53 protein-coding genes (1 of these 53 running past the window's edge) are annotated in these 57,671 nt (G+C 34.1%); 35 read left to right on the top strand and 18 right to left on the bottom strand.

The features are described from left to right. Both ACSSV5_RS09570 and amaB read right to left on the bottom strand, forming a co-directional pair. Window positions 1–723: the 5' portion of a beta-ketoacyl-ACP synthase III gene (locus tag ACSSV5_RS09570; RefSeq protein ID WP_454245694.1), read on the bottom strand. The gene continues 273 nt to the left of window position 1, outside the view; 723 of the gene's 996 nt are visible here — the first part of the coding sequence; it begins with the start codon at window positions 721–723; its stop codon lies beyond the left edge, outside the window. Window positions 724–915: 192 nt separating this feature from the next. Continuing rightward, complete coding sequence (gene amaB / locus ACSSV5_RS09565) at window positions 916–2,472, bottom strand: L-piperidine-6-carboxylate dehydrogenase (protein ID WP_454245693.1); 1,557 nt, start codon at window positions 2,470–2,472, stop codon at window positions 916–918. Window positions 2,473–2,601: 129 nt separating this feature from the next. On the opposite strand from amaB, the gene ACSSV5_RS09560 reads away from it, so the two are divergent. The 14 genes from ACSSV5_RS09560 to ACSSV5_RS09495 all read left to right on the top strand — a co-directional run bounded on the left by ACSSV5_RS09560 (window position 2,602) and on the right by ACSSV5_RS09495 (window position 16,074). Then, window positions 2,602–3,108, top strand: coding sequence for a DUF6913 domain-containing protein (locus ACSSV5_RS09560; protein ID WP_454245692.1), 507 nt, complete (start codon window positions 2,602–2,604; stop codon window positions 3,106–3,108). After that, complete coding sequence (gene dapA, locus ACSSV5_RS09555; RefSeq protein WP_211066872.1) at window positions 3,101–3,979, top strand: 4-hydroxy-tetrahydrodipicolinate synthase; 879 nt, start codon at window positions 3,101–3,103, stop codon at window positions 3,977–3,979. The genes ACSSV5_RS09560 and dapA overlap by 8 nt, the downstream gene beginning before the upstream one ends. Before the next feature lie 79 nt (window positions 3,980–4,058). Continuing rightward, a complete protein-coding gene (locus ACSSV5_RS09550; RefSeq protein ID WP_454245691.1) occupies window positions 4,059–4,892 on the top strand; it encodes an outer membrane protein assembly factor BamD in 834 nt (277 codons plus the stop codon). 7 nt (window positions 4,893–4,899) lie between these two features. Beyond that, complete coding sequence (locus tag ACSSV5_RS09545) at window positions 4,900–5,238, top strand: DNA-directed RNA polymerase subunit omega (protein WP_211066729.1); 339 nt, start codon at window positions 4,900–4,902, stop codon at window positions 5,236–5,238. Continuing rightward, window positions 5,239–6,453 carry a bifunctional phosphopantothenoylcysteine decarboxylase/phosphopantothenate--cysteine ligase CoaBC gene (coaBC, locus tag ACSSV5_RS09540; protein ID WP_454245690.1) on the top strand — a complete coding sequence of 405 codons (1,215 nt, stop codon included), beginning with the start codon at window positions 5,239–5,241 and terminating at the stop codon, window positions 6,451–6,453. It begins immediately after the preceding gene. Then, on the top strand, window positions 6,446–7,336 hold the full coding sequence (porD, locus tag ACSSV5_RS09535; RefSeq protein ID WP_454245689.1) for a type IX secretion system protein PorD: 891 nt from the start codon (window positions 6,446–6,448) through the stop codon (window positions 7,334–7,336). Before coaBC ends, porD begins: the two co-directional genes overlap by 8 nt. 88 nt (window positions 7,337–7,424) lie before the next feature. Next, a complete protein-coding gene (gene recN / locus ACSSV5_RS09530; RefSeq protein ID WP_454245688.1) occupies window positions 7,425–9,074 on the top strand; it encodes a DNA repair protein RecN in 1,650 nt (549 codons plus the stop codon). 84 nt (window positions 9,075–9,158) lie between these two features. Next, window positions 9,159–9,974, top strand: coding sequence for an enoyl-ACP reductase FabI (locus ACSSV5_RS09525; protein ID WP_454245687.1), 816 nt, complete (start codon window positions 9,159–9,161; stop codon window positions 9,972–9,974). A 175-nt stretch (window positions 9,975–10,149) separates the two neighbouring features. Next, the gene (locus ACSSV5_RS09520) at window positions 10,150–11,979 is read left to right on the top strand and encodes an ABC transporter ATP-binding protein (RefSeq protein ID WP_454245686.1); all 1,830 of its coding nucleotides are present in this window, start codon (window positions 10,150–10,152) and stop codon (window positions 11,977–11,979) included. Window positions 11,980–11,985: 6 nt separating this feature from the next. Then, window positions 11,986–12,534 carry an RNA polymerase sigma factor gene (locus ACSSV5_RS09515; protein ID WP_211066725.1) on the top strand — a complete coding sequence of 183 codons (549 nt, stop codon included), beginning with the start codon at window positions 11,986–11,988 and terminating at the stop codon, window positions 12,532–12,534. 32 nt (window positions 12,535–12,566) lie between these two features. Next, window positions 12,567–13,037: a hypothetical protein gene (locus tag ACSSV5_RS09510; RefSeq protein WP_454245685.1), complete on the top strand. Its 471-nt coding sequence runs from the start codon at window positions 12,567–12,569 to the stop codon at window positions 13,035–13,037. 28 nt (window positions 13,038–13,065) lie between these two features. Then, window positions 13,066–13,488, top strand: coding sequence for a hypothetical protein (locus ACSSV5_RS09505; RefSeq protein ID WP_454245684.1), 423 nt, complete (start codon window positions 13,066–13,068; stop codon window positions 13,486–13,488). Window positions 13,489–13,533: 45 nt separating this feature from the next. Further along, a complete protein-coding gene (locus ACSSV5_RS09500; RefSeq protein WP_454245683.1) occupies window positions 13,534–14,754 on the top strand; it encodes an RsmB/NOP family class I SAM-dependent RNA methyltransferase in 1,221 nt (406 codons plus the stop codon). 366 nt (window positions 14,755–15,120) lie between these two features. Then, window positions 15,121–16,074, top strand: coding sequence for a Fic family protein (locus ACSSV5_RS09495; RefSeq protein ID WP_454245682.1), 954 nt, complete (start codon window positions 15,121–15,123; stop codon window positions 16,072–16,074). 349 nt (window positions 16,075–16,423) lie between these two features. Here ACSSV5_RS09495 and holA read toward each other — a convergent pair whose 3' ends face one another. Next, window positions 16,424–17,431: a DNA polymerase III subunit delta gene (gene holA / locus ACSSV5_RS09490; protein ID WP_454245681.1), complete on the bottom strand. Its 1,008-nt coding sequence runs from the start codon at window positions 17,429–17,431 to the stop codon at window positions 16,424–16,426. Between the two features lie 43 nt (window positions 17,432–17,474). Between holA and ACSSV5_RS09485 the strand changes: the two genes are divergently transcribed. Both ACSSV5_RS09485 and ACSSV5_RS09480 read left to right on the top strand, forming a co-directional pair. Next, window positions 17,475–17,918, top strand: a complete 444-nt coding sequence (locus ACSSV5_RS09485; RefSeq protein WP_211066720.1) for a type I restriction enzyme HsdR N-terminal domain-containing protein — start codon at window positions 17,475–17,477, stop codon at window positions 17,916–17,918. 3 nt (window positions 17,919–17,921) lie between these two features. After that, window positions 17,922–18,917 (top strand): glycosyltransferase family 2 protein, encoded by a 996-nt coding sequence (locus tag ACSSV5_RS09480; RefSeq protein WP_454245680.1) that lies wholly within the window; start codon window positions 17,922–17,924, stop codon window positions 18,915–18,917. A 55-nt stretch (window positions 18,918–18,972) separates the two neighbouring features. Here the strand turns inward: ACSSV5_RS09480 and mltG are convergent, their stop codons facing one another. From mltG to dapF, 3 genes are read right to left on the bottom strand one after another with little or no spacing between them, the layout of a single operon-like run. After that, entirely contained in the window at window positions 18,973–20,010 is a 1,038-nt protein-coding gene (mltG, locus tag ACSSV5_RS09475; RefSeq protein WP_211066718.1) for an endolytic transglycosylase MltG, read from the bottom strand. Continuing rightward, the gene (locus ACSSV5_RS09470; RefSeq protein ID WP_211066717.1) at window positions 20,000–20,530 is read right to left on the bottom strand and encodes a GNAT family N-acetyltransferase; all 531 of its coding nucleotides are present in this window, start codon (window positions 20,528–20,530) and stop codon (window positions 20,000–20,002) included. The genes mltG and ACSSV5_RS09470 overlap by 11 nt, the downstream gene beginning before the upstream one ends. Then, complete coding sequence (gene dapF / locus ACSSV5_RS09465; protein ID WP_454245679.1) at window positions 20,524–21,306, bottom strand: diaminopimelate epimerase; 783 nt, start codon at window positions 21,304–21,306, stop codon at window positions 20,524–20,526. The genes ACSSV5_RS09470 and dapF overlap by 7 nt, the downstream gene beginning before the upstream one ends. A 122-nt stretch (window positions 21,307–21,428) precedes the next feature. Here dapF and ACSSV5_RS09460 point away from each other — a divergent pair, with 122 nt between their 5' ends. From ACSSV5_RS09460 to ACSSV5_RS09445, 4 genes are all read left to right on the top strand, one after another. Next, window positions 21,429–22,844 carry a trypsin-like peptidase domain-containing protein gene (locus tag ACSSV5_RS09460; RefSeq protein ID WP_454245678.1) on the top strand — a complete coding sequence of 472 codons (1,416 nt, stop codon included), beginning with the start codon at window positions 21,429–21,431 and terminating at the stop codon, window positions 22,842–22,844. 168 nt (window positions 22,845–23,012) lie between these two features. After that, complete coding sequence (locus ACSSV5_RS09455; RefSeq protein WP_454245677.1) at window positions 23,013–23,966, top strand: PhoH family protein; 954 nt, start codon at window positions 23,013–23,015, stop codon at window positions 23,964–23,966. 13 nt (window positions 23,967–23,979) lie between these two features. Then, a complete protein-coding gene (locus tag ACSSV5_RS09450; protein WP_454245676.1) occupies window positions 23,980–24,930 on the top strand; it encodes a phosphoribosylaminoimidazolesuccinocarboxamide synthase in 951 nt (316 codons plus the stop codon). A gap of 2 nt (window positions 24,931–24,932) precedes the next feature. Next, window positions 24,933–27,365, top strand: a complete 2,433-nt coding sequence (locus tag ACSSV5_RS09445; RefSeq protein WP_454245675.1) for a glycoside hydrolase family 3 N-terminal domain-containing protein — start codon at window positions 24,933–24,935, stop codon at window positions 27,363–27,365. 234 nt (window positions 27,366–27,599) lie between these two features. Here the strand turns inward: ACSSV5_RS09445 and ACSSV5_RS09440 are convergent, their stop codons facing one another. The 11 genes from ACSSV5_RS09440 to mnmE all read right to left on the bottom strand — a co-directional run bounded on the left by ACSSV5_RS09440 (window position 27,600) and on the right by mnmE (window position 38,402). Beyond that, the gene (locus ACSSV5_RS09440; RefSeq protein WP_454245674.1) at window positions 27,600–28,607 is read right to left on the bottom strand and encodes a type IV toxin-antitoxin system AbiEi family antitoxin; all 1,008 of its coding nucleotides are present in this window, start codon (window positions 28,605–28,607) and stop codon (window positions 27,600–27,602) included. 377 nt (window positions 28,608–28,984) lie between these two features. After that, a complete protein-coding gene (locus tag ACSSV5_RS09435; protein WP_454245673.1) occupies window positions 28,985–29,572 on the bottom strand; it encodes a hypothetical protein in 588 nt (195 codons plus the stop codon). Window positions 29,573–29,627: 55 nt separating this feature from the next. Next, the gene (locus tag ACSSV5_RS09430) at window positions 29,628–30,227 is read right to left on the bottom strand and encodes a hypothetical protein (RefSeq protein ID WP_454245672.1); all 600 of its coding nucleotides are present in this window, start codon (window positions 30,225–30,227) and stop codon (window positions 29,628–29,630) included. Window position 30,228: 1 nt separating this feature from the next. Further along, window positions 30,229–31,650, bottom strand: a complete 1,422-nt coding sequence (locus ACSSV5_RS09425; protein ID WP_454245671.1) for a DUF6965 family protein — start codon at window positions 31,648–31,650, stop codon at window positions 30,229–30,231. 90 nt (window positions 31,651–31,740) lie between these two features. Further along, a complete protein-coding gene (locus tag ACSSV5_RS09420; protein ID WP_454245670.1) occupies window positions 31,741–32,880 on the bottom strand; it encodes an AAA family ATPase in 1,140 nt (379 codons plus the stop codon). After that, the gene (locus ACSSV5_RS09415) at window positions 32,867–33,289 is read right to left on the bottom strand and encodes a hypothetical protein (RefSeq protein WP_454245669.1); all 423 of its coding nucleotides are present in this window, start codon (window positions 33,287–33,289) and stop codon (window positions 32,867–32,869) included. Before ACSSV5_RS09415 ends, ACSSV5_RS09420 begins: the two co-directional genes overlap by 14 nt. Further along, window positions 33,289–33,639, bottom strand: a complete 351-nt coding sequence (locus tag ACSSV5_RS09410; RefSeq protein WP_454245668.1) for a helix-turn-helix domain-containing protein — start codon at window positions 33,637–33,639, stop codon at window positions 33,289–33,291. The genes ACSSV5_RS09415 and ACSSV5_RS09410 overlap by 1 nt, the downstream gene beginning before the upstream one ends. 83 nt (window positions 33,640–33,722) lie before the next feature. After that, complete coding sequence (locus tag ACSSV5_RS09405; RefSeq protein ID WP_454245667.1) at window positions 33,723–34,973, bottom strand: hypothetical protein; 1,251 nt, start codon at window positions 34,971–34,973, stop codon at window positions 33,723–33,725. A gap of 22 nt (window positions 34,974–34,995) precedes the next feature. Next, the gene (locus tag ACSSV5_RS09400) at window positions 34,996–36,153 is read right to left on the bottom strand and encodes a tyrosine-type recombinase/integrase (protein WP_454245666.1); all 1,158 of its coding nucleotides are present in this window, start codon (window positions 36,151–36,153) and stop codon (window positions 34,996–34,998) included. Between the two features lie 61 nt (window positions 36,154–36,214). Then, complete coding sequence (locus ACSSV5_RS09395) at window positions 36,215–36,769, bottom strand: helix-turn-helix domain-containing protein (protein WP_454245665.1); 555 nt, start codon at window positions 36,767–36,769, stop codon at window positions 36,215–36,217. Window positions 36,770–37,004: 235 nt separating this feature from the next. Then, window positions 37,005–38,402, bottom strand: a complete 1,398-nt coding sequence (mnmE, locus tag ACSSV5_RS09390; RefSeq protein ID WP_454245664.1) for a tRNA uridine-5-carboxymethylaminomethyl(34) synthesis GTPase MnmE — start codon at window positions 38,400–38,402, stop codon at window positions 37,005–37,007. A 601-nt stretch (window positions 38,403–39,003) separates the two neighbouring features. On the opposite strand from mnmE, the gene ACSSV5_RS09385 reads away from it, so the two are divergent. The 4 genes from ACSSV5_RS09385 to ACSSV5_RS09370 are packed head-to-tail and all read left to right on the top strand — an operon-like array spanning window position 39,004 to window position 43,090. Then, window positions 39,004–39,912, top strand: a complete 909-nt coding sequence (locus ACSSV5_RS09385; protein ID WP_454245663.1) for a glycosyltransferase family 2 protein — start codon at window positions 39,004–39,006, stop codon at window positions 39,910–39,912. Beyond that, window positions 39,909–41,051: a glycosyltransferase family 4 protein gene (locus tag ACSSV5_RS09380; protein WP_454245662.1), complete on the top strand. Its 1,143-nt coding sequence runs from the start codon at window positions 39,909–39,911 to the stop codon at window positions 41,049–41,051. The genes ACSSV5_RS09385 and ACSSV5_RS09380 overlap by 4 nt, the downstream gene beginning before the upstream one ends. Then, on the top strand, window positions 41,044–42,024 hold the full coding sequence (locus ACSSV5_RS09375; RefSeq protein ID WP_454245661.1) for a glycosyltransferase family A protein: 981 nt from the start codon (window positions 41,044–41,046) through the stop codon (window positions 42,022–42,024). The genes ACSSV5_RS09380 and ACSSV5_RS09375 overlap by 8 nt, the downstream gene beginning before the upstream one ends. After that, window positions 42,017–43,090: a glycosyltransferase family 4 protein gene (locus tag ACSSV5_RS09370; protein WP_454245660.1), complete on the top strand. Its 1,074-nt coding sequence runs from the start codon at window positions 42,017–42,019 to the stop codon at window positions 43,088–43,090. Before ACSSV5_RS09375 ends, ACSSV5_RS09370 begins: the two co-directional genes overlap by 8 nt. Before the next feature lie 6 nt (window positions 43,091–43,096). Here the strand turns inward: ACSSV5_RS09370 and ACSSV5_RS09365 are convergent, their stop codons facing one another. Then, window positions 43,097–44,101, bottom strand: a complete 1,005-nt coding sequence (locus ACSSV5_RS09365) for an N-acetylneuraminate synthase family protein (RefSeq protein WP_454245659.1) — start codon at window positions 44,099–44,101, stop codon at window positions 43,097–43,099. Between the two features lie 97 nt (window positions 44,102–44,198). Between ACSSV5_RS09365 and neuC the strand changes: the two genes are divergently transcribed. The 11 genes from neuC (at window position 44,199) to ACSSV5_RS09310 (ending at window position 56,136) form a co-directional block, all read left to right on the top strand. Then, on the top strand, window positions 44,199–45,353 hold the full coding sequence (gene neuC / locus ACSSV5_RS09360; RefSeq protein ID WP_454245658.1) for a UDP-N-acetylglucosamine 2-epimerase: 1,155 nt from the start codon (window positions 44,199–44,201) through the stop codon (window positions 45,351–45,353). Window positions 45,354–45,416: 63 nt separating this feature from the next. Beyond that, the gene (locus ACSSV5_RS09355; RefSeq protein ID WP_454245657.1) at window positions 45,417–45,770 is read left to right on the top strand and encodes a four helix bundle protein; all 354 of its coding nucleotides are present in this window, start codon (window positions 45,417–45,419) and stop codon (window positions 45,768–45,770) included. Window positions 45,771–45,797: 27 nt separating this feature from the next. Further along, complete coding sequence (locus ACSSV5_RS09350) at window positions 45,798–46,556, top strand: acylneuraminate cytidylyltransferase family protein (RefSeq protein ID WP_454245656.1); 759 nt, start codon at window positions 45,798–45,800, stop codon at window positions 46,554–46,556. Next, complete coding sequence (locus ACSSV5_RS09345; protein WP_454245655.1) at window positions 46,553–47,485, top strand: NAD(P)-dependent oxidoreductase; 933 nt, start codon at window positions 46,553–46,555, stop codon at window positions 47,483–47,485. The genes ACSSV5_RS09350 and ACSSV5_RS09345 overlap by 4 nt, the downstream gene beginning before the upstream one ends. 1,389 nt (window positions 47,486–48,874) lie before the next feature. Continuing rightward, window positions 48,875–49,195: a GIY-YIG nuclease family protein gene (locus tag ACSSV5_RS09340; protein ID WP_211066683.1), complete on the top strand. Its 321-nt coding sequence runs from the start codon at window positions 48,875–48,877 to the stop codon at window positions 49,193–49,195. 1,097 nt (window positions 49,196–50,292) lie between these two features. Beyond that, entirely contained in the window at window positions 50,293–50,754 is a 462-nt protein-coding gene (locus ACSSV5_RS09335) for a hypothetical protein (protein WP_454245654.1), read from the top strand. Further along, window positions 50,747–52,180: a hypothetical protein gene (locus ACSSV5_RS09330; RefSeq protein ID WP_454245653.1), complete on the top strand. Its 1,434-nt coding sequence runs from the start codon at window positions 50,747–50,749 to the stop codon at window positions 52,178–52,180. The genes ACSSV5_RS09335 and ACSSV5_RS09330 overlap by 8 nt, the downstream gene beginning before the upstream one ends. After that, a complete protein-coding gene (locus ACSSV5_RS09325) occupies window positions 52,180–53,322 on the top strand; it encodes a glycosyltransferase family 4 protein (RefSeq protein ID WP_454245652.1) in 1,143 nt (380 codons plus the stop codon). Before ACSSV5_RS09330 ends, ACSSV5_RS09325 begins: the two co-directional genes overlap by 1 nt. A gap of 28 nt (window positions 53,323–53,350) precedes the next feature. Further along, on the top strand, window positions 53,351–53,872 hold the full coding sequence (locus tag ACSSV5_RS09320) for a serine O-acetyltransferase (protein ID WP_454245651.1): 522 nt from the start codon (window positions 53,351–53,353) through the stop codon (window positions 53,870–53,872). Window positions 53,873–53,876: 4 nt separating this feature from the next. Further along, the gene (locus tag ACSSV5_RS09315) at window positions 53,877–55,004 is read left to right on the top strand and encodes a glycosyltransferase (protein ID WP_454245650.1); all 1,128 of its coding nucleotides are present in this window, start codon (window positions 53,877–53,879) and stop codon (window positions 55,002–55,004) included. A 73-nt stretch (window positions 55,005–55,077) separates the two neighbouring features. Next, entirely contained in the window at window positions 55,078–56,136 is a 1,059-nt protein-coding gene (locus ACSSV5_RS09310; protein WP_454245649.1) for a sulfotransferase family protein, read from the top strand. Window positions 56,137–57,671 lie beyond the last annotated feature (1,535 nt).

The following is a 57,671-nucleotide window of genomic DNA, read 5'->3' as shown; positions in this document are numbered from 1 at the left end:
TTCCATAATTTTTGCACTGACATCAGCCATGTTTGAAACTGCAAATTTAAAAACGGTTCGTCCATCTTGAAAAACATAGTGCTGACGGTTTGCAACTGTATTTTCATCAGCTGGTAGTATAGATCCGCCAGCTTCTATTTTGAGATAGTTTCTGCCGATACCATCAGTTCTCAGATATTCATCTTGCAAACCTAAGCCTTCAAAGTTAGGTTCAAAAAGCACACAACCTGCTCCATCGCCAAATATAATACAAGTTGATCTGTCTTCATAATCTATTATTGATGACATTTTATCAGCTCCAACTAAAAGAATTTTTTTGTAACGACCCGATTCAATATAACTTGCAGCAGTTGACATGCCAAATAAAAAACTTGAACAAGCGGCTTGCAAGTCGTAAGAGAATGCATTTGTAGCACCTATTTTGCTTGCAACATAAGCAGAGGTTGAAGCTACAGGCATATCGGGTGTGGCGGTTGCTACAATGAGTAGGTCAATTTCTTTAGGGTCTAAACCACATTTGTCGATAAGGTTTTCACATGCTTTTATGGCGAGAAAAGAAGAGCCTTTACCTTTTTCTTTTAAAATTCGCCGTTCTTTAATGCCAGTTCTCGTCGTTATCCACTCATCAGTAGTATCCACCATTTGTTCAAGATCCTTATTGCTAAGAATGTCTTCTGGAACATAAAAACCCGTAGCTGTTATGGCAGCGGTAACTTTTTGCATAAGTTATTTTTAAGTCATTTGATAACAGCTAGGCTGAAATAAAATGAGGCTAAAACCAAATTTAATATGATGCAAAGTAAAATCATTTTTGGGGTATATCAAAAATCTTATACAATATTTAATTAACATCTATTTAAATTTAACATTACAAAATATTTTAAATTTATGTTTAAAATATTAAATATCAAATAATTATAAGTCAAATTTTATGCCTTGTGCTAATGGTAATTCAGAGGTATAGTTTATGGTGTTGGTTTGTCTTCTCATATAAACTTTCCAAGCATCTGAGCCAGATTCTCTTCCACCACCAGTTTCTTTTTCGCCACCAAATGCACCGCCAATTTCAGCACCAGAAGTTCCAATATTGACATTGGCTATACCACAATCTGAGCCTTGAGCCGATAAAAACTGTTCGGCTTCTCTAAGGTTGTTTGTCATAATTGCTGAAGATAAGCCTTGAACAACGTCGTTTTGGATTTGAATGGCTTCACTTAAATCACCTTTGTATTTAATGAGGTAGAGGATTGGGGCAAAAGTTTCTTCTTGAACAATTTTAAAATGATTTTCAGCTTCGGCAATTGCTGGTTTCACGTAGCAACCACTTTCGTAACCTTCACCTTCTAAAACACCGCCTTCTACCAAAACATTACCACCTTCTTTTTTAACCGTTTTAAGTGCATTGAGATAGTTATTGACTGAATCTTTATCAATCAAAGGTCCCATATGGTTATTTTCATCTAAAGGATTTCCGATTTTGATTTGTTTGTATGCATCTGTAATGGCATTTTTCACTTCATCGTACACCGATTCGTGAATGATAAGTCGTCTGGTAGAAGTGCAGCGTTGTCCACAAGTACCAACAGCACCAAAAACCGCACCTATAACTGTATTTTTGATATCAGCATCGGGTGTGATGATGATGGCATTGTTACCGCCAAGTTCCAGAAGTGATTTCCCCAGACGTTTAGCTACATCTTGGGCTACAATTTTACCCATTCTTATAGAGCCTGTAGCCGAAATAAGCGGAATACGCTTATCGTTTGTCATCAGTTTACCGACTTTATAATCGCCAGTAATTAAAGATGAAATCCCATCAGGAACATTATTTTCTTTAAAAACCCGAGCTGCTATTTTTTGGCAAGCTACAGAAGTTAATGGTGTTTTTTCAGAACCTTTCCAAATACAGGCATCGCCACATACCCAAGCTAAAGCTGTGTTCCAAGACCAAACAGCAACGGGAAAATTGAACGCAGAAATAATACCTACAACACCAAGCGGATGCCATTGTTCATACATACGATGACCTGGTCTTTCGCTATGCATAGTAAACCCGTATAGTTGTCTTGATAAGCCAACAGCAAAATCACAGATATCAATCATTTCTTGAACTTCGCCAAGACCTTCTTGATAAGATTTTCCCATTTCATAGGAGACCAATTTTCCAAGCGATGCTTTAAGCCGTCTGAGTTCGTCGTTAAATTGTCTCACCACATCGCCACGCTGAGGTGCTGTCCATTGTCGCCAGGCTTTAAATCCTTTTTCGGCTTGTTGAATGACCTTTTCATAATCTTCTGCAGTAGTTTGACTTACTTTGCCAATAAGCTGACCGTCAACAGGTGAATACGACGCTATCATTTCTCCATGACCATAAAAATCTTGGTTAAACGACGTGCCGTGATTTTCTAATTGAATATCTAATTCTTTTAAGGCTTTATCAATTCCGTATTTATCGGAAATATGTGTTGTCATTTTTTTGTTTTTTTTTAAAATTGATTATTTTGATTGCGAATTTAATAATTTAAAAAACGTCTCAAGGCTTTAAAATATATTTTTTAAAAATTGAATGTTAATGAATATACTTTTTTAATTTTGGCACAGATGACAAATTATATAAAAACTTTTTTTATAAAACACAATGTGTCGGTCAATAAAAAGTCTATTGGCTTAAAACATTATCCCATTACTGTTAGTAGTGTTGGTTTTTTTTGTTTAAATTCAAATTTTCCAGAGGTTAATTTTATTAAAAAACTCAAAAACACATTTGGTGAACAGACTCAATTTACTATTTTTAGTTTGGGAAACAAAATTGAGATTGATAATGGTTATGCATTAAACAATAAGATTTTTGATTTGTTTGGTAAAATTAAAAACCCTGCACTTCATAAAGATTTGTGTGATTTAGATATATTGATTGACACAACTCAGACAGTTTCTCAAATCAAGCATTACGCCATTAGCTTAGCAAGTCAAGCTTATAAAATTTCTTTTGGATGTTATGATGATAATATTTACAATTTAAGTATAAATTTGAAGTCTTTAGATTATAATTTGTTTGCAGATGAAATTATTAAATATCACAAAATACTCGTAAATGGAAATCAATAAATTTATAGGAACAGGAGTAGCATTAATTACGCCTTTTGATGAACAAGGAAAAGTTGATACATCAGCACTTGAGGATGTGGTTCAGTTTCAGATTGAAAATGGCATAAATTATTTCGTTGTTCTGGGAACCACGGCAGAAAGTGCCACATTAAATCAAGAAGAAAAAGAACTTGTAAAAAAAACCATCATAGAGACTAACAAAGGTCAATTGCCTTTAGTGTTAGGCTTGGGTTCAAATAATACACAGGCTTTGGTTGATGAAATTAAAAACACAGATTTGACCGACTTTGACGCAATATTATCCGTTTCGCCATATTACAACAAACCTACTCAAAACGGTATTTATGCACATTTTGAAGCCATAGCTAAAGCGAGTCCCAAACCCATTATTTTATATAATGTACCTGGCAGAACAGCATCTAACATAGCACCTGAAACGGTGGTTGAATTGGCTAAAAATTTTAAAAACATTATCGGGATTAAAGAAGCCGCAGGAGATATTGTTCAAGCTTATGAGTTTATTCAGCAAACCCCTAAGGACTTTTTGGTGATTTCTGGTGATGATATGATAACCTTGCCTATGGTTTTGGGTGGTGGAAGTGGCGTGATATCCGTCATTGCACAAGGATTTCCTAAATTGTTTTCAGATATGGTAAAACTTGGTCTTGAAGGCAAAAGTCAAGAGGCGTTTAAATTGCACCACAAAATTGCACCTGCTATAGAAATGATTTTTGAACAAGGTAATCCAGCAGGAATTAAATCTGTATTGAAGCATCTAAACTTGTCTGAAGACTATTTAAGATTACCTTTAGTCAATATTGATAAAAATTTGGATAATCGTTTGAAAGATTTTATCAAAAAACTTGACTAATTGTAAGTTAACTTTAACAGAGGTAATAAATTAATTATTTTTTAGTTATAGCTTTAATTCTTAGCTTTGCAAATTATTTATGAAACAATTTATATACATATTAACAGCTTTTGTTTTACTGACCTCTTGTAGTGAATATCAAAAGGTATTAAAGAAAAAAGAAATCAAACCCAAATTTGATTTAGCAAATCGTTTGTATGAACAAGGTTTAAAAGATGGTAAAAAGAGTAAACTCACCAAAGCTATTAAACTATACGAGCAAGTTTTGCCAAGTTTGCAAGGTAAACCACAAGCTGAAATCGTTCAATTTAATACGGCAAACGCTTATTATTCCGTAGGTGATTATTTGATTTCTGGCTATAAATTTGAGCGTTTTGCAAAAGCTTTTCCAACAAGTCAAAAAGTTGAAGAAGCTATGTTTAAAAGTGCAGAAAGCTATTACAACGAGTCGCCACGTTATAGCTTAGATCAATCCGATACCCATAAGGCGATAGATAAATTACAAATTTATATCAACGAATATCCTGATGGTCAATATTTTGTAGAAGCCAACGCTAAATTACAAGAACTTAGATATAAACTCGAAAAGAAATTTTACGAAATCGCCAAACAATATCATCATACATACCAATATAAAGCAGCTATAAATGACTTTGACAATTATTTAGTCAATTATCCTGGCTCTGCTTTTAAAGAACAAACCTATTATTACAAATTTGAATCTGCTTATTTATTGGCTATTAAAAGTTTTGAGTATTTGATGGAAGAAAGATTAGAAACAGCTTTAAGCTATTTTGACGATTACAAAGTTCGTTTTCCTGAAGGCGAATTTATCAAACAAGCTCAAGAATATGCAGACGATGCCGAAGTGAGACTTACAGAATTGAAAGCCAAAAACACACAACAACAATAAACTTGTTATGAATACTAAACTCAATTATCAAGATGCTGAAATCAGCACAACCACAATCGACAAAAATAAAGTCGATGCCAAAACAAATAATATTTACGAAGCTATTTCAATTATTGCAAAACGCTCTAATCAAATCAATATGGATTTAAAAAAAGAGTTGGTTGAAAAGTTAGAAGAATTTGCAACACACAACGAAAGCCTAGAGGAAGTTTTTGAAAATAAAGAACAGATTGAAGTATCTAAATTTTATGAAAGACTACCTAAGCCTCACGCCATCGCTATGGATGAATGGTTGAAAGGCAAAATTTACTTCAGACATACTCAACAAGACGATACAGAATTATAGATGTCTGCATTAATCGGTAAGCATATATTATTAGGCATTACTGGTGGAATAGCAGCTTACAAAACAGCTTTCCTGATCAGGTTATTTATTAAAGCTGGTGCTCAAGTTAAATGCATAATGACACCTGAAGCTGAAGAATTTGTAACACCATTAACGCTTTCAACCTTATCTAAAAACCCTGTTGTATCAAGTTTTACCGATACCGAAAAAAACTGGAACAACCACGTAAAACTTGCCGAATGGGCAGATTTTATGCTTATTGCACCAGCCACAGCCAATACGTTGTCCAAAATGATTACAGGCAAATCTGATAACCTTTTGATGACAACCTATTTAGCTGCAAATTGTCCAGTCTATATTGCACCTGCAATGGATTTGGAGATGTATCAACACGATACAACCAAAACAAATCTCAGTCAACTCACAAATTCTGGTCACATTATTATTGAGCCAGAGTCAGGCGAACTGGCAAGTGGTTTAGAAGGAAAAGGCCGAATGGCTGAACCTGAAAACATTGTTGAATTTATCTCACAACATTTATTAAAACAAATGCCACTTTACAATAAAGAGGTTTTGATAACTGCTGGACCAACCTACGAACCCATCGATCCTGTAAGATTTATAGGAAACCATTCCAGCGGAAAAATGGGTTATGAAATGGCAAAAACAGCACTAAACCTCGGTGCAAAAGTGATTTTGATTTCGGGACCAACACATTTAACATTAACACATCCAAACTTAGAGTTGATCAAAATTAGTACAGCCCAAGAAATGTTTGATAATGCTATGACGTTTTATGATAATGTAGATATTGCCATTGCTTCTGCCGCCGTTTCAGATTATAAACCAAAGACTTTTCACAATCAAAAAGTCAAAACAACAGAAGATACTTTTAGGATTGATTTGGTTAAAAATCCTGATATTCTAAAAACTTTTGGTCAACAAAAAAAGCATCAATTTTTAGTTGGTTTTGCTTTAGAAACCAACGATGAAGTTGAAAATGCCAAACAAAAATTAGAAAAGAAAAACTTAGATTTTATCGTTTTAAACTCTCTTCAAGATAAAGGTGCAGGTTTTAAAAATGATACAAATAAAATAAGTATCATAACAAAAGACGATATCAAGCGTTTTGATGTTAAACCTAAATCTGAAGTGGCTAAAGATATTTTTAATGAGATCTTAAATACAAGATTTAATAACAAAGCCGATGCGTAATCTGTTCATTTTACTTTTTGCTTTTTTAACCTTAAATATTTCTTATGCTCAAGAATTTAATGCTACGGTTACTATAGATGCCAGACAAACAGGACAAACCAGACTTAGAATCTTTAATATTTTAGAAGAATCACTTCAAGAATTTATCAACCAAACGGCATTTACTAATGAGAATTATTCAGACTTGCAAAAAATAGATTGTAGCTTTTTTATAACAGTAAACAATTACGACTCTGACCGTTTTCAAGCCAATATTCAAGTTCAAGCTTCAAGACCCGTATTTGGCTCAAATATAAAAACCTCAATACTCAACGTTAAAGACGAAGATTTTAATTTCACCTATACTGAAAGTCAACCCTTGATTTACGATGTCAACAATTTTCAGTCTAATTTGACTTCTGTGGTAAGCTTTTACCTTTATACTATATTGGGCTTAGAAGCAGATTCATTTGCATTGAATGGTGGTAATGGCTATCACGAAACTGCAAGACAAATTGTCAATGCAGCACAATCTAATGCTGGAGCTGGCTGGCAAGCTACAGGTGTTGGTTTTTCAAGGTTTAATCTTAATAATGATATTCTATCTCAAAACTTTGCAGATTTCAGACAAGCTTTTTACGATTATCATATAAATGGTCTGGATTTAATGCATAAAGACACCAGAAAGGCTAAAGAAAATATTTTAGAAAGCATTGCCTTACTCAAATCTGTCAATGATGCCAGACCAAATTCGGTTTTGTTAAGACTATTTTTTGATACCAAAGCAGGCGAAATTCAGCAAATTTTAAATGGTGGTCCCAAAATGGATATTGCTCAAACCAAAGAATACCTTTACCGCATAGCACCAGTGCATAACAATAAATGGAGACGAATTAAATATTAAAAAACGAAGTTGATAATATTCAACTTATTTCGTCTAAATTACATTGAATATTTATCTTTACGTTTCTAAATTTTTATAATTTTAAAAAGTGCTCAAGTCTCTTTACATAAAAAATTACGCCTTAATCAAAGATATTCAACTCAACTTTGAAGGCTCTTTTACAACCATAACAGGCGAAACTGGTGCAGGTAAGTCTATACTTTTGGGAGCATTGTCTTTGTTGCTTGGTAGTAGAGCAGACAAAGAAAGCTTGAGAGACACGAATGAAAAATGCATCATAGAAGCCGAATTTGATTTGTCAAAATTTAATCTAAAATCAGTGTTTCATCAATTTGATTTAGATTATGACGAATTATGTCTCATCAGAAGAGAAATAACCAAAAACAAAACCAGAGCTTTTATTAATGACACTCCAGTAAATTTAAAAATCTTACAAGATTTAAAACCATATTTGATTGATATTCACAGTCAAAACGAATCGCAATCTTTGTCTAATACGTCTTATCAATACTTGGTTTTAGATAAAATCGCAAAAAATGAAAATGTCTTAACCCAATATCAAAACACTTTAAACACTTTTAATGCTTTAAAAAATAAATTAGAACAATTAAAAACAGAAAAACAAGACGCTACAAAAAAACAAGATTACAATCAGTTTTTGTTTGATGAATTGGAAAAATCAAGCTTGCGAGAAGGACTTTTAGAAGAATTAGAAAATGAATTTCATCAGCTACAAAACGCTGAAGATATACAAAACTATTTATCAGAATCTATAGCTATTATTCAACAGGAAGAATATGGTGTATTTGATCAACTCACTAAGGTTAATCAACGTTTGCAGACCTTGACTCAATCGGTTTCAAGTTATAAAGACTTAAAAGAGAGAATACAATCAATATTGATAGAAACCGAAGATATAGCTGCTGAGTTAGAGCAAAGCTTAGAAAATGTTGAAGTCAATCCTGAAAAATTAGAAAGCATTGATAAACAACTTCAAAGCATCAATCATCTTTTGCACAAACACCAAGTCAAAACAGACGAAGAACTCATAGAAATTAAAAATCAACTTGAACAACAATTACAAGAGTTTTCAAATATTGATCAAGAGATTTCTTCTACCGAAACTCGATTAAAAGCAACAGAAGAAAAGCTGAATAGTTTATCTCAAAACTTGCTTTCAAACCGAAAAAAATCCGCACAAATTTTAGAAAAAAAACTACTCGAAATTTTAGCTCAACTCGGTATGCAAAATGCTTCAATCAATATACAGCTAACAGAAAAAGAAGAGTTTCATAAATACGGAAAAGATGAAATAGAATGGTTGTTTTCAGCCAACAAAGGCATGCCGCTCAGAGCTTTGCACAAAGTGGCTTCAGGCGGCGAAATGTCACGAATGATGCTCGCTATAAAAAGCACCTTAGCAACTTATGAAAACCTACCAAGTATTATTTTTGATGAAATAGACACAGGTGTGTCAGGTGAAATAGCCCTTAAAATGGGTGAAATTATGTTGGATATGAGTCGCCATATGCAAGTGATATCCATCACACATTTACCTCAAATTGCTTCAAAAGGGAAACAACATCTTAAGGTAATTAAAACTACTGACAAATCAGAAACACAAACCAATATTAAAAATTTAAATCAAGATGAAAGAATAAAGGAATTATCACAAATGCTTGGTGGTGACGAAAATTCAGCATCAGCAATTGCTCATGCCAAAAGCTTACTCAATTGATAATTTATTTATATTTGATTTTTATAAATTTAAAAGAAGGAGCATTTTCTTAAAATCATAAATCATAAATCAAAAATCAATATCATGTCATATAATTTATTAAAAGGAAAAAAGGGAATCATATTTGGAGCTTTAGACGAACATTCTATCGCTTGGAAAACCGCCGAACGCGTTCACCAAGAAGGCGGTCAATTTGTGTTGACTAATGCACCAATAGCTATGAGAATGGGTAGCATTAACATCTTAGCAGAAAAAACAGATTCAGAAGTTATTCCAGCCGATGCGACAAAAGTAGAAGATTTAGAACATCTTATAGACAAAGCTCAAGAGATTTTAGGAGGTAAAATTGATTTTGTTTTACACTCTATTGGCATGTCTATCAACGTCAGAAAAGGTAAACATTACACCGACCAAAATTATGATTGGACACACAAAGGAATTGATGTGTCTGCGATGTCTTTTCATAAAGTGATGCAAACTTTATATAAAAAAGATGCGATGAATGAATGGGGAAGCATTGTTGCTCTGACCTATATGGCATCGCATCGTGTATTTCCAGATTACAATGATATGGCAGAAAACAAAGCCTATTTAGAATCTGTTGCTAGAAGTTTTGGCTATCATTTTGGAAAAAAGAAAAACGTAAGAGTCAACACTATTTCGCAATCTCCAACGCCAACTACTGCAGGAAAAGGCGTAAAAGGTTTTGATGGTTTTATGGCATATGCTGATAAAATGTCACCACTCGGTAACGCCACAGCACAAGATTGTGCAGATTATACCGTCACTTTATTTTCTGATTTAACCAAAAGAGTAACTTTACAAAACCTATTCAACGATGGTGGATTTTCAAATATGGGTGTCAGTGAAGAGGTGATTAAAAAATTTACGGAGGAATAAGGCTTCATTGAAAACGATCATAAAAATTTATTGAATTTATTATTCAGAGTTTGAAATTATTTACGTTTTGATATTTACATAGGTTAGGGTCTCAATATTTAGCTATCACCTCAATCCCCTAATAAAATGTATCTTTGCCGAAAATTAAACTACTCAGGTTTATTGATTTTATTATATGAATTATTTTAAAAAAATCATTCGCTTTGCTAAACCTTACAAGGCTTATGCTGTAGGAAATATCATCGCCAATATTTTTTACGCTCTTTTTAGTGCCTTGTCTTTTGTGGCTTTAATTCCAATGCTGGATGTGTTGTTTGGCGAAACTCAAAAAGCATTAACTCAAAAACCTGAATATACAGGGCTTAGCAATTTAAAAGACTATTTTAAAGACAGTATGGCTTACTACATTCAAGACGTTGCTCAAGACGATGCCTCAATGTCTTTGTTTGTGGTTATTGCCTTAGTGGTGGTGTTATTCTTTTTAAAAAACATATCCAACTATTTGGCTTTATACTTCATCACATTTTTGAGAAATGGCGTGCTCAAAGATTTGCGCAATGCACTTTACAAAAAGACAGTAGAATTACCATTGTCTCACTATTCTGAAAAACGTAAAGGCGATACTATTGCGAGAATTACCAGTGATGTTTTAGAAATTCAACACTCGTTTTTATCTATTTTAGAATTGATTGTACGTGAGCCTTTAACTATTATATTCACTATCATCACGATGCTTTTTTTGAGTGTTAAGTTGACCGTTTTTGTGTTTATTTTTATACCATTATCAGGAATTATAATTTCGTTAATTGGTAAATCTTTAAAACGAAAATCTGACTTGGTTCAAACCGAACAAGGTTACTTTTTGTCCATTTTAGAAGAAACCCTCGGCGGACTCAAAATCATAAAAGGCTTTAACGCCGAACATATATTTTTTAAAAAATTTTCAGACTCAACCCAAAAGTTTTATGATTTTTCAAATAGGCTACTCAATCGTCAAAATTTAGCTTCACCTACTTCTGAATTTTTAGGTATTTCTGTGATTGCTGTATTGTTGTGGTATGGCGGAAAAATGGTTTTGCTGGACGAAAGTCTTGACGGCTCAACTTTCATCACGTTTATGGGCTTGGCATACAATATTTTAACCCCAGCCAAAGGCATTTCAAAAGCTTCTTATAACGTCAAAAAAGGCAACGCTGCCGCTGAACGCGTTTTACAAATTTTAGAAACTGAAAATAATATCAAAGATAAACCTGATGCCATTCAAAAATCAGACTTTAATGACCAAATTTCTATAGAAAATCTATATTTTAAATATGAAGATGAATATGTTGTCAAAAACTTTTCAGCCAAGTTGCCTAAAGGTCAAACCTTAGCACTTGTTGGTCAGTCGGGCAGTGGTAAATCGACCATTGCCAACTTGATAACACGTTTTTATGATATCGAAAAAGGTGCGATTAAAATTGATGGCATTAACATCAAAGATATCAGCCAAAATTCTCTGAGAAACCTAATGGGCTTAGTTACTCAAGACTCCATTTTGTTTAACGATACTGTTGAAGAAAACTTAAAAATCGGAAAACCCGATGCTACAGAAGCCGAAATTGAAAATGCCTTAAAAGTAGCCAATGCTTTTGATTTTGTCATAAAATTACCCAAAGGTTTGCAAACCAATATTGGCGATAGTGGTAACAAGTTGAGCGGCGGACAAAAACAGCGTTTGTCTATTGCAAGAGCAGTGCTCAAAAATCCGCCAATAATGATTCTTGACGAAGCTACATCGGCTTTAGATACTGAAAGTGAACAATTGGTGCAAGAAGCTCTTGAAAATATGATGAAAAACCGCACTTCTGTGGTTATTGCCCACCGACTATCAACCATTCAAAGTGCAGATCAAATTATTGTGATGCAAGATGGAGAAATTGTTGAGCAAGGCAAACACGCCGATCTGCTATCTCAAAAAGGAATGTATAAAAAACTGGTAGATATGCAATCTTTTCAAGATTAATGACATATGGATATTGAAGAAGAAAAAGAATTAATTTCAAGATTGTGTTCTGAAAATCAGTCTGATTCTGCTTTTACAGAATTGGTAGAATTGTATAAAGAACAACTGTATTGGCATATCCGTTACTTGCTCAAAAATCACGAAGATACCGATGATGTTTTACAAAACGTTTTTATTAAGATTTATAAAAACATCAAAAAATTTAAAGGCGATAGCCGATTGTATTCTTGGATGTATCGCATTGCCAAAAATGAATCGCTTACATTTTTAAAAAAACGATCTAAGATGTTGAAAATTAGCGATGAAGAATTGCAAACTCACATTGTTGATAATTTAAAAAGCGATGTGTATTTTGAAGGAGATCAAATTCAGTTAAAACTACACAAAGCCATAAGCACTTTACCAGAAAAACAAAAAGAGGTTTTTCAACTCAGATACTTTGAAGAAATGAAATATCAAGACATGGCTGAGTTATTACAAACTTCAGAAAGCGCTTTAAAATCTAATTATCACCATGCTTCAAAAAAAGTAGAGCAATACCTAAAATCAAATTAAACCTTTTTGAGAATCAGTCGTCTAACATACAGATGAAGTCAAGCAAATACATATCAAAAAAAAGTGGATTTGAAGTTCCCAAATCTTATTTTGAAGATTTTGAAATCGATTTTTTAAAGGCTGAAAATCAACAATCCAAAACTGGTTTTTTAGTTCCTGAAAGTTATTTTGATAGCTTTGAAGTCAACCTACCAAAATCATTTAAACTTATTCGCCTAAACGAATTTCAAAAAACCCTTGCAGTTGCTGCAGTATTACTTGTTTTATTAGGCACTTTATTGACAGGTTTAATCGTTAAATCCCAACCTCAGCAACAGCTTGATTTTAGTAAAATTAATCGCGATGAAGCCATGAATTATCTTGAAGATGAAATAATGATGGACTATGATTTATATCTTGAAGATGAAAATTTAGAGATTAATTTATCAGAGGTAAGCCTAGAAAACACAAAAATAATTAACAATATGGATGATAGTTCCATTGAGCAACTTATGGATTACTAAGTATTTAATTTATGATAAAATCAATAGGATGAGAACTTTAATTTTACTTTTAAGCTTGTTGCTATCTATCAATTTGTCCGCACAAACAGATGAAAATGATGATGTTAAATCATATAAAATTGCCTTAATTACTGAGCGTTTAGACTTAAGCCCAAAAGAAGCAAAACTCTTTTGGCCTATTTACAACAAGCACAACGAACGCTATGAAAATCTTAAGAAACAGATATGGCAACCCATCAAAAAAGATTTAAAAAATATAGATAATTTATCAAAAAAAGAAGCTGAAGCACTATTAGAAAATTATAGGAATTATAATCAAAAACGCTTCGAATATAGAGAAGATTATATCAAAGAATTGTTGACTGTAATTTCTGCTAAAAAAATAATGCAGCTCAAAAAAGCAAATTATGACTTTAATCGTAAGTTGCTTAAACAATACCATTCTAAGTAAATTGCCAAATCTTTTTTGCCTATTTTTGTCGCTTAAAACAAATGAATGCGATTACACAGAAATTTAGTGTTTGCCGTTGTAGATTGTTTACAATTGATATTTAACAAAGGTGAATATGCCGATAAACAACTACACAAGACCTTAAAACTCGATAAACGCTGGGGTTCACGAGACCGCGGTTTTATAGCAGAAACCGTTTATGATATTGTAAGATGGCAAAGACTTTATGCCGAAATAGGTGATGCACATCAACCATATAAGCAAGAAGATTTATTCAGAATGTTTGCTGTTTGGGCAACGCTAAAAGGTATTAAATTACCACAATGGCCACAGTTTCATAATACGCCAACGCGACGCATCAAAGGTCGATTTGATGAACTGTCTAAAATTAGAAAATTTAAAGCTTCCATACCAGATTGGTTAGATGAATTAGGTTTAAAAGAACTGGGCAATCTTTGGGAAGAAGAAATTTATGCTCAAAATGAAACAGCTCCTGTTGTTTTAAGAGCTAATCGTTTGCTTACAAACCGAGATCAACTCATCAAAAGCCTATCAGACGAAAATATTTATGCTCAACCTGTCAAAGCTTTAAAAGATGCCGTTAAACTTACAGAAAGAGCTGATGTTTTTAAAACAGATACTTTCAAAAAAGGTTGGTTTGAAGTGCAAGATAGTTCGTCTCAAATGGTTACAGAACTTCTGGATCCAAATCCTGGTATGCGTGTCATCGATGCTTGTGCTGGAGCTGGTGGCAAAAGTCTTCACATTGCATCTCTTATGCAAAATAAAGGTCAAATCATCTCCTTAGACATTTATAAGAAAAAATTGGTTGAATTGAAAAGACGTGCCAGACGTGCTAAAGCATTTAATATTGAAACACGACATATAGAAAATAATAAGGTCATTAAAAAATTGCACAATTCTGCTGATGCTGTTCTAATCGATGCACCTTGTAGTGGTCTTGGGGTTTTGCGTAGAAATCCTGATGCAAAATGGAAATTGAAACCAGAATTTCTCGACAAGGTTCAAAAGACACAACAAGAATTACTCCAAGCTTATTCCAAGATGTTAAAATCTAATGGAATATTAGTTTACGCTACTTGTTCTATTTTGCCGTCTGAAAACACGCAACAGATTCAAACGTTTTTGAATTCTGAATCAGGTCAGAATTTTAAACTTATTAAAGATCAATCAATTCTAACCCATAAAACAGGTCAAGATGGATTTTATATGGCAAAATTGTTAAATAACGTGAGTTCGACTTAAAAAAAATAGAGATATAATAAATTTTAGTAAAAAAACGAATTGACTTAGGGTTTCCTCAGAAAGTCAGAATTTAAAGTTATAGATTTCGGATTTGTTATAAATAGAATGGCTCCAATCCAACTTTTTAAAACCGTTGAAACGCTTAGGATTGTGCATTTTCTCCATAACCCACGGTTTAAATCTTGGGCTATGGTTTGCAAATATTCGATTGTGAATGGATTTATCCATTTTCTATGATTTCAATTTCTTCCCTGTAAGTTATTAGTATAGCAGAAGTTTAAGGGATTTTAAATCAAAAATCAATTTTTTAATATCGGATAGTGTTAAAAATTTTATTAACCGATAATAAAAATGTATATTTGTGGTATGTGGAAGATAGATTTATCATATAGAGACAAGCTACAAGCCACCTATGACAGGCTTTATGAGAAAAAAGTGCTTTTGCACAACGCAAGACCGCTTCCACAGATTGCTTTGCAAAAAATTAAAGAAGCTTTAGCTATAGAATGGACTTACAATTCCAATCATATCGAAGGCAATACGCTTACCTTGCGTGAAACCCAAATGATTTTGCAAGAAGGCATTACCATCAAGGGCAAATCACTCAGGGAGCATTTTGAAGCCAAAAATCATGAGTCAGCACTTCAGTATCTATATAAGCTTGTCCGTAAAGATTATCAGCTCAAGGCTACTGACATCTTAGATATTCATCGCTATGTTTTAAGAAGTATAGAAGATGATTATGCTGGCAGACTTCGCAATGCTGGTGTGCGTATTTCTGGAGCCAATTTTGTGCCACCCAATGCACGTAAAGTGCCAGATTTGCTCGATGAGTTGATTAGCTTCGTTACAGAAAATCCGCTTCAGCTCAACGATATTGAGTTGGCAACCGTTTTTCATCACAAGTTTGTTTGGATTCACCCTTTTTTTGATGGCAATGGTCGTACGGTGCGTTTGGTTATGAATTTGCTCCTGCTCAAAGTTGGGTTCACACCAGCTATTATTTTGAGTAACGATCGTCAAAAATACTACGCCGCACTCAACGCTGCCAATCAAGGCAAGTATTACAAGCTTAGTTTACTGATGTTGCAGGCTTTAGAGCGTACCATGAATATCTATATCGGCTCACTTCCTGACAATGATTTGGGCTTCACCGAAATTTCCAATCTGGTTCAGGAAGAAAGCCTGCCTTATGGTCAAGAATACATCAGTCTTTTGGCACGACAGGGCAAAATTGATGCCTACAAAGAAGGCAGAAATTGGTTCACCACCAAAGAAGCTATTGAGGAATATCGCACCAACCGAAAGCGAAAAAGATAATATAGGTTTTTGAAGCCAAAAACCTGCTTTCTTTTCCATAGCCCGCGGTTTAAACCGTGGGTTATGGTTTGCAAATATTTGATTGTGAGTGGATTTATCCATTTTCTATGATTTCAATTTTGTCTTTTGTTAAATCATAAAGCTGGTAAACCAATTGGTTGATTTGGTTTTCTAAATCGTCATTATCACTTATACTTTTTGCCTTGCTTTAAATCTTTTTCTCTTGAAATTTTGGTCAATTTAAAGTTTTATAATTTATCTCTGGTCAAAATGCTAACAGTCAACTCGCTGATCAAAAACGGTAAAAAAGAAAGAAATTAGACCTCGAAAAGCTAAGACAAAAAGAGGTTCAAGCTCTCATTATTTTGACGAGCAAAGTTCTTAACAAATCTTCTTCTCTAATTTGTGCAGAATTGATTCCTTTGCTTTGTGCATCGGTTTCTCTTATTAGTTCTATAGCTCGCGTTGTGTCTTTCATACTATAATTTTTAGATGCATAGATATAATCTTTCACAAAATATGGTGGAACTCCTAATGCTCTAGCTGCATTTGATTCACTTTTATTATTCAGAGCATGATAAGTCAATATTTTATTAAAGTAATTAAACATCAAACCTAAGCTTAGCAAGAGCGGATGATTTTTAGGATTTTGGGCAAAGTATTTTGCGATTTTTTGAGCCTTAAACTCATCTTTTATACCTATAGCATTTATCAATTCAAAGTTGTTGTAATCTTTGCTAATACCAACGTTATCTTCAATATGCTCGGGTTTTATTGTTGTTGATTTTGGAAGTATCTGTTTGAGTTTTTCTAATTCTTTATTGATATTTGAAATATTGTTACCGAGAAATTCTAACAACATTTTAGAAGCTTTGGGTTCAATGCTGTAATCTGATTTTTTCAGACTACTATTCATCCATTTGATGATGTGTTTTTCATAGATCTTACCTGTTTGGTAAAATTCATATTTTTTCTTAATGTCTTTGAATACTTTCTTTCTACCATCAACTTTTTTATGCTTAAAACACAAAACTAATATAGTTGAGAGTTGAGGATTGTTGACATAAGCTTCTAGTTTTTCAATATTTTTCAGTTGTTGAGCTTCTCTGACTATTATGACTTGGTGGTCAGCCATCATAGGATAACGCTTAGCAGCATTGATTAATTCTTCAATATCCGTATCTTTGCCGTACAAAATGGTTTGATTAAAGGCTTTTTGCTCTTGAGGGAGTACATTTTGCTCGATATAATTAGATATTAAATCCACAAAATAGGTTTCATCAACACCTACAAGCACATAAATGGGTTTGTATTTTTTTTGTTGAAGACGTTTGAGTAAAGCTTCAGCGTTTTCCATAAAAGCCAGTTATAATAATTTGCAATTTAAACAATATATAAGAATGCAAAATCTTAATTTTCCGAAATACGATTTTAGGTTTCAAAAATACAACGATAAAATTAGGATTTTTTCAGTCTTGAGAAAAAAATTTATTGTACTTACGCCAGAAGAATGGGTGAGGCAACATTGTGTGAATTTTTTAATTGAAGAAAAAGGCTGTTCAACAGCTTTGATGAACGAAGAAAAGAAAGTTGTTATCAACAATATGTCAAAACGCTATGACATTGTTGTTTTTGAGCCAAACGGCAAAATCCAATTGGTAGTAGAGTGCAAATCACCTGAAGTTGAAATCAATCAAGAGACTTTTGACCAAATAGCACGATACAACTTGAGTTTAAATGCTCAGTATTTGATGCTAACTAATGGATTAAATCATTACTTTTGTCAACTTGATTATAAAAATGAATCTTATATTTTTTTACAAGAGTTACCAAAATTTGATTAAATCTTGAGTATTGCTGTTGTCATATTGAACTGGAATGGTCTTGAGCTTCTTAAAACGTTTTTGCCCAGTGTAGTTAAGCATTCTGCTGAAGCTCAAATTTACGTTATTGACAATGCTTCTGCAGATGATTCTGTATCTTTTCTAAAAGCCAATTATCCCAAAATAAAAATTATTTCAAACTCAACAAATGCAGGTTATGCGGGTGGATATAATCAAGGTTTAAAGCACGTCGATGCAGATATTTATATTCTATTAAACAATGATGTATCGGTATGCGAAAACTGGTTAAAACCAATCATAGCTGCTTTTGATACGCATAATGATGTTGCGGTAATTCAACCAAAAATACTTGACTATAACAAACCAGACTATTTTGAATATGCTGGTGCTGCAGGTGGTTTTCTTGATATTTGTGGCTATCCGTATTGTAGAGGTAGAATTTTTAATACACTTGAAAAAGACAAGGGTCAATACAACAAAGATACAGAAATATTATGGGCAAGCGGAGCCTGTTTAATTGTGAAACGTAAAGTGTTTTGGGACATTGGAGCCTTTGATGAAATGTATTTTGCCCATCAAGAAGAAATAGATTTGTGTTGGCGAATACACAATTCAGGTTATAAAATATGGTATTGTCATCAATCTTGTGTCTATCATCTTGGCGGTGGCACATTAAGTGCTTTTCATCCACAAAAAACATTTTTAAATTTCAGAAACTCCTTATTTAATATCACCAAAAATGTACCATCGCCGTGGTATGTTTTTATCATTTTTAAGCGTTTACTTTTAGATGGTTTAGCTTGTGTGAGATTTTTATTTTTAGGACAATTCAAACACATTTTTGCGGTTTTTAGAGCACATTTATCGTTTTATCAAAACAGTTTTAAAATCATCAAGAAGCGTGAAAAAGCATTAATTTTTTTTAAGTATCACTCAACTTGGTCTATTGTTTTTCAATATTTTATACTGAGAAAAAAAATTTTTGATGATATAAATTAGATCTACTTAAATTGAACTCAAGTAAACTAAAGTGCTTAACAATACATCAAAAAAATCATCTATATATCCGCTGTTGATTTATCCAACGACGATATTTTTGTGCATTTCTGTTATGCTCACTTAAAGTTTTCGCAAAAATATGATACCCTGGATTGGTTGTGCTGGCGACAAAATACAAATAATTGTGTTTTTCGTAATTCAATACTGCGTCAATCGAAGAAATATCAGGCATGATTAACGGTGCTGGTGGTAAACCGGCGTACTTATATGTATTAAAAGGGGAATCGATTGTCAAGTCTTTGGTCAATACTCTTTTTATGATGGTATCTGGCTTTTGATATTTTTGTTTTAGGGCGTAAATTACTGTTGGGTCGGCTTGTAGTTTCAAACCTCGTTTAAGTCTGTTGATATAAACGCCTGCCACTTTTGGTCGTTCATCAACTTTTGCCGTTTCTTTTTGAACGATAGAAGCCAAAACGGAAACTTCTAATCGGCTAAGATTTATAGCTTTTCGTTTTTCTTCTCGAGTTGAGTTCCAAAATATTTCATATTGATGAAGTAAACGTTTTTGAATATCTTTGGGTTCAGCATTCCAATAAAACTCATAAGTATTTGGTATATAAAGTGATAGAGACTGTTGAGTCGTCATTTTTTTGGCTTTTAAAAAAGAGTCATCACTAAAGGCCTTATATATTTCTAAAGAATCGGCATCAAACTGTAATGCCAATATTCCACTCAGTTCGGCTAAGCTTTCCGCATTATTAAAAGTAATATTTATCGGTGTATTTTGGCTTCTTAACACATTAACAATATCATTGTTGTTCATATCTTTTTTTATAATAAAATGACCCGCTTGAGGTTGATATTGCTTTCGCTTCGCCACATTGACAAAACTTTTGGTGTCTTTAAGCAAAGGGGTTAACCTTTTGATAAGACTGTCATAATTGTCGTTTTTTGAGATATAAACCGAAGCCGATTGAGACTCAAAAGAAGTGTTGGGCAAAAAAACAGCTTGATAAATCATAAAGCTGAAATAGCCTAAAATCAAAACCGCTACAACCGCTATAAACAATAAGATTTTTTTAATGTACATCTTTTATTTTTTGATAAATGGCTTGAGAATGAAATTGACTATGATGAAAATTCCAGTCTTTTTGCTCGCCAGTTTTCACAAAACCGCAAGATTCAAAAAGTTTGATACTTTCTATATTATTCAATTCAATGTAGGCAAAAAATTGATGCAAGTCTAAGTGATCAAACCCATATTTTAAAACAGCTTTAATCGCTTCTTTGGCATAACCTTGACCCCGAAAAGATTCTTCTACCACAATCCCTAAGCCAGCACGTTTGTGTCGTGGCGAAAAATCATAAATATCGATAAAACCAACACGTTGGTTGTTATCGTTTTTGCAAATCACCAGTCGCAATTGTTTGACATCAAAAATATCGCGATGCCGATTGTCTAAATAATTTTTTAAAATATCATTAGAAAATGGCGTTTGGGTGTTGCTTAAATGCCAAAGCTTCTCATCGTTTTCAATATGTTCTAAAAATGACAAATCTTCAGCTTCTAAAGCTCTAAGATATATATGTTTAGCACCAAAACTCAACATTCAATCTCTCCTTTAAAGACCATTTCCACAGGCCCGATTAACCAAATATTTTTATAACCTGAAGTTGATTTTTCAAATTTGACTTTTAAATTCCCTCCAAGTGTTTCAATATCAACCGTATTAGTGGAAACCAAATTTTGATAAGCAGCAGCTATCGCAACTGCGGTAACGCCTGTGCCACATGACAAGGTTTCATCTTCAACACCTCTTTCGTATGTCCTGATATTGAGTTTGTTATCTACTAAGTGTGCAAAATTTACATTGATACCTTCTGTTTTAAAGGCTTTAGAATATCTGATTTCAGCTCCTTTTTTAGGAACATCTATGTTTTTTGTGTTTTCTACAAATGACACATAATGTGGCGAACCTGTATCTAAAACAATATCGCTATCAAAATAGTTAATTTTATGAACATCTGTCATTTTTAACTCTACTTGGTTTTCAGTATCAATTATGGCTTGATGTAAACCATCAACAGCTTCAAAAGTACATTGTTCACTGATCAAGCCTAAGTATTTTGCAAATGCAACAATACATCGTCCACCATTGCCACACATACTGCTTTCGCGACCGTCGGCGTTATAGTAAAGCATTTTAAAATCAACTTTATTAGAATTTTCTAAGCAAATTAATCCATCTGCTCCAATCCCAAATTTACGATTGCATAATTTTTTAACAAGTTTGGTATCGTTTTTGAAAACCTGTTTGCGGTTATCAATAATGACAAAATCGTTACCTGTGCCTTGGTATTTATAAAATTGTAATTGTTGAGTCATAACTATAAATTGGATGTCAAATATACAATTTTTAACCAAGTGAAATCGGGTTAAAATGTCGTTAAACTTAACGGTGTTTAGTCTTTAAAAAATTTAATTTTGAATATAAAAAATATAGAATTATGAAGAAATTTATGAGTTATCTCGGTATCGCTATTTTAGGTGGAATGATAAGCTTAGGAACTTATCAATTTTTGATTGAACCTCATCAGATACAATCTGAAGAAAATGTAATTAACTTTGACCAGCCCAAAGTGCATCAGACGGCTGCTTACAATTATTCAAATTTAGTGCCTGAGAATTTTAATTTCACTGAAGCAGCTAATAGCACTGTAAATAAAGTCGTCAACGTCAAAAATGTTTCAACTTATTCCAGTCCACAAAGTTTTTTTGAATATTATTTTGGTCAAGGTTCTGGTGAAACCAAAAAAGCAGTAAGAGGTATCGGTTCGGGTGTTATCATCACGCCAGATGGATATATCGTAACCAACTATCACGTGATAAAAGGAGCAAGTGAAGTTGAAATCACATTAAACAATAATAAAACCTATCAAGCTGAAGTGATTGGCAGTGCACCAGATAGTGATATCGCTCTGCTCAAAATTGATGCTCAAGATTTAGATTATATTTCTTTTGGAGACTCAGATCATATCAATCTTGGCGAATGGGTTTTGGCGGTTGGCAATCCATTTAATTTAACTTCCACAGTTACGGCAGGTATTATCAGTGCAAAAGGTCGTAGCCTTGATGAATCTAACAATATGATACAATCCTTTATTCAAACCGATGCTGCGGTTAATCCAGGCAATAGCGGTGGAGCTTTAGTCAATGCTAAAGGCGAATTAATTGGAATCAACACGGCTATTACTTCTAGAACTGGAAGTTATGTTGGCTATTCATTTGCCATTCCTTCCAACAATGTCAAAAAAATAGTTGAAGATTTAATAGAATACGGCAATGTTCAAAAAGCCATTCTCGGAGTGAGAGGAACTGACATTACGCCTGAAAACTACAAGCAGTTTGATGATATACAACAAACACAAGGGTTTTATGTAGCTAAAGTTGACAACGGAAGCGGTGCTCAAAAAGCAGGTCTTCAAGAAAAAGATGTCATCATAAAACTTGACGATATCAAAATCAGAAAGTTTTCAGACTTAAGTGGGTACATCAGCTCAAAAAACCCTGGAGATCGCGTTTTAGTAACTTACATTAGAAATGGTCAAATCAAAACCACAACGGTAACTCTTGAAAAATACGAATACTACAGAATTAAAGAAATTGGCGTAGAAGTTATCAATGCTACTGATGACGAGCTCAAAGCTTTTGGCGTCAAAAATGGCGTTAAAATCAACAGGCTACTCAATGACAGTATGATTGCTGATAATTTGATAGGGATTTTGATTACCAAAGTTGATGACCAACCCGTGAAAGATATCAATGCCTTACGTGATATTTTAGATAATCGCGACCCATACAAGCCTTTGTCTTTAACGTTTACAGCACCAAATGGCGAGAGTAAAACCTATGTGTTTAGGTAGTTAAACAATAAATAAACAGTAACTCAAAAACTTCCATGATATATTTTTATGGAAGTTTTTTTATGTCTTAAAAATCCATTTTGATAAATAGTTTACAAAGAATTAAACCATTTATATTTTTATTTGTTTAAATTTGGATAGTTAAAAAATCTTAAATCTTTTTTTTCTTTGAACGAACTTATTATTGAATTATCTGACATCAGCCCTAAAGAGTTTTTCGGACATCACAACGCCAACATCGAACTCATCAAATCTTACTTTCCTAAGCTTAAAATTGTCGCTCGTGGTAACAAAATAAAAGTTTATGGCAACGAAGAACGCTTAGAAGAATTTGACAAGCGTTTTGCTATGATTTTAGAACACTTCACAAAATACAATAAGATTGATGAAAACAGCATAGAACGCATTTTAACCAGCGAATCTTCTGCGGATTATACCACGCCACAAAGTGCTTCTGAAGTTTTGGTTCACGGCGTTGGTGGTCGCAATATCAAAGCACAAACTTCCAATCAACGCAAACTTGTTGAACTGATGAACAAAAACGATATGGTGTTTGCCATCGGTCCTGCAGGAACAGGTAAAACCTACACTGGCGTTGCTTTGGCGGTAAGAGCCTTAAAACAAAAACAAGTCAGACGCATTATCTTAACCCGACCTGCGGTTGAAGCAGGCGAAAACCTCGGTTTCTTGCCAGGCGACCTCAAAGAAAAACTCGATCCGTATATGCAACCGCTTTACGATGCTTTACGCGATATGATTCCACCAGAAAAACTCGATAACTATATCGAAAAAGGCATCATCCAAATTGCCCCAATGGCATTTATGCGCGGTAGAACTCTCGATCACGCTTTTGTGATTCTCGATGAAGCTCAAAACACCACACACGCCCAGATGAAAATGTTTCTGACCAGAATGGGCAAAAACGCCAAATTTATGATCACTGGCGATACAAGTCAAGTAGATTTACCAAGACGCATCATTTCAGGACTTAAAGAAGCCTTGCTCATTCTAAAAGATGTCAAAGGCGTCGGCATCATTTATTTAGACGACAAAGATGTCATTCGTCACAAGCTCGTCAAAAAAGTGATAGCTGCATACAAATCAATAGAAAATCAAAATTAACTATACATAATTTATGTTAAAAAGCTTAACTCATACCAATTTTACATTTCCTAACCAAACCGATTATTATCAAGGTAAGGTTAGAAATGTTTATACTATAAACGATGATATTCTCATCATTATCGCCACTGATAGATTAAGTGCTTTTGATGTGGTTTTGCCCCAAGGTATTCCGTACAAAGGTCAAATTTTAAATCAATTAGCCACTTATATGTTGGACAAAACCCAACACGAAGTGCCCAATTGGCTCATCTCATCGCCACATCCAAACGTCAGTATTGGTCATAAATGCGAACCGTTTAAAGTTGAAATGGTGGTCAGGCAATATCTCACGGGTCACGCTTATCGAGAATACAAAGCAGGAAAACGAGAGCTTTGCGGGGTGAAATTGCCTGACGGTCTTAAAGAACACGACCAGTTTGAACAACCTATCATCACGCCAACCACCAAAGCTGAGCAAGGCGACCACGATCAAGATATTTCAAAAGAAGAAATTCTAAAACAAAATATTGTCAGACAAGAAGACTATAAAACATTAGAAGAATACAGCCTCAAGTTGTTTGAAATGGGAACAACACTTGCCAAATCTCGTGGCTTGCTTCTTGTTGACACAAAATACGAATTTGGTAAAACTGCGGATGGCAAAATTGTCGTTATTGATGAAATTCACACGCCAGATTCGTCGCGTTATTTTTATGCTGACACCTATCAAGAGCTTCAAGACAAGGGCGAAAAACAAAAACAACTCTCCAAAGAGTTTGTCCGTGAATGGCTAATGAAACAAGGCTTTCAAGGCAAAACAGGACAGCAAATACCCGATTTGCCTGATGATTTTATAACGCACGTTACCGATAGATATATTGAACTTTATGAAAAAATCACAAATCAAAAATTCGAACCTTTAGCTTACAATTCTATTGAAAGCGATATTAAAAACACAATTGATCAATTTTTAAAACAGTAATTATGAATTACAAACAAATTTTAATCTTAATCTTTATTATGGCTATAAGTAAATCATTTACTTCTTGCGATTCAAAAGACAAAAACGCCAAAGCTGAATTCAATTCGTCTGATGTCATCAAAAAAATGAACGTTAAAGAGAAAGCCCAATTAGTGGTTGGCACAGGAATGTATCTCCCATTACCTGATTCTATTCTAAAACAATTGCCTATAGAATTGAAGGATAGACTTGACTATAATTCAGAATATGGCAAAATGGTCAAAAAAATTCGTCAATATTTGCCAGGTTCTGCTGGTGTAACTGCCGAGTTTCCTCAATATGGCATTACCAGTCAAACCCTTGCAGATGGTCCAGCGGGTTTAAGGATTTTACCAACTCGAGAAGGTCAGGAAGGTACGTTTTACGCCACAGCATTTCCAATAGGCACTTTACTGGCATCGACTTGGAACAAAGAATTAGTAAACAAAGTTGGACATGCCATGGGCGAAGAAGTTTTAGAATACGGTGCAGATGTTTTGTTAGCTCCAGCACTTAATCTGCAACGTGATCCTTTAAACGGCAGAAATTTTGAATACTATTCTGAAGATCCATTAGTGTCAGGTAAAACAGCTTCGGCTATGATTAATGGCATCCAGTCTAATGGCGTTGGCACTTCTATTAAGCATTTTGCTGTCAACAACCAAGAAACTAATAGATTAACGGTCAATACTATACTTTCAGAACGGGCTTTGCGCGAATTGTATTTAAGAGGTTTTGAAATTGCCGTGAAAGAAGCCAAACCTTGGACAGTGATGTCGTCTTACAACAAAGTCAATGGCAAATATACTTCAGAAGATAAAGACTTATTGACTACTATTTTACGAGACGAATGGGGTTTTGATGGCTACGTCATGACTGATTGGGGCGGTGGAAGCGATATTGTAGCTCAGCTCAAATCAGGCAATGATATGATTCAACCTGGCTCACCCGAACAAATTGACGAAGTGGTCAATGCCGTTAAAAAAGGCGATTTAAAAGAAAGTGAATTAGATAAAAATGTAGAGCGAATTTTAGACGTTATGCAAAAAACGCCTAGATTTAAAGGTTATGAACCTACAAATCAACCCGACTTAAAAGCTCATGCCAAAGTTGCTAGACAAGCCGCAACCGAAGGTATGGTTTTGCTTGAAAATAAAAACAAAGCCTTACCCTTAAATCAATCCATTCAAAATATTGCTGCATTTGGTGCTAATTCTTATGACTTTATTTCAGGCGGAACAGGAAGTGGCGATGTCAATGAAGCCTATACCGTATCGCTGATAGAAGGTCTGGAAAATGCCAATTATAATATGAATGATGAATTGAAAAAGATTTATCAAAACTATATCACAGAAACCGAAAAAAACCAACCACCACCAGAAAATCAATTAACAGCTTTACTCGGTGGCAAATTGCCTATTCCTGAAATGCAATTAGATAAAGCAGTTGCTAAAAAAATGGCTAAAAAATCTGATATAGCTTTGATTACTATTGGCAGAAATGCAGGTGAAGGTGAAGATCGAAAAGCTGAAGCTGGTGATTTCTACCTCACAGACATAGAAAAATCAATGATAAAAAATGTCAGCGAAGCTTTTCACGCTCAAGGCAAAAAAGCTATTGTAATTTTGAATATTGCTGGCGTAATAGAAACAGCGTCTTGGAAAAACATTCCTGATGCTATTTTATGTACGTGGTTACCTGGTCAAGAAGCAGGTGATGCAGTTGTTGATGTATTAAGTGGAAAAACAAATCCTTCGGGTAAACTGGCAGCTACGTTTCCAAAACTTTACAAAGACACCTCAACCTCAGACTATTTTCCAGGTTATGCTGTAGAAGGTGATGCTGATGATAAGCAAGATGAGTCTGGATTTTCATTTATGAAGCGTGAGCCTTGGGAAGTGGTTTATCAAGAGGACATTTTTGTAGGTTATCGGTATTTTCAAACATTTGATGTTCCCGTTTCTTACGAATTTGGCTATGGTCAATCTTACACGAGCTTTGAATATGACAATTTAAAATTAGATAAAACCAATTTTAAAGATAATTTAAAAATAACAGTAAATATTAAAAACACAGGTGAAGTCAGCGGAAAAGAAGTGGTTCAAGTTTATGTTTCTGCACCCAATGGCAAACTGATAAAACCCAAATCTGAACTCGTTGCTTTTGGTAAAACCAAATCTTTAGAACCTGGTCAATCTGAAACCTTAAGCTTTGACATTTCTGCTAAAGACCTCGCTTCTTTTGATGAAGACAACTCTGCATGGCTTGTTGAAGCTGGCGATTATGTGTTAAAAGTTGGAGCCTCATCAGAAGATATCAAATTAGAGCAAAACTTTAAGGTAAATCAAGACATTATTGTTGAAGAAGTTCATAAGGTAATGACTCCAAAACAAGAGATTGAAGTGTTGAGACCATAGATGGCGTCAAATGCTAATGGTTTTATTGAGTTAAACCCAAATTATTCAATGGAAAATTTTTGTAGGTCGGTTTTTTCGTTTCTAACTCATAAAATGTCACTTTTCATTAAATGAAATTCAAAATTTCCAAAATCTCGAGCTGTCGCCCCAATGACAAAAAAGGAAATACCCCATGCTTTGAAATAGTCGGTTAATTCTTGTAAAATAGGTTTTAATAGTGGATGATTAAATTTTTTACTGGATATGCTGTAGTTCATTGTCAAATATTTGGTTAGCTGTTTCTACATTTCTGCCATATTTACTGTTGATTAAATCGGAATAAACTAATAGTGTGGGTGCAATGTTTTGATTAGACTTATGGCTTGGCCAAAATTTTTGTCTTATTTCTACATTGCCGTTTTTATCTGGTATGAATTTTAGGGTTTTAGCTATTTCTGGCAATTCTAAATTACTGTAGATTATAAACTCTTGAGGTTTTAAATTTTCAGTTAATAAAGCACCTGCTGGTTCGCCACTCCAAAGGATATCACCTGAATTTTGATGGATTAAAGCATTTTTCCATTTTTTTTCGGCATTGGTATCAATGAATTTCATTTTACTTCTAAAGATGCGAGGCTTTAAAACCGTATTGAACTCGACTATCCATCGCTCTAAAAGTTCTTTTTGGTGTTTTAGGACTCTTTTATCCTTAGTTTTAATTAAAAAATTTAAGTCTTCAAGTTCAGCTAATACATTGCTAACAGAACCTATTGAGATATTAATTTTTTGGGCAATTTCTCTATATGAATTTTGTAAATTTTGTGGGTTATTTAAAAGATGGAAAATAATTTTTATACCTGCTTCTTGGAATGCTCTAGACTGATTGGTATGTTGTTTTAGTGTTCTTTTTTGACCTCCTACATAAATAATTAAATCATATTCTCTTATAAAAGCATTTCCAGCTGTATCTAAATAATTAAAGCCTCTTTCCTTGAGTTGGCTTGCTCCTTCTTTAGAGATGTAGTCGGCAATAAAGATTATTGGTCTATTGCTTATATTTCTTAAATCTTCTAATTGTGACAGTATAAACCCTTGGTTAGATGCTCGCATAACTGATTTTGCCATAACGATAAACTGTGTATCTTTTATTTTTAAAATAGCATCATATTTAGCTCTCGAAGTCTCAATATCTATTGATATACCAGAGAGGCTTTCTAAGTTTGCTACTGCTTCATAAATAAAATCATTGTTTTTATACATCATATATGTTCATTATTTATTAACGTTCAGTGACAATGAACATACAAATATAATGAACGTTTCTTTTAATACTAACATTTCAACTTTATTATTCAGCATAAAAATTTTTCTAAGTCAGAGTGTCATTATTCACAAACCCTCGTCAAAGCTATGTTTTGGTCGGCTATTATGGAGGGATTATGCTCTAATGTATAATTTGGGTTTAAATTGGTGTTATTTCCCAATACAAAAAGTAATTAGTATTGATTATCAGCTATTTACGTTTTTGGGGGTACAAATAGGGTACATATTAATACCAATAACCATAAAACAAAGCCAAATTTAAGTTTATTTATTGAAGACTTACAAAATAGAAAATAAGAAACTTTCCGTTTAATATTTCAACTTAACATTGCCCTTTCAATTTCTTCGTATGGTATGCTTTCAGCTTTCTGTATTTGTTCCATTATTCGCAAATACTTTTTAGTTGGCTTTCCTGCATAAGTCTTTTTAAAGTGCTTTTGGTAAAGTTGGCTGTAAAGGTCATCTGTTCTGAAATACGCCACTAATGTTTTATCCAGTTGCCTGTACTTCTTACTTTGGGTTTGTGTTTCGTACATACAACCGTTAAAGGCTTCACGGTGTAAAAAGTAACCGCCTATTGAATACAGTTTACGGCAACGCTTGTTTGTTTGAGGGCAAAGGAAATACCAAATAAGCCCCTTACCTAAATTGGACGGCATAGAAACTAAACTTACTTTGTAGTTTCGGGGTTCATCTCTGTATTTGTAATCCAGTTCAATGTATGGGCGTTCGCTGTGAGTGTTTACATAAATAGAAATACTCCCTGTTGGGTTTCCGTTTCTGCTCCAGTTGAGTGTACCGCTTTTAATCTGTTCGGGGTCAAGGTAGCCCCAACCTTTCAACTTTGAAATAGATATTTGTAACGCTTCATTGTATAAGGTTGGAAATGTTGAAATTTTTGGCATTTGAAATTAATTTTGAAAATGAAACCTAAATAATTAAGGAACTTTAATAAAACAGTTAATCGTGCCAACGCTTTATTTTAAATTCGTCTGGTTCGCCAAAATTGTGTTTTACGCTTTCTGTTTTGGGTAATACATACGGCATAAGTTTACAAAGTATGTTCAGCCGTTGCACGGGGTCAAGGTCTTTGAGTGTTTCGGGTAACTGTTCAAGTTCTTTTTGCATTAAGTCTTTAAGGGTGTCCCGTATGTTTCCCGTCAATGGTTTATTGTATTCAGGTAGTTTGTTTTTCAACTCATTGTTGTAAACCGCAATTTGACTTTTCATTAAGTCTTGAATTTCGTTTGAATACCAACCGTCAAAATCTGTACAATCCAAATACTCAAAAACGCCTTCCAGTAAATAAACTTTCTGTTCGGTGGTTAATTCGTTTTTGTCATATTCTGAAATAATCAACTGCAAACCCTCAAAGGGCTTTTCCCTGTGGCTTTCACTTGCAATATTTATACTCTTTTCATACAACTGCATAAGTTTATTAAAGTCGCTGAATAGTTGTTTTTCTAATGCTTTACGAATGGTTTTTAAGGCGTAACCGTTCCAATGTTCGTTTTCTGTTTTAAAGTAGCTTTCAAGTGCCTGTACTTCTTTTGTGTTCATATCAATTTGAATTTATGGTTAATACTTGTTTCAATTCCTGTAATCGGTTCAGGTATGGTAAAAAAGTTCGTTTGCCGTTGTTCGCTTTCACGGTGGCAAAGTGGCTTTCAATGAATAGGGAACAATCCGTTATTGTGCTGCACCTGTTCAGCTTTACGGGTTGGGTTGGTAGTTCAATACTTGCAAAGTAGTTTTCAAGTTCTGCAATATCATTGCCCCAGTTTTCGGGCTGTTCTCTTATTGGTTCAGGTTGGAATGCCTCAACTTTGGGTAAGGGTTCAGGCTGCGAAAAAAAAGTTTTTTTTGGGGCTTCACGTTTTTCACGTTTTTCACGGGTTGAGGTTTCAACTGGTTCAGGTTCGGGCTGTGGTGTTTCTTTTATGTCCTGCTTTCTGAATAGTCGCCAATCCTGTTTTATAAGATAGTCTGCAATGTCTTTGCCTTGCTCTTTGTCCTGCTGTGGTGCTAACTGTTCCAATAAGTCCGAAACCTGAAAGTATGTACCCTGTAAACGCTTTTGTATTTCGGCTGCCTTATTGCTCCATAACTCAAAGGCTTTACCGTCTTTTGATAGGTCGGGAAACAAAAAAACATTCCTACCTTTCAGGGCTTTGCACTTTTTGAGGTTTAAACTACTTAAATTGTAAACTGCCAACCAAAGTAAGTTTGTAGGCTGTTCAGGGAAACCAAAATACAACGTGCCATAAATAGCCGTTTTAGGGGCTTCAACCAACGCAACGGGGTTGTATGGGTATTTACTTAAAAGGTGTTCGCCAAACAAACAGGAAACCTTTGTTTCGTTCTTATTGTAGGCTTCTAACCATTCGGGCAACGGCTTATTGTTTCGGGTGTGGTGCTTTTCAATAATAGAGTGTAAAAAGTCCGTGCCTGTGGTGTGGTTCTGTTCGTCAAACTGCTTTACCTGAATAGCCCTTACCTTGTTTTGAATGTCAATAAAAGGAAAGGTATTTGCCCCTTTACGGTAGCCATTTTGTACCGTACCTAAATGATACAATGAAATAACCTTTTCAATGTCCTGCACTTCAAAAGGAAAAGGAACACGCTGTAAAAGTGTTTGAATAAATGTATTCTGTTCATATCCTGCACGGGTACGGTTGAATACCTCAACGGGAATAAACGCCCTTTTGGGCTTGTTTACGGGCTTCTTTATTCGTTTTGGTTGCTGTGGCTTCCAGTCTGTTTTATTGCCTTGTTCCTGCTCCCAAATAGCCTTAGCGTAACCGTCTTTGTATGGGTTAAGAAAATAACCGCATTTGCTTTCACGGTCGCAACGTCCGTACTGTTCGGGCAAGTATTCGCCTGTTTGGGTATCAATGTACCTTACAAATCGTTTTTTATCACAATTCGGGCAACCGTGCTTTTTACTTCCTTTTTCAAATATGTAACGGTGTTCTGTATTCATCGGTTTACGGTTTAAACTGGTTTATTAAACTCTTTACTCTATCGGTTTAACAGTTTAAAAGCGTATATTACGCTTTAAACTAAACCGTCATTAAAAAATATCTTCTTCATCTTGTAAACCTTTGTAATCTCCCAACGTGTAAGGGCTTTTCCTTTTTTCTTGAAGTAACCAACCGTTATTTTTACAGTCTGTAATAAGTTCTTTTGCTCTATTATCTCCTAACTTGTTATTAAACTGTTTTTTGTAAGCCAATTTTATTTGAATAACTAAATTTGAATAAGTGAAGTTATCGCCTTTACTAAATACTTCTGTAAGTAATTGGTATTTTTTGAAGTCTTCTAAATCGGTAACATCAAATTTATTTTTCTTAGTTTCTGTTCTTATTTCAAAGTCTTCTACAATTATAGGTAAACCAAATTCGTTAATTTCAAACGCAAAAGGCTCAGGCTCTTTGTTTCTGCATTGTTGGGCTTCAACAATTGAAATATCTTTGTCCTGTTCGTTTTTAGTAACAGAAAGAACGGTTTCAGCCTTATTTATTAATTCTGTACCAATATGCCCCCTTGCGTTGTTATCGCTCTTATTTTGATGCAATACGGTTATAATATGTATGTTCTTTTCCTCTGTCCACTTTAATAAGTTACTGGCTATCATTGTGGCTTCGGCTTCATCGTTTATTGAGTTTATTAAGTCTTTTATACCGTCTATAATAACAAAGCCCAAATTTGAAGTATTATAAATTGCATATTCTATTAATTTAAGCCTATCTGACGGCTTTAAACTCCTTAAACCAAATACTTGTAAGTTGTTAGGTTCAGCAATGTTTATCTGCTTACAAATACGTTTTAAAGCTAATTGAACGTGGTATTTACCTTGTTCGGTATCAAAGTATAATACGGTGTTTTGTTCGTTCGGTAAAACTCCTTTAAATTGATTTAGTATAGTATCTTTACTTAGTACAGTTGAAACGGCTATATTGATAAAAAATGATTTTCGGCTTTTTGCTTTTCCTATTATTAATGAGAAATTGCCTAACGTACCTAATACAATATCATTATCACTTACTTGCTTCCAAGCTGCTTGAGGTGGTTTTAATTCATCAGTAGGGTTTACTCTTAATTCTTGAAGTAATTCTGCTTCGGGCTTTACTGTTAATTCCTGAATATGGTTAGTAAAGGTTTCTGCCTTTGCCAAGTCGTCAAACTGTGGGTTTATCTTAGTTGCTTTCATTGATATTGGCTTTTGTGGTTGGTAAATAGCTTTTATCACTTGAAAGAAATTGAACGCCCCTGCTTAATGTAGTGGGGCATTGCCCTATGTATGCAACAAACAGGCGTTTTTCATTGACTAACTGCGTTTTTAAACGGCAAATGTACTTTTGGTTAATTCCCGTTTCTTTTGTGAGTGTGGACGCTGTTTTTGGCTCAATAGCTGTTTTTTCAATTAACCTGCGTATTGCTTCCTGCTTAAATATTCCTTTGTAATTTGATACCTCAAAACTTTGCGCAATGGTTTTATGCTCAATTACTTCGGGAAATTTAGAAAGGGTCTGTAAATAGCTTATTAACCGCTTTTTATTCGTATCTTGTGGCTGTCTTTTATGCTGAAAAGCATTAGCCTTGTTGTTTTGGTTTTCCATTACTTCAAGGCTTTTTTATTGTTAGACAAATACGCTTCTGCTTCCTGCTCAATTTCAGCGTTTGACTTTTTGCGTCCCTCTTTGAGGTACTCCATAAGTTCGGTACTTGAAAAGTACAGGCGTTTACTTCTTTTCATTACGGGCAATTCGCCTTTACTTACCTTGCTGTAAATGGTAGGTACTGTAAGGTTTAAAAATTGTGCAGCTTCCTGAATAGTTAAGAGTTGTTCAGGCTGATCGGTGGTGGGGTTGTTGTTTTGTACTGCTTTAAGAATGTTTGCAGTAACTCGCTCCGAAATATCAGTTATGAGTTTTTCGGGGTCAATAGGACTTAATACTAAATTGTGCATAATCTTTAATTTTAAATTATGCACCAAAATTGACGGGGCGTTTTTCGGGGCGTATCGGGGCGTTGCCCTACTTACGCCCTAAATCATAGCTGTTTACTTTGCAGGTATGCTTCTATTGTTTCAGGTTCATTTGAAAGGTCTTTTACTATTGTACGCCAATTTTCGCCCCCTATTTCAATAAGGTGGCTTGGTTTATTTATGTCGTAACTGTTGGTAATATTGTTGAACTCCCTGTAAAATCTATGTCCTTTTCCTGCTCCAATTCTTTGACTTCCTATTTTTTCCAATTCCTTTTTTTGCCCAATAGGGAAACTTTCGCCTTTGGCGTTACATTCAATTAAATAGGCTAAAACATAGTGTTTAGCTGTGTATTTTATATTATCGTTTTCGGTAGTTGTTTGTTGAGGTGGTAAGGTTTGTTTCTGCTTCAAATACGCCTTGTAACGGTCTTTTAATATTTGATAGTCCGTTTTATTGATTGGTAATTTTTCAAGGCTTAAAAGTTCTAATTTTATCTTTTCTGCAAGTGTGTAACTCTCTTTGTAAGTTGCCATTCTTTGAGTAAAGAATGTTTCTTTATGCTTATCCCAGTTTTCAGGGGTTAAAATACTATCGTTGTTTCTTTGCTTTACGTCTTTATAAATTTTCCCCTCATATTCAAGGTCTGCAATTACTTCAATTTGAAAAAAGTTAAAATCTGCAAGGTTGTTTAAAATTCTTTCCTTAGTCTTATTCATTGGTGTAGGTAATATAAATTTTGTTTGCCCTTGCTTATTAAATCTTTGTGCTGCTTCTGTAATACTGTTTACTTCTATTGCTTTTGTTTCAAAAGGTTCAAATTCATTTTGTTCGGTGTCTTTGAAGTAGTCAAATATGCTTTTGGCTAATTCGTCCAGTTTATCAAAGAAAAATTGTAAGGATAAAAATGTGCCGTGTGTTTGGCTTCTGTATTCAAGGTATTGGCTTTTGTGTTTGAATATTTCGGGCAAATCCTTATTACTGAAATTATCTTTTAATTGGCGTATTTCGGTTTCAGTTCCGTTAAAATTATAACGGGGTTCGTTTTCAAAGCTGCATACATTCAATTCTTTTGCCTTTGCTTTTATCAAATTAGCTGTATTGTCCTGCAAGGTTTTAAACTTACTTTCAAGTTCAGCCTGTACTTTGTTGTACTGCAATTTGTCTTTGTAGTTCTGTTCGGGCTTTAACTGGTTTCGTTCTTTATCCAGTTGTTCCAGTTCCTTTATTAAATCGTTGTACTGGTTGAAGTTCTCAATATTTGAGTGTAGGTATTCAATAAATTGAAATAAGGCTTTTATTTTATCTGTTATCATTTGTCTTTTATGCTTTAAGTGGTTACATATCCAGTTTAATTTTATTGGCTGCTGTTCGTTTGGCTTCATCAACTATTTTGGCGTAAACCTGCGTTGTTTTCAGGTCTTTATGTCCTAACATCTTGGAAACGGTGTAAATGTCCGTACCGTTAAACAGTTGTAAGGTGGCAAACGTATGTCTGAAACAATGAAAGGTAATATCCTTTGTTATTCCTGCTGCTCCGATCCATTGAAATAGGTGTTTGTTATGGTATGCTGAATATTTAAGCCCCTCAAATACGGGTTTATCCTGTGGCATATCCTTTGGGTTTTCTGTACCCTCTGTAAAGCTGTACGCCTGTTCTGAAATTGGTAATACCTCAACGCCTTTGGTTTTCTTTTGGTTGAAGTTCAGGAAATACCCTTGCCCGTTTATGTATTCCAGTTCGCCCCAAACCATTTTTTGAATATCTGAAAACCTCAACCCTGTAAGTGCTGAAAATAGGGCTGCACGTTTCAATAAAACATCATTGCAAGGGGTTTTTACAAGTTTATTCAGTTCCTCAATAGTCAAGTATTCCCGCCTTGTTTCGTCGGCTTTAATGGGGTTAATTTTGGCGTTTAGGTCATATTGCAAAATACCGTCCTTATAAGCTTGTTTTAATGCAGCTTTAACCTTGTTAAAATACGAATGCGCTGAATTTTGGGAAAGGGTTGTTTTCTTACTTCTTTTGCTTTTGGTATTCAAAAGATGCTCTTTAAAATCCTCAAAAATCTTTTCGTTGAGGTCGGCAAATTTCAAACTGCCGTTTGTAAAATCTTCAAGGTAATTTAATGAAGATGTCCAACTGTTATAATTGCTTCCTTTTTTCTTATCGGTCAACTTCCTGAAATACTCAACAAAACATTGTTCGCCTAATTCCTTTAACCTTAGTTGTTCCTTTTCGTACTGGCTGTAAATTTCAGGCTTGTTTAAGAAGTTTTCACGCTTTTGGCGTATGCTTTCGCCTATTTTCAAGGTTTCAGTATTGTGCTGTTTGTTAATAGGTGTTTTGGGTTTCTCAAAAATGTAAAGTCCTAAAAACTCCCTGCGTGTGGGTTCGCCTGTTTCGGGGTGTGGTATCGGTGGGTAAAAGTCAAGGTACAGGCTTTTACGCCCCTTGCTTATTTTCTTTTGTCTTAAACTTACTTTTGTTGCCATTGTCTTTTATGCTATTTGTGAAAACCGTGAAAAATGTGAACGGCTGAAACAAACTTTTTTTTTACGTCAATAATTCATCAATAATATGTTTAGGTACATAAGCGTACCAACCTTTTTTTATTTTGGGTATGTTGTTTCTTTTGATTAACTGCTGTAAGGTACTTTCAGAAACTCCGTATTTGTCCTGTACATCTATTAAAGTGTAACAGTCTTTAATATCGTATTGTATCGATTCAGCTTCTTTTGTTTGGGGTTGGTTATTGCTTTGAAATAGTTTGTCTATTTCAGAACGCTTTATCCTTGTCATTCTTTGCCCCAAGTTCACGGCTGAAATAGTACCGCTTTCAATGTAGTAATATGCTGAACGTACTGAACAGTTTAATAATTGGGCTACTTCACGAACAGTTAAAAACTCTTTTGCTTTCAGTTGCTCAATAGGTTGGCTTTTTATTTGTATGGTTTCAGTATTTGACTGTTTAACCTTTTCGGCTCGTTTACGGGCTTTGTACGCTCTTTGGCTGCACTTATGGGAACAGTATTTAGTTACCGTTGTACGGGCTGTAAATTCCTGCTCACAATACTGGCAAATACGTTGTACCTCAATTTTACTGCTCATTTGATAGCTTTAAATGTCATTAAGTATATTTAAGTGCAATTAAGTGCAAAATAAAAAGGGTTAAACCCTGCTTTTTGTACCTCAACTGCATAAAGGTACAACAAAGGTACAAATTTGTACCGAATAAACGTATAACATCACAAAATAAATAGTATTTTTGTTTCAAATAAAAAGCCCAAATAAAGGGCTTAATAGTAGTTTTTAGTATGTTTTCTAAATGTTTGTTTTGTGGTGGTTACTTTCCAATACAAAAATTCCCAAAAATATTGCCCAGTAACTCATCATTTGTTACTTCACCTGTGATTTCTCCGAAGTGATACAGGGCTTGACGAATATCTATGGCGAGTAAATCTCCTGTTAAACCTGTGTTTAAGCCATCTTGAACGCGGTTCATTTCTTCAAGAGCACTTTGCAAACTGTTGTAATGCCGAGAATTGGTGATGATAGTGTCTTGATTGTGCAATCGGCCTGTATCTACATAGCTGATAAGTTCATCTTTGAGTTGATCTATTCCAGTTTTGGTTTGGGCAGAAATAAACTCAACTTCAGGAAGCTGTTGTTTGATAAACTCTCGGGTTTCTTCGCTAACTTTATCCATTTTGTTTGCCAAAATCAATAAAGGTTTGTTGGGGAATCGGGTTTTGATTTTGTCGATTTCTTTAACAATATGTTTTAAATGAGATTGATCACTTTCAACCAAAGACGCATCAAAGAGTTTAATCACAATTTGAGATTGGTCTATTTTTTCAAAAGTTTTTTTGATGCCGAGACCTTCTATTTTATCTTTAGTCTCACGAATGCCTGCGGTATCTATAAAACGAAACCCAATGCCTTTTATAGCCAGCTCATCTTCAATGCTATCACGTGTGGTTCCAGCAATATCAGAAACTATGGCACGCTCTTCGTTGAGCAAAGCATTCAGCAAAGTTGATTTGCCCACATTAGGCTCGCCAACAATGGCCACGGGAATGCCTTTTTTAATCACATTACCGATGGCATAAGAGTCGATAAGATCTTTTAAAGTTGATTGTATTTCAGTTACTAAATTTTGAAACTGCTCTCTATTAGCAAACTCTACATCTTCTTCTGAAAAGTCAAGTTCAAGTTCGATTAGGGATGCAAAATCTAACAATTTTTTTCGTAAATCTTTCAACTGATGAGCAAAACCACCACGCATTTGTTGCATCGCAATTTGGTGTGAAGCTGCGTTGTCGCTTGCAATTAAATCGGCTACCGCTTCGGCTTGGCTTAAATCCATTTTGCCATTGAGAAACGCCCGCATCGTAAACTCACCAGGCTTGGCTGTTCGGCAACCGTTGCGGATTAAGAGTTGTATAATTTGCTGTTGAATAAACGGACTGCCATGACAAGAAATCTCAACGCTTGGCTCGCCAGTATAAGAGCGTTGACCTTTAAAGACACTGACCAAAACTTCATCAACAATTTTTTGATGATCAATGATATTGCCGAGTTGTAAAGTGTGCGAAGCTTGTTGTTTTAAAGTTTTACCGCTTTTAGATTTGAAAATAGCATCCACAATTTCTATGGATTGTGGTCCAGAAACACGCACCACAGCAATAGCACCTGTGCCAGAAGCTGTAGCTAAAGCTACAATGGTTTCGTCTAAAATCATTTGCCTAATTTCTTACGACAAAAATAACAACTCCTTTTACGCAAATGCTCAAAGGTTTAAATATTTTTTGAAATATTCCCATGGTAGAATGACAAGGGGTTTGTCATTCCGACGGCAGGTTGTCATTCCGACGATAGGAGGAATCTCTCTTTCACGTATTGGTTTTCATTTCACCAAAAGATTCCTCTACCGAAGCTTCGGTATCAGAATGACAAGGGGTTTGTCATTCCGACGATAGGAGGAATCTCTCTTTCACGTATTGGTTTTCATTTCACTGAAAGATTCCTCTACCGAGGCTTCGGTATCAGAATGACAAGGGGTTTGTCATTCCGACGGCAGGAGGAATCTCTCTTTCACGTATTGGTTTTCATTTCACTGAAAGATTCCTCGTCACTGCGTTTCCCTCGGAATGACAAGGGGTTCGGTTCACTGAAAGATTCCTCTACCGAGGCTTCGGTATCGGAATGACAGGGGTTCACATCGAGTGTTTGGACTATAAATGTTGAGGTGTTTTGAGATGTAAAATCTTTAAGTTTAAAAAACATTACAGGCTTTGCTTTATAAAAAATAATTGTAATTTTGAGGCATTAACTAAAAGCCAATGACTCAAAATCCCTTAGTGTCTGTCATCATCCCGACCTATAACCGGGCACATTTAATCGGTGAAACTTTAGACTCGGTCTTGGCACAGACTTACCAAAATTGGGAATGTATCATTGTGGACGACGGCTCTACGGACAACACCGACGAAGTGGTTGAGGCTTACGTTAAAAAAGACCAACGTTTTAAATATTATCACCGACCTGACGAACATCTCCCTGGTGGTAATGGGGCAAGAAATTATGGATTTAAAATGAGTCATGGAGAATATGTGAATTGGTTGGACAGTGATGATTTATTTTCAGAAAATAAAATTGAAGAGCAATTAAAATTGATAAAAGGAAAATCTTATGCTGTCAGTACCTGTAAATGGGGAAGGTTTGAGCATAAAAATGATTTTAAATTAAAAGAATTAGAAATTTATAAAGATTATCAACCTGGATACTTACTCATAAAAGATTATGGTAAAAAAGGTATGTTTTTTCCTTCACATTCTTTTTTAGTAACTAAAGAAGTAATCATTAAGTCAGGTTTATGGAATGAACGTTTAAAAATCAACCAAGACGGGGAGTTTTTTTGTAGGGTTTTAACAAATACTCGTAAAGTAATTTTCAGTAAAAAATCTCATGTATTATATAGAACTAATTCCAATAACAAAACAAGTGATTTAACCTCTGAATTAAAAGCTAAACACGCTATTTTAAGCTGGAAGTTAATAAATAATCATCTCCAATTAATACATGAAGATTTTTTCGAATATACTAATAAAGGCAAGTTTTACATTTATGATAAAATAGCCAAAAATTATAGAAAATTAATTATAGAACACTCTTGTTTTTTTAAAGAACAAATACGCTTTTATTCATTAAAAAATCGTGTTTTAAGAAAACTAAAAAAAATGTTTTCGTGAAAAAAAAAGTATTGATAACAGGTCCAATTGGTGGCATATATGGTAGAGATGTTGAAGCTAATTTGGTAGCTAAAGCTTTAGAAAAAGATTACGAATTATCTTTTTTTTCAACTGGCATTGTTTCCAAAAATCCAATATGCATCTCTGGAATAAAAAATGCTAAAATAACTTCAATTCGGGCTAAGTATTTAAACAATCCTATACTTCTTTTTTTTGCAATTGTTTCGTGGTTTGTGAATCGTTTTAAACATGACTTGGTCACCTATTCTAAAAATAAAATCAATGCTAAGCTGATTGGAAAATTTAACTGGGACTTAAAAATTATTGAAAACCAAATCAAAGATAAAGATGTAGTCATTTGCTTTGTTCAACTCTCAAGCTCATATCTTTCTGATATTATAAAATTATGTAAAAAACACAATGTAAAAATTGTAATCAGAACAACTGGTTTTATTAGCAGCTGTCCTTTAAATCTCGATTTGGTTAAACAAGTAGATTTGTTTATTCATCACTCCACATCAAATAAAAATAATTTAGAAAAATTCTCACAACATAATTTTGTGATAATTGATCAATCTACAACTTTAGAAAACAAATTAGTTAAAATCAATTTTAATAGTAAAAAAAATGTTTATAATTTTGGGTATGTTGGTAGATTGGATAGTGATAAAGGTATTTTAGAAATTATTGAAGTCGCTATAAAATATCATTTTAAACTCATTATTGCTGGTGATGGCGAATTAAAAAATAAGATAGAACAATTGTGCAAACAAAATGATAATATTTCTTATTTAGGTCATATAAATTTTAATGAGTTACAGAATTTTTATAAAGAAATAGATGTTTTTTTAATCAATTCTAAAACTGAAACTGGACCGCTGACTGGTTTAGAAGCGATGTGCTCTTCTTGTTTTATAATATCTAAAAAAGTTGGTGCAATGCCAGATAGATTAATAGATAATGAAAATGTTTGGATTGTAAATGGATTAGAAAATGCTTTAAAGAATTTCTATAAAATGGATAAAGATATTATCAAAAATAGAGCTCAAAAAAACAAAGATATTTATTTGAAAAATTACAGTTTAAAATTAATAAAAAATAAATATCTATCAACTATTAATACTTTATTAAATGCGTAAAGGCACAAACCCCGCTAAACACCAAGACAATAAAGTCAAAACCGATCACTTTCACCAAGTGATAGTGCCGGTATATTTACCTAATTTAGAAGGTTACTACAAAGAAGGCTTAGATATTTTAAAACTGTGTTTAGAAAGTATTGCTTTAACTACACATGATAAAACCTATATCAGTGTGGTCAATAATGGCTCTTGTCTTGAAGTTGAAGCCTATTTAAATCAGTTATTACAAGACCATAAAATCCACGAAGTGATTCACACGACCGCTATTGGCAAAATCAATGCCATTGCCAAAGGCCTTGCTGGTCATAATTTTGATTTAGTGACTATTACTGATGCTGATGTATTGTTTACCAATGGCTGGCAGAAAGCGGTTTATGATATTTATGAAAATTTTCCTAAAGCGGGAATGGTGGGGACAACGCCTAATAGACTAGGAGCTAAATATCTAACTGAAAATATATATTTAAATTATTTGTTTAAGAAAAATAAAATAAAAATTGTAAAATCACCTAGAGAAGAAGATATTATTTTTTTTTATAAAAGTATTGAAAAATCATTTAATAAATTAGATTACTATATTTATATAATTAAAGAAGATAATTTGAAGGCTACCATTGGTGCTGGACATTTTTGTGCTACATATAGGAAAAAAAGTTTATTAGGTTTTAAGAAATTTGGTAAAACAAATTTAAAAATGGGTGGCAAAATTATGAATTCATATATTGATAAACATATATTTAGTTTAAATTTATGGAGGTTAAGTACTTTTTATAATTATACTTATCATCTTGGTAATAACAAAGAACAATGGATGGCTGAAAAATTTAAAGAAATTCATAATGAACTATCAGAAATTAAAGAACCTATATTAAATAACGTCAATATTAGAATACTTGACTTTATTAGGTTTAATTTTTTAAAAAATAAATACCTTAAAACATTAATTTATAAAATTCATAAAATTGAGTAGTAAAGTCATATTAATATCACACTTACCAATACCCTATCGAGGCATTGGGAGTTGGACAACTTTATATGACAATTATATCACTAAAAGTGAACACCAAATTGATACTATCATTTGTCCGCCTTTAGTTAAAAAAAAATATCCTGATATTAACTACGAATTCTTTACCGTTTCTAAGTTTGTTAAATTAAGAAATAAATTATTTTCTAATCGTTTTTATCATATCATAAAAACACTTGAAGCATATATATCAAAAAATAAGCAACATAGTTTTATAATTCAGATCATAGACAACCTTGGATTTGTATTTGCATTAAATGATTTTCTTATCAAAAGCGGGCAAAGAAGTAAAGTTTATATACAATATTCATTTCATGGCTTTTCAATACAAAATGAAAGTGTAATGAAAAAAATAAACAACAGTTGTGATGAGCTTATTTTATTGACAAATCTTGCTTATAAAGATAACTTGAAACGCCATACGCTTTTGCCAAAACACGTATCAGTTTTAAACAACGGTATCGATACTCAAATTTTTAAAACATCTAATGAGAAACAAAATAGGGAAGTGACCACATTTTTATGGTGCAGTCAAGATCGCCCTAAAAAAGGACTTCACATTATCCTAGAGATTTGGTCAGAGTTTCATAAACAATTTCCTAATACTGAATTAAAAATAGTAGGTAATCACAAGGCTTATCATGGAAAAGGGATTAAAAGTTTGGGCAGAATACCAAATAAAGATTTACCAAAAATTTACCAAGAAGCAGACGTTTATTTATTCCCAACACTTTGTCATGAGGGTTTTGGTCTTACATTAGCAGAGGCTTTACATTGCGGTTGTTTTTGCATAGCGTCAAAAATTGGTGGTGTGCCTGAAGTTTTAAATCATGGCGAATATGGTTGGCTCATCAATGAACCCCACAATGAAAAAGAATGGTTAGGTGCTATGGTTAAATATATGAATAAACAACCTAAACATCCTAAAATTCCAAAAGACAAATTTAGTCTTGAATCTTGGTCTGAAGGTATGAATGAAATTATAACCAAAGCAAAGAATAGAAATTAATAATATTTATTCTACATCACCTTCACCCAAAAACCCCCAAGCCTCCATATCACGCTTTAAGGTTTTTCCAATAACATTTTTAAAATCAGAAGCGGCAATGCCATGGTTTTTTGGTTTTTTGGCTTCTAAGTCTTCAAATGACAACACATGGCCTTGAGGCAAATCTTTGTTGACCGCCAGTGATTTTTCAAAAATAGATTTTAAAGATGAAAATGCACTATTATCATTTTTATCAATCGGATGGTCTAAGGCGGTTGAAATATCACGAATGCCATTGACCAAATCATGGGTTTGGTCTAAAGTTAAACTCGAACTGCTGTCAGGACCAAATTGCTCTTTTGAAAAAGCGACGTGAAACTCTACAATTTCAGCCCCTAAAGCTACCGCGGATAGACCTGTAGATACTTTTCCAGAATGGTCTGAATAACCAACTTTAGTGCCGTATCTTGATTTTAATTCTTGAATTACGTTAAGCCCATAAGCCTCAGGTGGCGTTGGGTAAGCTGTTGTGCATTGCAAAACGGAGACCTCTATGTTTTGATTTTTTAAAAAAGAAACCGATTCATCTAATTCTTCAAACGAACTCATACCTGAAGACAATATCACAGGCTTTTGGGTTTGTGCAATTTTTTGAAGCATCAACAAATTATTGACTTCACCTGAGCCTATTTTATAACGCTTCACTTCCAGTTCTTCCAACCAATCTACAGCTTCATTACTAAACGCAGACGCCATAAACTCAATACCTGCATCATCACAATGTTGTTTTATGCCTTTCCATTGGTCTTTAGTAAATGACATGCGTTGCCAATACTCATAGCGCGTAGCATCTTGTTGACTAAACTTAACACGAAATGGCTCGTGAATACTGCTTTCAGCATGAGCCAAGTGTATTTGAAATTTAACAGCATCAACACCGCGACTAACCAAAGCGTCGATATAGGCATGTGCCATACCAAGGCTTCCGTCGTGAGCTTGTGCCACTTCTGCTATGGTAAAAACTTTTTTCATAACTCAATTTTATTTGAGTCAAAATTAGCCAAAAAGATAAGATATCCTTAGCCATTAAACAATTAAAAAATTATTTTTACCAAATAAATTTACTTTTATGAATAAACGTAAAATTTGCGTTGTTGTTACCGCTAGACCATCTTATAGTCGTGTAAAAACCGTTTTAAAAGCAATAGACCAACATTCTGAACTTGAGCTTCAGCTTGTAGTTGCAGCATCTGCTTTACTACCGCGTTATGGCACTGCTGTTGATTTTATCAAAGCTGACGGATTTCAAATAGACGCAAAGGTGTTTAGTGTTTTAGAAGGCGAAAATACTGCAGCTGCGGCAAAAACCACAGGTTTAGGTATTTTAGAACTTTCAAGTGTTTTTGAAAATCTACAACCCGATATTGTCGTAACCGTAGCCGATAGGTTTGAAACCATGTCCACCGCCATTGCAGCTTCCTATATGAACATTCCTTTGGCACATCTGCAAGGTGGAGAAGTTACGGGCAATATTGACGAAAAAGTCCGCCATGCTATCACCAAACTTGCTGACTATCATTTTGTGTCATCAGATGATGCCTATAGACGTGTCATCAAACTTGGTGAAGACAAATCGTCGGTGTTCAACACTGGTTGCCCGTCTATAGATTTGGCAACACCGGTACTTAAAAGCAAAAATTTAAGTTTTGACCCTTACCAAAAATACGGTGGCGTTGGTCATGAACCTGATTTAAAAAACGGGTATCTCGTTGTGATGCAACATCCTGTAACAACGCATATCAAAGAAAGTCGGCAACAGATTGAAGAAACCTTAAAAGCCATAGATGCATTAAAATTGCCCACGCTTTGGTTTTGGCCCAACATCGATGCAGGTGCTGATGGTACTTCGTCGGGCATCAGAGCTTATAGAGAATATCACGAGTTGAAACACGTGCATTTCTTTAAAAATTTAAGTGGTGAAGATTTTTTAGAACTCATTTACCACTGCAAAGCCTTGATTGGTAATTCAAGTGTTGGCATTAGAGAAGCTTCTTTTCTTGGCGTGCCAGTTGTCAATATTGGTGATAGACAAAACAGACGCCAACGCGGACAAAATGTCTTGGATGTGGAATGTGAAACACAAGCCATTACCAAAGCCATAAAAACACAAATAGCTGCTGATATTCCAAAATCAAAAATTTATGGTCAAGGCGATTCGGGTCAACGTATTGCTGATCTTTTAGCTCAAGTTGAGTTAAAGTTTTATAAGACGATTTGTTATTAGTTTTTGGTTGGTCGTTGGTCGTAAACAAATTTTAATAAAAATCAATCATAAAGTAATAGAATCATGGATTACAAAGAGTTAGAAGTCTGGAAAGCAGCTATGGACTTAGTTGTTGAAATTTATAAGATAACTGAAAAATTCCCGAAATCTGAAAAATATAATTTGAGTGGTCAAATGCGTGATGCTGGAGTATCTATTCCTTCTAATATTGCTGAAGGGTCTTCAAGACAATCCTATAAAGATTATCATAGATTTATATTAATTTCATCTGGATCTTGTCGTGAATTAGAAACTCAAGCTTTGATTGCTAAACGCATAGGCTATGAAGTGCCAGATGATATTTTTGAAAGAATTGAAAGACAAAAAAAATTAATAAACGGAACCAAAAGATATTTGAAAACTAAAATTCGTAAATAGTTAATCGAGTAATTGATATAAAAAGATATGCATCACAACCGTTCAACCAACAACGATCAACGAAAAACAAGAAACGAGAGACTCAAAACCCTCGCCATCATCCCCGCTCGTGGTGGCAGTAAAGGCGTGCCAGGAAAGAATATTAAAGAATTTAATGGAAAACCTTTAATACAATATGCCGTTGATTGCGCTTTAAATTCTAAAGAAATAAATCGAATACTTGTTAATTCTGATGACCAGGAAATACTTGATTCAGTAAATACTCAGCAAGATCCAAAAAGAATTACTAAACAATTAAGACCTGAAAATTTAGGAAAAGATAACTCATCAATTGTTGATGTTGTATTAGATGCATTAAAAAGATTAGAAGATAACTTTGACATTATACTATTAATGCAAACAACATCACCTATTAGGTCTCCAAAAGATATTACTCAGATTATTAAATATTTTGAAATTGATAAAAATTTAGAAGCCGTCATAAGTGTAATACCAATGGAAGATATGCATCCTGCGAGAATGTATGAATTAGACCAAAAGAGTCATTTGTCCCCATTGATAAAATCTGATGAATCAACACATAGGCAGAACTTAAAACCTATTTATTTTAGAAATGGTTGCTTTTATGCCATAAAAACAGAAGCTTTTTTAAAACAACAAACTTTTATGCCAAAAAATAAAAAAGCTTACGTGATGAATCCAGATCATTTATTAAACATAGATACACAAAGAGACGTAAAGCTTGCTGAAGTTTTAATTAAAGCTTGGGAAAATAAAGAGTTATGAAACTTGTAATCACTGAACCAAAAGATTTTAGCTTAAAAGCTTTAGATTTATTAAAATCTAAATTTGAGGTCATACAATTAGCCGATATCAACAACCTAAACGAAATTATTGAAACTGTAGATATTTTATTTATAAGATTAGGGGTTATACTAAATGATAAAATACTAAAAAAAGCTAAGGTCTTAAAGTTTATTTGTTCGCCTACAACAGGTTTAGACCATATAGATATTGAATACTGTAAAAATAAAAACATTAAAGTGATCTCTCTAAAAAACGAAGTAGATTTTTTAGGAAGTATTCCTTCTACAGCAGAACATACTTGGACATTACTCACTGCTATAAACAGAAAACTGCATCTTGCACAAATTGATGTAAATTCTAAACACTGGGATAGAAATAAATTTAAAACATATAATCTACGAGGTAAAACGTTGGGGATTTTAGGTATAGGTAGAGTCGGCAAACAAGTTGCCAAATTTGCTTTAGCCTTTGGCATGAAAGTTATAAGTTATGATACGGATAAAAGACAAACCTTTGAAAATATTGAGTGTGTTAATCATCCGGAGGATCTTTTTTTAAAATCAGATTTTGTGAGCATACACATTCCTCTAAATAAAAACAATGAAAAATTCGTGAACAACAATCTTATTAGTCTGATGAAAAAAGAAGCATGCATCATTAATACCTCAAGAGGCAAAATTTGGGATGAAGATGCCATTGTCAAGGCTCTATTAACTAAAAAAATAAGAGGCGTAGCTACAGACGTAGTCTATAATGAAGTTTCAGCATCTATTTTTAATTCTCCCATTTTTAATATTGACACTTCTCAATATAATTGTATCATCACACCACATATTGCTGGTGCAACTTACGACTCAATGGCTATGACTGAGGTTTTTATTGCTAATAAACTTTTGAAAAATGTCTAAAAAACCTAAAATACTTATATTGATTCCAGATGTTACTGGCATAAAAAATTATCTACTTTCAGATTTTTTAAAGTTTTTACATCAACATTTTCCACTGTTCTAACATCAACATTTTCCACTGTTCTAACATCAACTTTTCTCCCTGTTTTAACATCAACCTTTTTTCCCCTGTTTTAACATCGAGTCTTTCCCCCTGTTTCAACATCGAGTTTTTTCCCCTGTTTTAACATCGAGTTTTTTCCCCTGTTTTAACATCAACCTTTTCCCCCTGTTTTAACATCGAGCGTAGTCGAGATGTGGGTTGGTGGTTCTCGACTTCGCTCGAACTTGAAACAATGAAAAGCTCGAACCTAAAACAAACTTGTTTTAACATCGAGTCTTCCCCCTGTTTTAACATCAACCTTTTTCCCCTGTTTTAACATCAACCTTTTTTTTTCCCTGTTTTAACATCGAATCTTCCCCCTGTTTTAACATCGAGTCTTTTCCCCTGTTTTAACATCAACCTTTTTTTTCCCCTGTTTTAACATCGAATCTTCCCCCTGTTTTAACATCGAGCGTAGTCGAGATGTGAGTTGGTGGTTCTCGACTTCGCTCGAACCTGAAACAATGAAAAGCTCGAACCTAAAACAAACTTGTTTTAACATCAACCTTTTTCCCCTGTTTTAACATCAACCTTTTTCCCTTTTCAACATCGAGTCTTCCCCCTGTTTTAACATCAACCTTTTCCCCCTGTTTTAACATCGAGCGTAGTCGAGATGTGGGTTGGTGGTTCTCGACTTCGCTCGAACTTGAAACAATGAAAAGCTCTAACTTGAAACAAAAAAATAGCTCTAACTTGAAACAAAAAGATAAAACACCAACTTGAAACAGAAAGAAAGGACTCGAACTTGAAACAAAAAGATAAAACACCAACTTGAAACAAAAAAAATAGCTCGAACCTAAAACATAAACTACATAATCAAGCTTCTTTTTCTAACATCAAAAAATCATCCTCTGTTTTAACATCAACCTTTTCCCCCTGTTTCAACATCGAGTTTTTTTCCCTGTTTTAACATCAACCTTTTTCCCCTGTTTTAACATCGAGTCTTCCCCCTGTTTCAACATCGAGCGTAGTCGAGATGTGGGTTGGTGGTTCTCGACTTCGCTCGAACTTGAAACAGAAAGATAAAACACCAACTTGAAACAAAAAGAGAAAACTCGAACCTGAAACAAACTTGTTTTAACATCGAGCGTAGTCGAGATGTGGGTTGGTGGTTCTCGACTTCGCTCGAACTTGAAACAGAAAGAGAAAACTCGAAGCTGTAACAATAAAAAGCTCTAACTTGAAACATTTTTGATAGAAATATTAAAAAATTATATCTTAGTAGATTTAAAATTATAATTAGAAAAATGAAAACCTACTTCGTTTATATTATTCAATGTGCTGATAACACCTATTATACAGGGATGACGAATAATATTAATAGGCGTTGGAATGAACATTGTTATAGCAAAGAGAATAAAACTTCATATACATATACCCGAAAACCATTGAAACTCGTGTTTTACGAAGCTTTTAACGATGTAAATCAAGCTTATGAGTTTGAACGAAAAATAAAAAAATGGAGTAGAGCTAAGAAAAAAGCTTTAATCAATAAAAATTGGGATAAATTAAAAAAGTTGTCTGAATGTCAAAATGATACACATTATAAGCTAAAAAATAAAGCTTAAATCAGCCAAATAATAGATATGAACTTTTTTATAAAATCATGTTTCTTTTCCCTGCTCTAACCTTGAGCTTTTTTTCCTTATTCTAACATCAACCTTTTTTTTCCCTGTTTTAACATCAACCTTTTTCCCTTTTTAACATCGAGTCTTTTCCTGTTTTAACATCAACCTTTTCCCCCTGTTTTAACATCGAGCGTAGTCGAGATGTGGGTTGGTGGTTCTCGACTTCGCTCGAACTTGAAACAATGAAAAGCTCTAACTTGAAACAAAAAAATAGCTCTAACTTGAAACAGAAAGATAAAACACCAACTTGAAACAATGAAAAGCTCTAACTTGAAACAAAAAGACAAAACACCAACTTGAAACAAAAAAAATAGCTCGAACCTAAAACAAACTTGTTTTAACATCGAGCGTAGTCGAGATGTGGGTTGGTGGTTCTCGACTTCGCTCGAACTTGAAACAATGAAAAGCTCGAACTTGAAACAAAAAAAACAGCTCGAACCTAAAACAATAAAAAGCTCTAACTTGAAACAAAAAGATAAAACACCAACTTGAAACAAAAAAAATAGCTCGAACCTGAAACAAACTTGTTTCAACATCGAGCGTAGTCGAGATGTGGGTTGGTGGTTCTCGACTTCGCTCGAACTTGAAACAGAAAGAAAGGACTCGAACCTAAAACAAACTTGTTTTAACATCGAGCGTAGTCGAGATGTGGGTTGGTTCTCGACTTCGCTCGAACTTGAAACAATGAAAAGCTCGAACTTGAAACAAAAAAATAGCTCGAACTTGAAACAGAAAGAAAGGACTCGAACTTGAAACAGAAAGAGAAAACTCGAACCTGAAACAAACTTGTTTCAACATCGAGTTTTTTCCCCTGTTTTAACATCGAGTCTTCCCCCTGTTTTAACATCGAGCGTAGTCGAGATGTGAGTTGGTTCTCGACTTCGCTCGAACTTGAAACAGAAAGAGAAAACTCGAACCTGAAACAAAAAGAAATAGCTTGAACTTGAAACAAAAGTAATTTTAAATTTAATCCAGGTATAAACTTTGGTTTAAAAAAACATAATTAGATTTGTAATGCAATTAAAATTAACTAATCAATGTGTGGCATATCGGGAATTATTGGTTCTAAAGCCAAAATGGAGAACATCAAGCAAATGACAGATTCACTTGTTCATAGAGGTCATGACAACATCAACAACTATATTAGTAATCATTATATTTTAGGTCATAATCGACGGGCTATTATAGATATAAACACAAACGCAAACCAACCTTTTACTCTACCAAACAAACCTTATCATCTGGTTTTTAACGGCGAAATATACAATTACTTAGAACTCAAAAAAGAATTGATAGATTTAAATCATCATTTTGAAACAAATTCAGACACAGATGTGGTTCAAGATGAAATATCTCATAATATTTTTGCATCTCCAATTTTTAAAATAGATACTTCCAAATATAATTGTATTATAACACCACATATAGCTGGTGCAACTTACGACTCAATGGCTATGACTGAAGTTTTTATTGCTAATAAACTTTTAAAAAATGTCTAAAAAACCTAAAATACTTATTTTAATCCCTGATGGAACAGGGATAAAAAATTATCTACTTTCAGATTTTTTAAAGTTTTTACATCAACATTTTAATGTAATCTTGGCCCATAATTTTGATAAAAGTATTGAACCGCATTTATCACTAAGTCCAAATCACTACAAAAAAGTAAATATTCCAGCTTATAAAGAAAAGCCCCAACACAAATTTTATAGAGAAGCCTTGTGTTATGCCAGATTACACTATAACGCAAAAATCAAAAATAACCCTAGTATTTTAGTAAATTGGAGACGTCAATTTAAAAATCTACCAAAAAAATTATTTTATAAATGTGTTGAATTTTACGGTAGTTATTTATCCAAAGATTATTCTCGTATAAAAAACACAACTGAGACTTATCACAAAACAATTCTTAACTGCCAAAGTATAAATCCTTTTTTAAACTTATTAAAGCAAGAGAAGCCTGATATAGTTTTTACAACTCATCAACGTTCAGCTCTTAATATTCCTTTATTTGCAGCAGCTAAACAATTAAATATCACTTCAGTATCAGTAATTTATTCATGGGACAATATGCCTAAAGCGAGGATTCCTTACTTTAGTGATTATTTTATGGTTTGGTCGGAATATATGATGAATGAATTTAAAGATTATTACCCAGAAATTGATTTGAATCGAGTTAAAGTTACAGGAACACCGCAATTTGAATTTTATTTGGATTCTTCAATGATTAAAAATAAAAATGATTTTTGCAATGAACATAATTTAGATACAAATAGACCTATAGTTTGTTTTTCAGGTGACGATAGACTGACATCACCTTTTGACCCTGAATATTTAGACGATATGGCTTCGCATTTTTCTTTAATAGATGAGTCTATTCGACCTCAAATTATTTTAAGACCTTCACCGGCTGATGATGGTAGTCGTTTTAAACCCGTTTTAAAAAAGTATCCTGATATAAAATTTGCTCCTGCAGACTGGTATGAAAGTGATAATCAAAAACATTGGGCAGTTAAATTTCCTAAACGAAATGATATCAAACAACTTGTTAGTTTAACTTATCATGCTGATGCCGTTGTAAATGTCGGTTCTACTATGGCTCATGATTTTGCGATGTTTAAAAAACCTGCATTTTATTTAAATTACAACCCAAAACTCAAGGATTTTACTAAGATGACACCACATAAGAAAAAATGGAATGTAGAGACCATTTATAAATATGAGCATTTTAAATCTATGCAAGACTTAAACCCTGTCTTTTGGATAAACCAAGTCAATGATTTTTCAAAAGTCATTAATAAAATAAATCAATTTGATGAAAATGTAAAGCGAGATCAAAAACTTTGGCGAGATAAAATTATAGGTGAAAATTTGTATAAAGATGCCTCTCAAAATTTAACTCACACACTTAAAAATTTAAACTAATGCACATCGTATTCCTCACATCAGAATATCCTAAAGACGGTTTTCCACATGGTGGCGTTGGGACTTTTATCCGTATTTTGGCAAGAGGTCTTGTTCAGCATAAAATTGATGTCAGTATTATAGGTTTAAATTATATTGCCAAAGACGAAGTAGAGAACGACGAAGGCGTAAATATTTATCGTTATCAACGCTCAAAAACACCTAAAATGGGTTGGTACCTCAACAATAAAACATTAAACAAAGCCATAAAAAGTTTACACCAAAAACAACCTATTGATGTTGTAGAATCAACAGAATTGGGTTTGGCATTTATCAACAAAATACCAAGTATAAAATACTTGATTCGTTTGCATGGTGGTCATCATTTTTTTGCTGAGTCTGAAAACCGCGGTGTTGAGTTTTGGAAAGCCTTTCAAGAACGCCGTAGTTTTAGAAAAGCCGACCACATCATCGGGGTCAGTGAATATGTGCTCAACCATACGGCTAAGTATTTAGATTTTGAGGACAAACGCGGTGAAGTGATTTATAATCCTGCCAATCTCAACATGTTTTATAAAGCCGATTTATCCAAAGAAATTAAAGGGCGTATCTTTTTTGCAGGCTCAATTTGTGAAAAGAAAGGCATAAGACAGCTCGTCAAAGCTATGCCAAAAATCAAACAAGCTGTGCCAGAAGCTCATCTCGTTGTAGCTGGACGAGATACCAAAATAAGAGGCACGCAAAATTCATATTTGGCTTATCTTAAATCTGAAATCCCTAAAGCTGTTGAAACAGACATTGAATTTTTGGGGTCTATTGAAAACACACAAATTCCCAAAGAAATAGAAAAAGCTGAAGTTTGTGCTTATCCCTCGCATATGGAAGCCATGCCACTGGCGTGGATAGAAGTTTTGAGCATGGGCAAAGCCTTTGTAGCAAGCAACTTAGGACCGGGACCAGAAGCGGTAAATCACGGCGAAACGGGTTTGCTTTGCAATCCATTAAATATCGACGACTTGGCTAATCAAGTCATTTATATGCTACAAAACCGTAAAGAAGCCCATCAAATGGGACAAAACGCTATAAAAGATGTTCAAAAACGCTTTAGTTTAAACGTGCTTTTAGAAAAGAATATTGAGATGTATAATAAGTTAGTTAGTTAAAATGGTATCATCATTAAAATCAGATTATTTGAAATATAAAAAATACGGCGGTAATTTTTTCAGTATCCTATTTTTTACTCAAGGGTTTTGGGCGTTAATTCAATACCGTTTTGCAAACTATATTTACACGTCTAAGCTTCCTGTATTTTTTAAAAAAATGATTTTGTTTTTTTGTTTAATATGGCAAAAATGGATTGAAATTTTAACTGGTATCTCTATTCCTGCAAGTGTAAATATTGGTCAATCATTTTATATTGGACATTTTGGGAATATTATCATCAATTCAAAATGTATAATAGGTGATAATTGTAACATTTCTCAAGGCGTTACTCTTGGAGTTTCTGGTCAAGGAGAAAAAAGAGGAACACCAACTCTTGGCAATAATATTTATATCGGAGCAAATGTGGTTATAGCTGGAAAAATTAATATAGGGAACAATGTAATCATTGGTGCTAATTCCTTGGTCAATAAATCAATTCCAAACAATTCTATTGCTATTGGTGTTCCCGCAAAAGTTGTTAAAGAAATTGATAAAAACGCATACCTATAAAATAATGAATTTTCTTGTGTTGTCTTCAGCTCCCTTAATAAAAAATGAGAAAAGTTATTCAGCATATTCACCATATGTCAATGAATTAGAAATTTGGCATAAATCTGGAAACATAACTTTTTCGTTTTGCTGCCCAATTTGGAATAATGATAAAGGGCTTTTAAACAAGCCTATAAAATTTAAAATTAATCATATTTTTAAGCTAAATGAGTTTAACATAAAAAACAAATTAAATTTTGTTAAAGCAATAATCAACTCAATTAAAAACATTTTTACTATTTACAAAGCCATGAAACAAGCCGATCATATTCACTTGCGTTGTCCAGGTAATATGGGTTTGTTGGGGTGTTTGGTTCAAATATTTTTTCCTAAAACCCCAAAAACCGCCAAATATGCTGGCAATTGGGATCCTAAAGCCAAACAGCCGTGGAGCTATAACTTGCAAAAATGGATTTTAAGCAACACATTTTTAACCCAAAACATGCAAGTTTTGGTTTATGGGCAATGGCCAAATCAAAGTCGGAATATCAAAGCTTTTTTCACCGCCACCTATCACGACAACGAAAAAGAAGCCCTGTTTGTGAGAGATTACACCAAACCTTGGCATTTTTGTTATGTGGGCAGCATGTCAAAAGGCAAACGCCCACAATTGGCATTTCAACTGGTGCATCAACTCAGACAAAACGGCATTGAAGCCAGTTTGCACTTTTATGGTGATGGAAAGCTCAAATCCGCTTTACAAAATCATATCAAAGCCCATAACGCCGAACAATGGGCGTTTATGCATGGCAATCAGCCCAAAGAAAACGTCAAAAAAACTCTTAAATACTCACATTTTCTCATTTTACCGAGCCAATCTGAAGGTTGGCCTAAAGTGGTTGCCGAGGCGATGTTTTGGGGTTGTATTCCTATTGTGACGCCAATTTCATGCGTGCCATGGATGTTAGATAATGGAAATCGCGGTATCTTGATAGATGCCGAAAATATAGAAAACAGTGTTGAAAAGTTAATAGCTTTAAAATCAACTCCAAAACAATTGGAAAACCTATCCTCAAACGCAGCCCAATGGTCAAGACAATATACACTTGATAAATTTGAATTAGAAATTAAAAAACTTTTGGTTGAGAATTAATATTCTAAGCCTGCAAAGTTTTAATAAATATGAGCGTGAAATATCATAACTTTTAAAAAGTTAAATTAAAAATATGAAAAAAAATATAAAAGCTTTATTTATAGGTGGTGCTGGTCATTCTGGCACGACAATGCTATCAAAAATTTTTGCTTCACACCACAACTCTTTTAGTGTAAATGGGGAATCTCGCATTTGTGACTCGTATAGTTATATATCTAAAGAATATAACAAACTGGAATCAGATATAAATAAACTCAAATTTTTAGAAGACACTGCTTTTTACGGCGTAAGTTTTAAAAAGAAGCTATATCAATATGAACAGAAAAAAAATAACCCATTAAAAAATATTTTATCACATCAAAAAATATCAGGTTCTTTTCACAGGGATTACCATTTAATTATTCAACGAGCGCTTACAGAAAAAAACTTAGATTTCTTTGTCGAAAAAACACCGTCTAATGTTTTTCACGCTAAAGAAGTGTTTACACTCATTCCAGAATCAAAACTTTTAATTATTCATAGGGATGTACGCGATGTTGTTGCATCACTTAAAAAACGATATTTAACTTTATTAGAAAACCCTGAAGTATATAAACACAACTTAGACACCAAAAAACTTGACAAAGATTATAACCTTGTTATTGATGCTCTGATGTGGAATAGAGTTGTATTAAATTCTTATAAAGCCCTTTCAAAATATGGAAGTGAAAAAGTAAAAATTATCAGATACGAAGACTTTGTGAATGATGCTGAAGCACATACAAAATCTATTTGCGATTGGTTAGATATCGATTTTCAACCACAAATGCTTGACCTTAAAGCCAGAAATTCCGCTGACCAAAATATAAAGCGTGAGAAAGGGGTATCAAATTCATCTGTAGCAAATTTCAGTAAAACCTTAAACCACGAAGAGATTAAAGTAGTTGAAAAGTATGCCAAAAAAGGTATGCAAACATTAAATATAAAACCCTATCAAAAATCTAATATCATAAGCAAAAAAAAGGTGTTTCAATATGAAATAGAATCCTACTTAAAGGTATTGTCTAGAATAAAAAAACGTCTAACTTTAATGGAGCCTAAATATGCTTTAAATTTTTCTAAACGTTTTTTAAAAAAGTTGTTTAGTAAGTAATTGACAGGTAAGATCCTAAAATCTCAAAACTCTAAAACAATTATCAACCCAAGCCGCCCAATGGTCAAGACAATATACCTTAGATAAATTTGAAACTGAAATCAAAAAGCTTTTAGTTAAAGATTAATTTTCAAGCCAACAATGGGGGTTTGTCATTCCGTTTGTCATTCCGACGGCAGGTTGTCATTCCGACGATAGGAGGAATCTCTTTCACGTATTGGTTTTCATTTCACCAAAAGATTCCTCTACCGAGACTTCGGTATCAGAATGACAAGGGGGTTTGTCATTCCGACGGCAGGATGTCATTCCGACGGCAGGAGGAATCTCTCTTTCACGTATTGGGTTTGGTTCACTGAGAGATTCTTCACTCCGCAGGCTCCGTTCAGAATGACAAGGGGTTCGCAGGCTCCGTTCAGAATGACAAGGGGTTTGTCATTCCGACGGCAGGAGGAATCTTTCTCACGTATTGGTTTTCATTTCACCAAAAGATTCCTCTACCGAGACTTCGGTATCAGAATGACAAGGGAATGTCATTCCGACGGTAGGAGGAATCTCTCTTTCACGTATTGGTTTTCATTTCACCAAAAGATTCCTCTACCGAGACTTCGGTATCAGAATGACAAGGGGTTCGCAGGCTCCGTTCAGAATGACAAGGGGTTTGTCATTCCGACGGCAGGAGGAATCTTTCTCACGTATTGGGGTTCGGTTCACTGAGAGATTCTTCACTTCGCAGGCTCCGTTCAGAATGACAAGTAGAATGTCATTCCGACGGCAGGTTGTCATTCCGACGGTAGGAGGAATCTCTCTCTCACGTATTGGTTTTCATTTCACTGAGAGATTCTTAACTCCGCGAGCTCCGTTCAGAATGACAGGGGAATGTCATTCCGACGATCGGTTGTCATTCCGACCGCAGGTTGTCATTCCGACGGCAGGAGGAATCTCTTTTTCACGTATTGGGGTTCGGTTCACCAAAAGATTCCTCTACCGAGACTTCGGTATCAGAATGACAAGGGGTTTGTCATTCCGACGGCAGGTTGTCATTCCGACGGCAGGAGGAATCTCTCTTTCACGTATTGGTTTTCATTTCACTGAAAGATTCTTCACTTCGCAGGCTCCGTTCAGAATGACAAGGGGTTCGCAGGCTCCGTTCAGAATGACAAGGGAATGTCATTCCGACGGCAGGAGGAATCTTTCTCACGTATTGGGGTTCGGTTCACTGAGAGATTCTTCACTCCGCAGGCTCCGTTCAGAATGACAAGTGGGGTTGGCAGGCTCCGTTCAGAATGACAAGGGAATGTCATTCCGATACCGAAGCATCGTCACTGCGTTTATCTTTGAATGACTATTGTTAAGCTTTGTTTGGGGTGAGAAGTGTTAGGCTGTTGCTGGTCTAAGCATAGTTTTCAACGTTTGTTGATAACTAAATTTGGTATGCTCTATTCTATTTTATATTTTTGGATATCGATAATACGGAAAATATCGGTTTTAATACCAGCTCAAAAATATGAATACAGGCTAATCCTCATTCTTTTTTT

The sequence above is a fragment of the Psychroflexus sp. MBR-150 genome (assembly GCF_053628795.1).
Note: the sequence above shows the minus strand (reverse complement) of the source record. Positions and strands in the feature narration are given on the sequence as shown.

Excerpts from the sequence above, each read along its gene's own strand:
- amaB (WP_454245693.1), bottom strand. The coding sequence starts at position 2,472 with ATGACAACACATATTTCCGATAAATACGGAATTGATAAAGCCTTAAAA.
- ACSSV5_RS09560 (WP_454245692.1), top strand. The coding sequence starts at position 2,602 with ATGACAAATTATATAAAAACTTTTTTTATAAAACACAATGTGTCGGTC.
- ACSSV5_RS09550 (WP_454245691.1), top strand. The coding sequence starts at position 4,059 with ATGAAACAATTTATATACATATTAACAGCTTTTGTTTTACTGACCTCT.
- ACSSV5_RS09545 (WP_211066729.1), top strand. The coding sequence starts at position 4,900 with ATGAATACTAAACTCAATTATCAAGATGCTGAAATCAGCACAACCACA.
- coaBC (WP_454245690.1), top strand. The coding sequence starts at position 5,239 with ATGTCTGCATTAATCGGTAAGCATATATTATTAGGCATTACTGGTGGA.
- porD (WP_454245689.1), top strand. The coding sequence starts at position 6,446 with ATGCGTAATCTGTTCATTTTACTTTTTGCTTTTTTAACCTTAAATATT.
- ACSSV5_RS09525 (WP_454245687.1), top strand. The coding sequence starts at position 9,159 with ATGTCATATAATTTATTAAAAGGAAAAAAGGGAATCATATTTGGAGCT.
- ACSSV5_RS09520 (WP_454245686.1), top strand. The coding sequence starts at position 10,150 with ATGAATTATTTTAAAAAAATCATTCGCTTTGCTAAACCTTACAAGGCT.
- ACSSV5_RS09515 (WP_211066725.1), top strand. The coding sequence starts at position 11,986 with ATGGATATTGAAGAAGAAAAAGAATTAATTTCAAGATTGTGTTCTGAA.
- ACSSV5_RS09510 (WP_454245685.1), top strand. The coding sequence starts at position 12,567 with ATGAAGTCAAGCAAATACATATCAAAAAAAAGTGGATTTGAAGTTCCC.
- ACSSV5_RS09505 (WP_454245684.1), top strand. The coding sequence starts at position 13,066 with ATGAGAACTTTAATTTTACTTTTAAGCTTGTTGCTATCTATCAATTTG.
- ACSSV5_RS09500 (WP_454245683.1), top strand. The coding sequence starts at position 13,534 with ATGCGATTACACAGAAATTTAGTGTTTGCCGTTGTAGATTGTTTACAA.
- ACSSV5_RS09495 (WP_454245682.1), top strand. The coding sequence starts at position 15,121 with ATGTGGAAGATAGATTTATCATATAGAGACAAGCTACAAGCCACCTAT.
- holA (WP_454245681.1), bottom strand. The coding sequence starts at position 17,431 with ATGGAAAACGCTGAAGCTTTACTCAAACGTCTTCAACAAAAAAAATAC.
- ACSSV5_RS09485 (WP_211066720.1), top strand. The coding sequence starts at position 17,475 with ATGCAAAATCTTAATTTTCCGAAATACGATTTTAGGTTTCAAAAATAC.
- mltG (WP_211066718.1), bottom strand. The coding sequence starts at position 20,010 with ATGTACATTAAAAAAATCTTATTGTTTATAGCGGTTGTAGCGGTTTTG.
- ACSSV5_RS09470 (WP_211066717.1), bottom strand. The coding sequence starts at position 20,530 with ATGTTGAGTTTTGGTGCTAAACATATATATCTTAGAGCTTTAGAAGCT.
- dapF (WP_454245679.1), bottom strand. The coding sequence starts at position 21,306 with ATGACTCAACAATTACAATTTTATAAATACCAAGGCACAGGTAACGAT.
- ACSSV5_RS09460 (WP_454245678.1), top strand. The coding sequence starts at position 21,429 with ATGAAGAAATTTATGAGTTATCTCGGTATCGCTATTTTAGGTGGAATG.
- ACSSV5_RS09450 (WP_454245676.1), top strand. The coding sequence starts at position 23,980 with ATGTTAAAAAGCTTAACTCATACCAATTTTACATTTCCTAACCAAACC.
- ACSSV5_RS09445 (WP_454245675.1), top strand. The coding sequence starts at position 24,933 with ATGAATTACAAACAAATTTTAATCTTAATCTTTATTATGGCTATAAGT.
- ACSSV5_RS09440 (WP_454245674.1), bottom strand. The coding sequence starts at position 28,607 with ATGATGTATAAAAACAATGATTTTATTTATGAAGCAGTAGCAAACTTA.
- ACSSV5_RS09435 (WP_454245673.1), bottom strand. The coding sequence starts at position 29,572 with ATGCCAAAAATTTCAACATTTCCAACCTTATACAATGAAGCGTTACAA.
- ACSSV5_RS09430 (WP_454245672.1), bottom strand. The coding sequence starts at position 30,227 with ATGAACACAAAAGAAGTACAGGCACTTGAAAGCTACTTTAAAACAGAA.
- ACSSV5_RS09425 (WP_454245671.1), bottom strand. The coding sequence starts at position 31,650 with ATGAATACAGAACACCGTTACATATTTGAAAAAGGAAGTAAAAAGCAC.
- ACSSV5_RS09420 (WP_454245670.1), bottom strand. The coding sequence starts at position 32,880 with ATGAAAGCAACTAAGATAAACCCACAGTTTGACGACTTGGCAAAGGCA.
- ACSSV5_RS09415 (WP_454245669.1), bottom strand. The coding sequence starts at position 33,289 with ATGGAAAACCAAAACAACAAGGCTAATGCTTTTCAGCATAAAAGACAG.
- ACSSV5_RS09410 (WP_454245668.1), bottom strand. The coding sequence starts at position 33,639 with ATGCACAATTTAGTATTAAGTCCTATTGACCCCGAAAAACTCATAACT.
- ACSSV5_RS09405 (WP_454245667.1), bottom strand. The coding sequence starts at position 34,973 with ATGATAACAGATAAAATAAAAGCCTTATTTCAATTTATTGAATACCTA.
- ACSSV5_RS09400 (WP_454245666.1), bottom strand. The coding sequence starts at position 36,153 with ATGGCAACAAAAGTAAGTTTAAGACAAAAGAAAATAAGCAAGGGGCGT.
- ACSSV5_RS09395 (WP_454245665.1), bottom strand. The coding sequence starts at position 36,769 with ATGAGCAGTAAAATTGAGGTACAACGTATTTGCCAGTATTGTGAGCAG.
- mnmE (WP_454245664.1), bottom strand. The coding sequence starts at position 38,402 with ATGATTTTAGACGAAACCATTGTAGCTTTAGCTACAGCTTCTGGCACA.
- ACSSV5_RS09385 (WP_454245663.1), top strand. The coding sequence starts at position 39,004 with ATGACTCAAAATCCCTTAGTGTCTGTCATCATCCCGACCTATAACCGG.
- ACSSV5_RS09375 (WP_454245661.1), top strand. The coding sequence starts at position 41,044 with ATGCGTAAAGGCACAAACCCCGCTAAACACCAAGACAATAAAGTCAAA.
- ACSSV5_RS09365 (WP_454245659.1), bottom strand. The coding sequence starts at position 44,101 with ATGAAAAAAGTTTTTACCATAGCAGAAGTGGCACAAGCTCACGACGGA.
- neuC (WP_454245658.1), top strand. The coding sequence starts at position 44,199 with ATGAATAAACGTAAAATTTGCGTTGTTGTTACCGCTAGACCATCTTAT.
- ACSSV5_RS09355 (WP_454245657.1), top strand. The coding sequence starts at position 45,417 with ATGGATTACAAAGAGTTAGAAGTCTGGAAAGCAGCTATGGACTTAGTT.
- ACSSV5_RS09350 (WP_454245656.1), top strand. The coding sequence starts at position 45,798 with ATGCATCACAACCGTTCAACCAACAACGATCAACGAAAAACAAGAAAC.
- ACSSV5_RS09345 (WP_454245655.1), top strand. The coding sequence starts at position 46,553 with ATGAAACTTGTAATCACTGAACCAAAAGATTTTAGCTTAAAAGCTTTA.
- ACSSV5_RS09340 (WP_211066683.1), top strand. The coding sequence starts at position 48,875 with ATGAAAACCTACTTCGTTTATATTATTCAATGTGCTGATAACACCTAT.
- ACSSV5_RS09335 (WP_454245654.1), top strand. The coding sequence starts at position 50,293 with ATGTGTGGCATATCGGGAATTATTGGTTCTAAAGCCAAAATGGAGAAC.
- ACSSV5_RS09330 (WP_454245653.1), top strand. The coding sequence starts at position 50,747 with ATGTCTAAAAAACCTAAAATACTTATTTTAATCCCTGATGGAACAGGG.
- ACSSV5_RS09325 (WP_454245652.1), top strand. The coding sequence starts at position 52,180 with ATGCACATCGTATTCCTCACATCAGAATATCCTAAAGACGGTTTTCCA.
- ACSSV5_RS09315 (WP_454245650.1), top strand. The coding sequence starts at position 53,877 with ATGAATTTTCTTGTGTTGTCTTCAGCTCCCTTAATAAAAAATGAGAAA.
- ACSSV5_RS09310 (WP_454245649.1), top strand. The coding sequence starts at position 55,078 with ATGAAAAAAAATATAAAAGCTTTATTTATAGGTGGTGCTGGTCATTCT.